Below are 47,730 nucleotides of genomic sequence, written 5' to 3'. Positions count from 1 at the left end.
TATATCCTTAAAGATAAATTATATTTATAAATTTTTGCAACTTTATAGTTAAAATACCCAGTTAAGTGCTATTTTGTTAAAATCACGAAAAACTAATTAAAGGTAAAGCTATGAAAAAAGATGAAAACGCACATAAAAAGATGTGGGAGGGAAGATTTAGCGAGGCTAGCTCGAAGTTACTTGAGGAATTTAATGCTTCTATAAATTTTGATAAAAATCTTTTTGAAGAAGATATCGCTGGAAGTAAGGCTCACGCAAAGATGCTTGGAATTTGTGGAATTTTGAAAAAAGATGAGTCAGAGGCGATCATAAAGGGGCTTGATGAGGTTTTATCTGAGATAAGAGCAGGTAAATTTATTTTTAAAATAGAGGATGAAGATATACATATGGCAGTTGAGAAGCGCCTTAGCCAGATCATCGGAGCTGAGCTTGGTGGTAGACTGCACACAGCTAGAAGTAGAAATGACCAAGTTGCGCTTGATTTTAAATTTTATGTTTTGAAGAAAAATTTAGAAATTTCATCTCTCATAAAAGAGCTCATCGCCACGCTTACAAATTTAGCCAAAAACCACAAAGATACGCTAATGCCAGGCTACACGCACCTTCAGCACGCCCAGCCAGTAAGCCTTAGCTACCATTTGCTAGCGTATGCTTTTATGTTTAAGAGGGATTTTGAGCGTTTTGTTAGCTCATATGAGCGAAACAACCTAAGTCCGCTTGGTTCAGCAGCCCTTGCAGGCACTCCTCATAAGATAGATAGAACTATCGTTGCAAGTGAGCTTGGCTTTGTAGGTTGCACGCAAAATGCGATGGATAGCGTGAGCGACCGCGACTTTGCGCTGGAGATTTTATTTAACATTAGCGTTTTCATGACGCACGCTTCTAGGCTTTGCGAGGAACTTATACTTTGGAGCTCTCAAGAATTTGGCTTTGTAAGCATTAGCGATGCTTATAGCACAGGCAGCTCAATCATGCCACAGAAGAAAAATCCAGACGTCGCTGAACTCATACGCGGTAAAACTGGGCGTGTAAATGGAAATTTAGTAGCGCTACTAACTACGATGAAGGGCTTGCCACTTGCTTACAATAAAGATATGCAAGAAGATAAAGAGGGTGTGTTTGACAGCGTCTCAACCATTTTAAGCTCGGCTACCATCCTAAATGAGATGATAAAAACGGCTAAATTTAATGAAAAAAATATGTTAAAAGCAACAAAAACTGGGCATCTAAGTGCCACTGATCTAGCGGACTACCTAGTGCGTGAGAAAAATATCCCATTTAGAACGGCGCATTTTATCACCGGTAAAGCTGTCGCAAAGGCTGAAAATTTGGGACTTGATTTGAGTGAATTAAACGAAGAGCAGCTAAAAAGTGTCGATGATAATTTAGATAAAAATGCCATTAAATTTCTAGATCTGCACGCTTCAAAAGAGGCCCGCACTTCAAAAGGTGGCACGGCAAATAAAAGCGTTGATGAGCAGATAGAAATTTTAGATGCTTGGTTCGAAAATCGAGGAGAAATCAAATGATTGTCGGAATTTTATTAAAGAATTATAAAATATATGGTGGAGTTAAATATATCCCAGTTACTGTTAATCATAATTTTATAGCTTACATTGGTGATAATGGTGTGGGGAAAAGTTCAATTTTGGAGGCACTTGATACTTATTTTAATGACAGGGAATGGAATTTGACAAAAGGGGCAAGTACCACTGATGCAAATGTTCCTTATATAACAATCGCTCATTTAATAGATAAAAATATAGCTAAAAATATAATTGGTAACAATAATAAATTACTGGAAAAAGTAGAAAAAATTAGCGAGTGCATGTGGGACTTTGATACTGTAGAGAGTCAATTAGGAAGCAAGAGCATTGAAGCGAAGAATATGATGCTTAATTTGAGAAGGCTTGATGAGTTGTATAAGACTACTCACTATCTAGTATTGTCTGGCAGGGGATACTGGAGTACAACGCATGCTCATTTTGGCTCTTTTGATGGCATCATAGCTAATTTGTTTGCCATACAAGAATTTGATAGCCAAAAAGAAGAGAGTAATGAAAAATTGAGAAAAGGACTTGCTGATATTAATGGTTTTATCAGAGAGTATTATTCTTATATTTATATGCCTGTAGAAGCCGGAATAGAAGAGTTTACGAAACTCGAAACAAACAATATGCAAAAACTAATTGGTACCGACATTAATGAGAAAATTAGAGAAATAATAGCCGATAAAACCTTAGATAATATAAATATAAAATTGAATGCTTTTATTGGCGAGTTGGAAAGTAAACTTAAATTTTATACATATAAGCATTCTAAAAGAACAAATATTAGCATGAACGAATTGACTCAAAAAGTTATTGAGCTATTCTTTTCTATTAGAACTCTACATAAAATTAAAGATAATAAGAAAATATCTGCTGATCAGTTGAGTTCTGGTGAAAAACGACAAGCATTTATAGAAGTGTCTGTAGGGCTACTTAGTAGTCAAGATATAAGAAATAAAGAAATTATATTTGCAGTAGATGAACCAGAGGCTTCATTGAGTGTCTCAAATAATTTTAGTCAGTTTGAAAAGATAATAAATTTGCAAAAAAATAATATGCAAATCTTGATTACAACCCATTGGTATGGTTTTTTACCTGTAACACTGAGCGGAAATGCTCATTTTTTATCAAAAGAAGTTGATGGAGATAAGATAAGATTTAATTTCAATACGTTTAACTTATATAACTATAGAGAAAGATTAAGACAAATAGTAAAAAATAGAAAAGATGAAGACGTAGAAATGCCAAATGATATACAACTAAAGAGTATACATGATTTAGTGCAATCCATTATTTCATCAGTAAGATTAAATAAACCATACAACTGGTTAATTTGTGAAGGTAGTTCTGATAAGATTTATTTTGATTTTTATTTCAAGGACTTAGTGGAAGATAATAATTTAAGAATACTACCAGTTGGAGGAGCTTCCGAAGTTATAAAAATTTATGAGTATTTAAAACTACCAATGTCAGAAAAAGATAACATAAATGGTAAAATATATTGTTTAATAGATAGTGACGGTAAGAGGGAGCAACTTATTTGTGATAGCAAATGCAAAGACCATATGGTAGCGAAAAGAATTTTAAATAAAAGTAATGATCAAAAAACGTCTTTGGTTGATGTAAGTAGCAATGATTATGAAATGAAAACGGAAATAGAGGACTGTTTGGATGGTGTCGTTTTTATTGAAACATTAAAAACATATACCGAAGACCAAAATATCGTCGCCATACTTGAAGATGAAAAGAATTTTAAAGACAAGTCTCTAAATTCGTATTTTTGTTTTAACTTAAAACCAAGTGAGATAGAAGTATTAAAAAAATTCTTTGATCAAGATTGTGGACATAGAAAAATAGAATTTGCTGAAAGATATGTTGAAATATCTAAAAATAATAATTCAAAATCCAAAAATCCAGATTGGATTGATGAAATTAAAAAGTGGTTTAAAGAGAAAAAAATATAAAACAAAATTTAAAATTTACAAGTATCTAGTAAAAATTTAAATATAATTACGCAAAATCTACAAATTTTAAAGGATGAAAAATGTTTTTTGATGGCAAAAATAAAGAGCTTTCTAGTAAAAATGAAGCTTTAGAGAGAGAAAATGAAGCTTTAAAGGCTGAAATTTTAGCACTTAAAAATGAGCTAAAAAACGTTAAAACTTGCGAGCCAAAAGAGCAAGCTAAGGATAAGCAAGAGGCTGTAAATTTATTGCTTTCAAGTTATCAAGATGGTATAAATTTCTTGCAATTAACAATGGAAGAAAACCTAAAAATGCTTGAAAGTATAAACGGATTAAATGAAAAAACTTTCAAAGAGACAGGCGAACTCAAGTCGCAAACGGCTGAAATTTTAAACTCGATCGAGCAAGTAAGCCAGATGAGCAATGACCTTTCAAATGACGCTTCTTCGCTTAATGGAAGCGTAAATTCGATTGCTGAGATTATAAATTTAATTAAAGACATCTCAGATCAGACAAATTTGCTAGCTCTAAATGCTGCTATTGAGGCGGCCCGTGCTGGTGAGCATGGACGAGGTTTTGCAGTCGTGGCAGATGAGGTTAGAAAGCTAGCTGAACGCACTCAAAAAGCGACACTTGAAGTAGAAGTAAATATAAATGGCCTTAAGCAAAGTGCGAATACTATGATCGAAATGAGTGAGAATTTCTCAAAAATTTCTGCAAATGCTATGAAAATTTTAGGTGGATTTGAAGGAAACATCTCAAGCGTAAACTCAAATACGCAAAATATCCTAAATCAGGCTCTAAATGTTACAAATGAAGTCTATGTAAGTAATGGAAAAATAGATCATATAAATATGAAGCTAAATGGATATAGAGGTGTGCTTTTAAATGAATTTAATAAAATTCAAGATGTTCATGAGTGTAGATTTGGCAAATGGTATGAAAAAGATGTGAAAAATACTCTTGTAAAAGATGCCAAAATTCTCTCAAGTATCGCAGCTCATCATGAAAATGTTCATCATGGACTAGAAAAAGCGATGGTTATTTTTGCTGATAAAGACAAAGGAAATCTACCTGGCGTTGAAATATTAAAAGATGTCGAAAACTCAAGTAAAGTAGGTTTTGAAGAGTTGCTTGAAGCTATTAAGTCTGCAAGAAAATAAAATTTTAGACTCAGGCTTTGAGTCTAAAATTTATAAGTTATTAAAATGTGCTTTGTGGATCAGCTACGCCTTCGCTCCAGCCAAGCTTCGCTCCACCAAGCAGGTGAAAATGTAGATGCATAACCTCTTGACCGCCGTTTTCACCGCAGTTTGTTATAAGGCGGTATCCGCTCTTATCAACGCCCATTAAGGTCGCCACTTCTTGAATAAATTTAGTCATCTCTCCCATTAAAATCGGATCCATCTCTTGGAAATTTTTATAGTGTTTTTTTGGGATGATTAGGATGTGGATTGGTGCTTTTGGGTTTATGTCATTAAAAGCTAGAAATTTCTCGCTTTCAAGTACCTTGTTGCAAGGGATTTCACCAGCTACGATCTTTTCAAATATGGTCATTTTAGCTCCTTTGAAATTTTGCAAAATTATATCAAAGTGTGCTTAAATTTCGTGCTCTTTATCTTGATTTTAACTCTTTTTCTATAAAATCGACTCAAAAATTTATAAAGGCAAAAAATTGCAAGATTTCGTTAATAAAATCAAAAATGAAATTTCAACGCTTGACGATCTTGAGAAGGTCAGGGTAGAAATTTTTGGCAAAAAGGGCATCTTGGCGCAAGGTTTTGCAAAGCTAAAAGAGCTTGGCGAAGATGAGAAAAAGGAATTTGCAACAAATTTAAACAAGCAAAGAGATGAGCTTGGCGCGCTAATAGAAGCTAAAAAGGCCGAGCTTAGCGAGCAAGAGATAGATAACAAGATGAAAAAAGAAGCCGCTGATATCACGCTATTTAATGAGCCTGTTGCCAGCGGAGCGCTGCACCCTGTGATGGCTACAATGGATAAGATAATTGAGTATTTTTTAGCTCTAAATTTCTCACTTGAAACTGGACCACTAATAGAAGATGATTTTCACAACTTTGAGGCGCTAAATTTACCAAAATACCACCCAGCAAGGGACATGCAAGATACATTTTACCTAGATGATTTTAGGCTTTTAAGGACGCATACGAGCCCAGTTCAGGTGCGAACTATGCTAAATCAAAAGCCACCTATTCGCATGATAGCGCCAGGCACCGTCTTTAGACGCGATATGGATTTAACGCATACACCGATGTTTCACCAGGTCGAGGCCCTTGTGGTGGAGGATGCTGAGAAAGTTAGCTTTGCAAATTTAAAATCAATGCTAGAAGGCTTTTTAAAGCACATGTTTGGCGATGTTGAAGTGCGTTTTCGCCCTAGCTTTTTCCCATTTACGGAGCCTAGCGCAGAGGTTGATATTAGTTGTATATTCTGCCACGGCAAGGGCTGCAGAGTGTGCAAGCAGACTACTTGGCTTGAGGTACTTGGATGTGGTGTCGTTGATCCAAATGTATTTAAGGCAGTTGGTTATAAAAATGTAAGTGGATACGCCTTTGGCCTTGGCGTTGAGAGATTTGCGATGTTGCTTCATAGAGTGCCTGATCTAAGGTCGCTTTTTGAGGGAGATTTAAGATTGTTGGAGCAGTTTAAATGATAATTTCAAAGCATTGGTTAAACGAGTGGATCGACCTTAGCGACGTTAGCGGCGAGACACTTTCAAAGACATTAAATTCTATCGGGCTAGAGGTTGATAGCTATAAAGAGATAAATTTACCAAAGAGTATTGTGGTTGGCTACATAAAAAGTAGAGAGAAACACCCAGATGCCGATAAACTAAGCATTTGTCAAGTGGATGTTGGTGGAGAGATGCTTCAGATCGTATGTGGGGCTAAAAATGTTGAAGCTGGCCAGTTTGTGCCAGTTGCACTTATTGGCACGACTATGCCAAATGGTCTTGAGATAAAAAAAGCAAAGCTAAGAGGTATCGAGTCAAGTGGTATGATCTGCTCTTCAAGTGAGCTGGGACTTCCAAAGGTAAACGATGGAATTTTACCGCTTGATGAGAGCATCGGTAAGCTAAAACTTGGTACAAGCTTTAGCGAATTTGAGATATTTAAAGATACGATAATCGAAGTTGATGTCACAGCAAACAGAGGCGATTGCCAAAATTTACATGGCATCGCAAGAGAAATTTGTGCAGCGCTTGATCTAAATATGAAAGATAGCCACGAAGACGATGAGAGCGAAAATTTACTAGGTATTGGCAGAATAGCTTCTGTGCGAGCAGAGGATAAAGTAAATGGGTCATTTTTATATAAGGCTTTTGAGCTAAAAGAAGGACTATATGAAAATCTAATAACTCGCATGCGTCTAGCATTAATAGAGTGCCAAAAGACAAATTTAGTTGAGAGACTGCTTGAATACGCGACATTTTGCACGGGTGTTTTATTTAGGGCTTATGATCAGGCTAAACTAGTAAGTGAAGGCGAAAAGGCTGTTTTTGATATAAAAAATGGCGAAAATGGCGAATGCGTCGTTTATTGCGGGGATAAAAATTTAGGCATTGCTGGAATTTACCAAAGTGACGTAGCAAGGGTAGATGAGAAGTCAAAAGTGATCCTAGTAGAAGCTAGCTACGTAAAGCCAGATGTTGTTTCAAAAGCTATTTTTGAAAATAAAAATTTACCAAAGGGTGATCAAATTTATCGCTCAAGTCGTGGTAGCGAGCCAAATTTAGCTTATGGTGCGGATTATTTATTTAAAAGACTTGCTAGTTTTAAAGATGCTCTAAATCTCTTTGCTGGCTCACAGCAGTCGCTTTTAAATACCGAGTCTATAACACTAAGTATCTCTCTTTTTGAGCTTAAAAATATGATCGGTCAAGATATTGCTAGAAATGACGTCGTTAAAATTTTAAAGAAACTTGGCTTTGAGATCGCAGTAAATGTTGAGCAAGAAAGCTTTAACGTAAAAGTGCCGTTATTTCGCCATGATATAGTAAATTCTCACGATGTTTGCGAGGAGATCGTAAGGATAGTAGGCATAGACAATATCGCCTCAAAACCACTAAATTTCTCTGAGAAAAATAGGCTAAATAAGACATATTTTGACTATAAAAACGCCCTAAATTTAAGGCGTAGAGCAGCTGATAATGGCTTTTTTGAAAGCGTGCACTATGTCTTTGATAGTGAGGATGAGCTTAGTGAGCTAAATTTTAAGCCATGCAAAGTCAAGATACTAAATCCTATAAATAACGAGTTAAACACGCTTAGACCGACACTTGTTAGTCACCTTCTAAGCTCAAGCGAGAAAAATATCAAAAACTCGAAACGCTCAGTTAGACTTTTTGAGCTTGGAGAAATTTTTGATGAAAATGCAAATCAGGGCTTAAATTTAGGCTTTGTTGTGTCTGGACTTTTAAAAGAGCCAACACTGATAAACGGTGCAAAAGGCGAGGAGGCAAATTTCTACGCATTTGCAGCGATGGTGCAAAATGTCATAGGCAAATTTGAACTAAAACCTTGTCAGGGCATCTCATACCTTAGTCCATACGAACAAGCACACATCTATCAAAATGGCGAAAATATCGGCTATATCGGCAGAGTTGATGCAAGGGTTGAGGCAAAAAGGGATCTGCCAAAAACTTATGTTTGCGAGATTGATTTTACTAAGCTTAAATTTGAGCCAATTTTGGCAGTGCCTTATTCTAAATTTCAAAGCACTACAAGGGATCTTAGCCTCATCGTGCCTGAAAATTTTGAGGCTGGACGAATTTATGAGTGCATAAGAGGGCTAAATTTAAAAGAGCTAAAAGAATTTTTACCAGTTGATATTTATAAAGATGTGAAGCTAAATGGCTCAATTAGTCTTAGCCTCAAATTTACATTCCAAGATATGGAAAAAACGCTTGAAGATGATGATATAAACGCACTTATGGATAAAATTTTAAGCGAGCTAAAAGAGAAACTAAATATCGGAATAAGATGAGAATTTATCCATTAGAAAAAAGTCTAAATTTAACCATCGACGACATTGCAGCCGATAAGTCTATCTCGCATAGATGCGCGATCTTTTCGCTTTTAAGCGACAAACCATCTCGCGTTAGAAACTATCTAAGAGCAGGCGATACGCTAAATACCTTAAAGATAGTCGAGCTTTTAGGCGCAAAAGTTGAGGACAATGGCTCTGAAATAACGATCACACTGCCGCAAAAGATAAAAGAGCCAAATGAAATTTTAGAGTGTGGCAACTCAGGTACGGCGATGAGGCTTTTTATGGGATTACTAGCCGCACAGGATGGCTTTTTCGTGCTAAGTGGTGATAGATATTTAAACTCACGTCCAATGGCTAGAATAGCAAAACCTCTAAACGATATGGGTGCAAAGATAGATGGCGCAAATAACGCAAACAACGCTCCGCTTTGCATAAGAGGGACTAAATTTGAAAGATTTGATTTTGAGAGTAAGATCGCCTCAGCTCAGGTAAAAAGTGCGCTTTTATTAGCGGCTCTTTACTCAAATGGTTGCAAATTTAGTGAACCAGAGCTAAGCAGAGACCACACTGAGCGAATGCTTGCTGGCATGGGAGCTGATATAAAATGTGGCGACCTAGAGATCACTTTAGAGCCGATGAAAGCCCCACTTGCACCACTTGATATAGATGTGCCAAATGATCCAAGTTCTGCATTTTTCTTCGCGGTCGCAGCTTTAATCATCCCAAATTCGCATATCATTTTAAAAAATATCTTGCTAAATAAAACTCGCATCGAAGCTTACAGGATTTTAGAAAAAATGGGTGCTGAGATAAAATTTCACAAAACCTCAAGCAAATACGAAGATATCGGTGATATCGAGGTCAAGTACTCACCAAATTTAAAAGGTGTAGAGGTTAGCGAAAATATCTCGTGGCTCATCGACGAAGCTCCAGCTTTAGCCATCGCATTTGCCTGCGCCAAAGGTCAAAGCAAGCTAACAAATGCCAAGGAGCTTCGTGTAAAAGAGAGCGATAGGATAGCCGTCACGATAAATGCGTTAAAGCAGTGTGGTGTCGATGCTAGCGAGCTTGAAGATGGTTTTATCATAAATGGTTCAGAGGCTAAATTTGCCAAGATAGATAGCCATGGAGATCATAGGATTGCGATGAGCTTTGCTGTACTTGGACTAAAGTGCGGCATGCAGATAGAAAAGAGCGAATTTATCGCCACTTCGTTTCCAAATTTTGCTGAAATTTTAAAGAAAATGGGAGCTAGAGTTGAAGATTGAGCTTGCTAGTAGTTATGGATTTTGCTTTGGTGTAAAAAGGGCGATAAAGATTGCTGAAAATGCAGGAGATGCTGCGACCATTGGGCCACTCATACATAATAACGAAGAGATAAACAGGCTTGAGAAAAACTACAATGTAAAAACACTTGAGGGTATAGACGAGCTAAAGGATGAGAAAAAGGCGATCATCCGTACTCATGGCATCACTAAAAATGACCTTGCAGAGCTAAAAAAGACAGATATAAAAGTAATCGACGCAACTTGTCCGTTTGTGACAAAGCCACAGCAAATTTGTGAAAAAATGAGCGAAGAGGGTTATGATGTGGTGATCTATGGTGACGTACACCACCCTGAGGTAAAGGGCGTGAAGTCATACGCCAAGGGTAACGTCTATGTCGTGCTTGATGAGAGCGAGTTAGAGGGCATTAAATTTAAACAAAAGGTCGCACTTGTTAGTCAAACGACAAGAAAAGTTGAGAAATTTATGCAAATCGCAAACTACCTTATGCTTCACGTAAAAGAGGTGCGTGTTTTTAACACTATCTGCAACGCAACATTTGAAAACCAAGAGGCTGCTAAAAATTTAGCAAAGAGAGCTGATGTGATGATAATCATCGGTGGAAAAAATAGCTCAAATACAAAACAACTCTATCTAATATCTAAAAATTTCTGCGAAGATAGCTATCTGATAGAAAGCGAAGAAGAGCTTGAAAAATCATGGTTTGATGGCAAAAATTTGTGTGGCATAAGTGCGGGTGCTAGCACGCCTGACTGGATCATACAAAAAGTCGTTGACAGAATCAAAAAAGTATAAAATTTATCCTAGCTAAAGCCACAATTAACTATAATAAGCCAATTTGCCTCTACTGGCATAATAAAATTTAAAGGATCAAGATGGCTGTGAACAAAAGTGTTCAATTAGGAAAAGCAAAAGACGAAGATATTGAAGATATCGATTTTGCTGCGATGTTAGAGGAGTCTTTTAAAAAGACTGAAGAAGATAGTGACGCAAAAATCGTCAGTATCAATGGTGATGAGGTTTTAATCGACGTTGGCAAGAAGTCAGAAGGCATTTTAAATGTTTCTGAGATCACTGATGCAAACGGCAACCTGACGCATAAAGTTGGCGATACGATCAAAGTTGTAATAACTGGATCAAGAAATGGAAGACCTATGGTGTCGCACAAAAAAGCACTTAGAAAAGAGAAAGTTAAAGCTTTCATCGAAGCTTACGATCCTGAAAATTCTGGCGAAATAGATGTAAAAGTAGTTGGAAAAAATAAAGGTGGTTTTATAACTCAAGATGCAAATGGCGTGGAATTTTTCTTACCAAAAACTCACAGTGGCTTTAAAAATGCTGAAGGAGTAATTGGTAAAACATATAAAGTAAGAGTTATAAAAATTGATAAAGAAGAAAATAGCATAGTTGTCTCTAGAAAGAAAATTTTAGATGACGACCGCAAAAAGCGTAAAGAAGCTCTATCAAGCATAGTAGAAAATGATAGCGTTATAGAGGGTACAGTTAAAAAAATCACAACTTATGGTATGTTTGTTGATGTTGGTGGAGTCGATGGGCTTGTGCATTACAGTGAGATAAGTTATAAAGGCCCAGTAAACCCTAGCTCACTATATAAAGAAGGCGATAAAGTTTTAGTTAAAGTTATCAGCTATGACAACGAAAAACGCCACTTGTCTTTATCTATCAAGGCAGCTACTCCAGATCCTTGGGAAGAGATCATAAATGATGGACTAGAGGTTGGTGACACTATCAAAGTTACAGTTAGCAATATCGAGCCTTATGGCGCATTTGTTGATCTTGGAAATGATATTGAAGGATTTTTACATATATCTGAAATTTCATGGGACAAAAATATCAAAAATCCAAAAGATCACATCAATGAAGGTCAAGAGATCGATGTTGAGGTTATTGAGATAGATGCAAAAGGACACCGTCTAAGAGTGAGCCTTAAAAATTTACTTCCAAAGCCATTTGATGAGTTTAAGGCAAAACATAAAGAGGGCGACGTAGTAAAAGGCGTTGTGACAACTATCACAAATTTTGGTGCATTTGTTAGAGTGGGTTGCGTTGAAGGCTTGTTGCATAACGAAGACGCATCTTGGGATAGAAACGATAAATGCAAAGATATGTTTAAAGCTGGTGACGAGCTTGAAGTAAAAATCATCAAAATCGATAGTGCTGAACAAAAAGTTTCACTTAGCCTAAAAGACCTAAAACAAAGTCCAGTTCAAGTATTTGCTGATAAATTTAATGTAGGCGATATCGTAAAAGGAACAATTCGCGACATTAAAGACTTTGGTGTGTTTGTAGAGCTTGGCGATAACGTTGATGCACTAATCCGCAAAGAAGATCTAGGTGGTGTAGATGTTAGCACACTTAAGATCGGTGATGAGATCGAAGCAGCTATTGCATTTATTGATGAGAAGAAAAATAGAATTCGCCTAAGCATACGCCGTTTAGCAAAACAAAAAGAGCGTGAAGTGTTAAATGAGATCAATGATAATGATGATAAAGTAACACTTGGCGATATTATAAAAGAACAATTACTTTAGTTTAAATGGGCAGACGCATACTTTTATTAGTAGTTGTCCTGCTATTTGCAATATTGGGTTTGGTTGGAATTTCTCTTGTTAAATTTGCAAGTGTAAATTTCAGCCAAATACATGAAGAAAATATCACAAATGAGCAAAATTTAACCAGAAACACGACCAGTAATATTAACTGGATGAGTGAGCTAGCAACTATTAGAAAAAGAGATTATGTGCTGCCTGTAAATGAAATTTTTATAGAATACAACCGACCCAAAATAGAAAAACCAAAGATTACTGCATATGAGCTTTTGATAGATAAAAATGATATCTATTCAATGTTTTGTTTGATGCAGACTTTAAGAAAAAGTGAGGTTGATTTTACTGTTGTAAAAGATGGTACAAAAAGCCAGATATTTTTAAATACTCAAGACTCTAAGCTTCTACAAAATATCATTTTAGAACTAAGAGTTTATGATATCCACTCAAGTGTGAGAGAGGTGAAATTATGAAGACTATCATTGTTTGCGATGCGATACATCCAATAGGTTTTGAGCTTTTGAAAAAAGAGCAAGATATAAACGTAATAGATGCAGTTAATACTCCCAAAGATGAACTTTTAAAAATTTTAGGCGAGGCTGATGTTGCTATAACAAGAAGCTCAACTGAAGTAAACGAGGCCTTTTTAAACGCTGGTAAAAAACTAAAAGCTATTGTTAGAGCTGGTGTTGGTGTAGATAATGTCGATATAGAAGGATGCTCAAGGCGTGGCATAATAGCTATGAATGTTCCAACTGCAAACACTATTGCTGCAGTTGAGCTAACAATGGCTCATATGCTAGCTTCAGCTAGATCTCTTGAATACGCTCATAATGATCTAAAGCTAGATAGAATTTGGAAGCGTGAGAAATGGTATGGGGTTGAGCTTTTTAAGAAAAAGCTTGGCGTGATCGGCTTTGGAAATATTGGCTCAAGGGTAGCTATTCGTGCAAAAGCTTTTGGTATGGAGATCATCGCTTATGATCCATATATTGAGCCATCTAAAGTTATTGACATGGGTGGTACTTATACTAAAAATTTTGATGATATTTTAGCATGTGATTTTATCACGATACATACACCAAAAACTAAAGAGACAGCAAATATGATCGGCGCCAAAGAGATCGCAAAAATGAAAGATGGCGTAAGACTTATAAACTGTGCTAGAGGCGGTCTTTATAACGAAGAAGCGCTTTATGAAGGACTAAAAAGTGGCAAAATAGCATTCGCTGGTATTGATGTTTTTACAAGAGAGCCAGCAACTGATCATCCACTTCTTGATCTAAATAATGTAAGCGTCACCCCACACCTTGGAGCAAATACGCTTGAGTCACAGCGAAACATCGCAGTTGAGGCAGTTGAGCAAGCTATTTCAGCAGCACGTGGTATCAGCTATCCAAATGCTCTAAATTTACCGATCAAAACAGAAGATCTACCGCCATTTGTTGAGCCTTATATCGAGCTTACAAGCAAGATGGCTTTTCTTGCTGCACAGATAAATAAAAGCGTTATTAAAGCTATTCGTATCGAGACTCACGGTCAGATTAGCGAATATGCAAATTCAATGCTAACTTTTGCAATCGTAGGTGCTTTAAAAGAGAGTCTTGGTGATGCGATAAATTATGTAAATGCTAAATTTTTATGCGATGAAAAAGGTATAGTGACTGAAACTAGTCTTGGCGGAGATAGCATTTTTAAAAATAAAATTACCGTTCGCTTAACTACTGAAAATGGCATTGTAACCGTAGGTGGAACGGTATTTGGTGAAAATCAGCAACGTATCGTAACAATAAATGGATTTAAGACCGATTTTAAGCCAAAAGGTAAGATGATTATCTTTAAAAACCATGATGTGCCAGGCGTTATTGCTCAGATCAGTAAAATTTTAGCTGACGAGAAGATAAACATCGCAGACTTCCGTCTTGGCAGAGATGAGCATGGTATGGCACTTGCTGTCATATTAGTTGATGAACATATAAAAACAGAAACGCTAGAGAGACTAAACGCACTTGAAGCTTGCGTTTGGGCTCAATACGCAGTTATATAAATTTTGAAAGGATAAAAAAATGGCTTCATATTCAATGGGCGATCTAAAAAAGGGATTAAAGATAGAAATAGACGGTGTTCCTTATAAAATCGTAGAATATCAACACGTAAAACCGGGCAAAGGTGCAGCTTTTGTTCGTGCAAAAATCAAATCTTTTATCGACGGAAAAGTGCTTGAAAAGACTTTTCACGCAGGCGATAAATGTGAGCAGCCACATCTTGAAGAAAAAGAAATGCAGTATCTTTATGACGATGGTGAGTATTGCCAGTTTATGGATACGGTTACTTATGAGCAAGTTGCTATCAGCGACGAAGATGTGGGTGATGTTAAAAAATGGATGATCGATGGCATGATGGTTGAAATTTTATTTCACAATGGCAATGCGATCGGCGTTGAAGTGCCACAAGTAGTTGAGCTAAAGATAGTTGAGACTCCACCAAATTTCAAGGGTGATACGCAAGGTGGTAAAAAGCCAGCTACTCTTGAGAGTGGTGCGGTAGTTCAGATACCATTTCACGTACTTGAGGGTGAGGTTATCCGTGTGGATACTGTTCGCGGCGAGTATATCGAGCGTGCAAATAAATAAAGCAGTTTAATCTTTCTTACTAAATTTACGTTTAGTAAGCCTAATGCTTAGCTAAAGTCACTATTTAAAAAGTATTGACTTTAGCAAAAACTTCATTTCATACATTGTAAAATTTCAAGTAGCACTAGCATAGAATGCATAAAATTTTTATGCTCGAAAAAAAATAAACATGATCAAACATCAGCTCATAAATTCTTTAAAAATCAAAAAAATATATAAAAAAATGAAAATTCTTAGCGAAATAGGCTAATGCTTTAACTATAAAATTTTTATATCAAGATAGTAGAAAAACATGTAAAAAGAAGGGAAAAACGAGACGGTTTCCCGTCTCGGTAGCTAGCATTAAGCCGACTTTTCTTTAAGATATTTGTTTATAAGAGTTGTGATCTCTTCACCGTGAGGAAATCTCGCTTCATCATTTCCGATGCGATCTTTCTTAGAAAATATAACATCTCCATCAACCTCGACGATGAAATTTCCACCATCACCTACAACCTTTTCGACTCTTGCATCACTAAAGTTCGCTTTTATTTCATCTTCTACACGAGAAGCTACCGGACGATAGTTTCAAGAGTTGCAGTAAATAATTTTTACTTGCATGCTCTGTCCTTTCTTGTGAAATAAGCCAATATTATATAAAATTTTACTTAACAAATAAAACATATTACTTGAAAGGATAAATTTATGAAAAAAGTTGCTGTGATTTTAGCTGAAGGATTTGAGGAGATAGAAGCACTAACTTCTGTTGATGTTTTACGTAGAGCTGGAGCGATAGCTTCTATTGTTGGGCTAAATGACGTAAACATCAAAGGATGTCACAATATATGCGTAAAGGCTGATGTGACACTTCGCGAGATGAAAGAGCTAGACTATGATGCGATCGTCCTTCCTGGTGGACTTCCAGGAGCTAGCAATCTAGCAAACGATACAAGGCTCAAAGCAATTTTGCAAAATTTTGATAAAAGCAATAAACTTATTTGTGCCATTTGTGCTGCTCCTATGGTGCTTGAGAGTGCTAGTGTGCTAAAAGATCATTTTGTTTGTTATCCAGAATTTGAAGAAAATGTAAGAAATGATAAAAGGGGCTATGATAACGGTAAGAGTGTATTGAGGGATCAAAATATTATTACAGCAAAAGGTCCTGCTTTTTCAATGGAATTTGCACTTTTTATAGTTAAAAATTTACTTGGTGATGAAGCATATCTTAAAGTAAAGAATGATTTACTTTATAAATAGCTTATAAAGATAAAATAATTTTTTATTTAATTATTCTTTTTAAACTTAAAATTAGATTTTATTTAGTGATAGTTATAGAAGCTCTATATATACGAGTTTGTATCTTTTAAGAATATTTTTCAAAAAAATATAATAAATTTTTGATTTTTTACATCTTTTTGACGAAAATTAGCTATTATCACACTAACCGAATAAATCGGTAATTTTTTTAAGGAACACTCCTGTGAATATTTATGTAGGAAATTTGTCGTATAGAACGACAGAGGCAGAATTGAAGGAAGCCTTTGCGCAATTTGGTGAAGTAAGGCGAGCAAAAATAGTAAAAGATAGAGAAACTGATCGCTCAAAAGGCTTTGGCTTTGTTGAAATGGACGATGCAAATGAGGGACAAAAAGCTATAGACGCACTAAATGAAAAAGAACTAGGCGGACGTACTTTAAGGGTAAATGAGGCTAGACCAAGGGATTAATGACTATTTGCCACCAAATGGTGGCATAGCATCCCGCATAGCTCCTACGCCTAGTGGGTTTTTGCATGCTGGCAATGCTTATAACTTCATCTTAACTTATCTCTTGACACGTTCGGCAAATGGCGTTTTGTACTTACGTATCGATGATTATGATCTTAGTAGATACCGGCAAGAATTTGTTCAAAATATCTTTGATGTTTTAGAATTTTTGGAAATCGATTACGATAAAGGTCCAATTAATGTAAGTGACTTTGAGTGTAATTTTAGCTTTAAAACGAGGTCTCAAAGATATGAAAATGTGCTAAAAAAGCTTAATGAAATTTATATCTGTGAATGTTCAAGGACTACAAAAAATGCCTACATAAACGGCATTTACACTAAAATTTGTAAAAATAAAAATCTAAAATTTATAAAAGACAAGACCGCTATTAGACTAAGCGTGGATGAGGGTGATCCTCTTGGTAAGCTTGTGGCAGAGCAAATGGGCAATTTTGTGATTTACAAAAAAGATTTTACTCCGGCTTACAACTTTGCAAGTGTGATAGATGACGAGGATATGGGTATAAATTTGGTTGTTAGAGGCGAGGATCTAAAGGCTTGCACGCTAGCTCAAAGATACCTTGCAAAAAGGCTAAATTTTAGCTTTTATAATGCTAATTTTATTCATCATAAGCTACTTTTAAAAGATGGCAAAAAGCTCTCAAAAAGCTCAAAATCACCACCAATTAATCTAAAAGATAGCCCGCAAATTTATTACAAAATTTTAGCAAATGATCTTGGTTTAGATATAAGATCAGCAGATAAAATCCAAAATATACTTTATGAGTTTAAGCTAAAAAATATAGCCAAAAAATTTTTGCAAAGCATGAGCTAAATTTATACTACTATATGCAGTTTATCCCTGTCTTGATCTTTTGGTTTGATTATTTGAGCTTTGTCTCAAAAAATGCGCCAAAAAGCGAGTTTATGCCTTGCTTTGTAAATTTCTCCATTATCTTTTCGAGCTGCGGTTTTTCTTGCCAGACGGGCTCATCTACGAGGCTTATTTTTGCTAGCTCATCTTGAGCGTCTATGTAGCTGCCAAGGCTGTCAATTAGCCCCATTTTTAGGGCATTGTGCGCCAAAAAGACCCTTGCATTTGCCCACTCGTCTTTTTTCTTGATATCTAAATTTCTAGCCTCCGCCACGTCGCTTACAAAGAGCATGTAAGCGTCATTTACTAGCCCTTGCAAGCTCTCACGCTCCTGCTTGCTCCAGCTCCTCATAAAGGTGCCAGCCTCTTTAAACTCGCCAGCCTTCACTACCTGCTCGCTCACGCCTAAATTTTTGGCTAAATTTTCGATGTTTGCCCCTTGCATGATGACGCCGATCGAGCCTATGAAAGCGCCAGGGTTTGCGATGATGGCGTCGGCATTTACTCCAGCGTAGTAACTACCACTTGCCATGTTGCCAGCGGCGTATGCGAGCACTTTTTTGCTCTCTTTTAGTCGCTTGACCGCCATGGCTAGCTCCACGCTCGGGCTTAGCGCGCCACCTGGGCTGTCAATGTAGAGCAGCACGCCTTTGATGTTGCTATCAAGCCTTGCTTTTTCGAGCTCTTCTAAAATTTCGCTAGTATCTACTATCGTGCCGGTGATGTCTATGCGGGCTAAATTTGGCTCTTTCATCTTGCTATTTGGTGCAAATATGAAAAATAAGATCAGTAAAAATATAAGCGCCTTAAAGTAGCTATTTATAAATTTAAAAATCCCCAAAATCCCTCTAAAAATAAGCCTTAAAATTTGCAAATTTTGCCTCCGATATATAGTTTTTTAGCCTCGTTTGTATGAAGTATGAGCTGAAGTATTAGCTCGCTATCATCGCACTCTATGTCGTTATAGACTGCAAGGTCAGCCGCGCGCCCTGCCTTTATCTCGCCGTTATTTGTCCTAAGCGCCTTTGCGCCCCCATGCGTTGCAGCGACAAAAAGCCTAGTGGCAAGCTCGTTTAGATCAAGGCTGGCGTGGGTAAAAAGGGCGGCTCTTAACTCATGCCAGAAATTTAGGCTGATATTTGAGCTAAGTCCGTCTGTGCCGATGTTTAGACTAACGTTGTTTTTAAAAATTTCTTTTAGATTTAGCGCCTTTTTGCCAAGCAGTCTGTTTGAAACGGCGCAGTGCGTCACACTGTGGTGAGGCTGAAATTTAGCAAAATCGCTCACATAAACGCAGTGTGTAAAGAGTGTGTTTATCTCGCGAAACATCGCAAAATAGCCCTGCGTGTCATACATCGGCCTTGGATCTGGGCTAAATCTTAAAAGGTGCTTTTTAAAGCCACCGCTGCCACGTTCTAGCCACTGCTTTTCAGCCTTGCTCTCTAAAAAGTGCGTGCTAACTAGCAAGTCATCTTTTTTGGCTATCTCAAGGGCGGCTTTAGCTAGCTTTGGGTGCACAGAGTAGGGCGAGTGCAGCGAGATGGCTGGGGTGAAATTTTGGCTTTTATAGCCCTTTGTTTTTTCAAATTTAGCTAAGAAATTTTGCAAATTTTGTTCGCACATCTGCTCGCTTGAGCCTAAAATTTCACTAAAAAGCACTACTTTTAGCGGACTAGCGGCTAAAATTTCAAGCTCCGAGCCAAAGCTAGATATCTCACCAATGGCACAAACTCCGCTTTTTAACATCGAATTTATAGCTTCACTCATCGCCTTTTTAGCGTCCATTTTAGCTAGCTCGCCGCCTTTATCGACGATAGAGCCAAGCCATTTTATAAAGTCGCCATATTTTAGTGTGCTAACGTTTGAGCTAAACTCTAAATGAACGTGTGTATTTACGAAGGCTGGGGCGATCACGCTCTCACCAAAGTCGCAAATTTTCGCATCTTTAAATTTCTTTTGCGCCTCTTTTTCGCTTGTAATTTCTAAAATTTTATCATTTTCAATAACAAGACAAGAATTTCTTAAAATTTTTGGATTTTCTCCGCCAGTGATGATCTTTTTTGCTTTTAAAATTTCCATTTCTAGCCTTAAATTTTTGTTATTGTAGCGAAAATTTAGGAACGAAAATGTATAATTTGGGCTATTTAATCAAAAAGGAGTGACATGGATAAGAAGCTAAAAATAATGGTTATCCAAGGCCCAAATATCAATATGCTTGGCGCTAGAGAGCCAGGAATTTACGGCGTTATGAAGATGGAGGATATCCACTCTCAAATGAAGATCGTCGCCGATCAAAATGACGTTGAGATCGAGTTTTTTCAAAGCAACCTTGAGGGCGAGCTAGTCGATAAGATCCAAGAGTGCTTGGGCGATGCTGACGGCATCATCATAAATCCAGCAGCTTACACTCACACCTCTATCGCTATCCGTGATGCGCTAAGTGCGGTTGCGCTGCCAGTTATCGAGGTGCATATCAGCAACGTTTATAGAAGAGAAGAGTTCCGCCATAAAAGCCTTATCGCACCAGTTGCAGCAGGCCAGATCGTGGGTTTTGGACCAGTTGGCTATCATTTAGCGATGATAGGCATGCTTCAAATTTTTGAGCAAATAAAAGCAGTAAGAGCAAATCAAAACGCACAATGAATTTCATCTTAAAGGACGAAAACGCTGTATTTTACGAGTGCGGTTATAGCTGCGACAATGAATTTTTGCTATTTCTTGACGGCGTGAAATACTTTTTCACGGACGCGAGGTATTATTTTGAGGCAAAAAGCTGCGTAAATGCTGGCGTGGTCGTTCTTTTAGCGCAGAGAAATTTAATAAGCGAGGTGCGGGCATTTTTAAGAAAGATGAAGCCAAGTAGCCTTGTTTTTAACCCTGACGAGCTAAGTATCAGCGAGTTTAACGCACTTAGTAAGGGTTTTAAGATAAATTTCAAGCCAAAGGCAAATTTCTCTAGACTAAAGAGAATTTGCAAAATCGAGGATGAGATAAAAATTTTAAAAAAGGCTAGCGAATTTGGAGCAAAATGCTTTGATGAATTTGCTAAATTTGTGCGTGAAAATGGTGAGGGTATGAGCGAAAAAGAGCTTCATTTTAACGCCTCGCTCATTTTTAGGCAAAAAAACGAGCTAGGCCTTAGCTTTGATCCGATCGTGGCGATAAATGAAAATGCAGCAAAGGCGCATGCGTTGCCTGGGGATAAAATTTTAAAAAGGGGCGATTTGCTACTACTTGATGCTGGGGTTAAATTTAATCGCTACTGCTCTGATCGCACCAGAACTGCTTGCTTTGATGAAAATTTTAACTTCTCAAAGGAGCAAAAATTTAAAAACGCCAAAATGCAAGAAATTTACGAGATCGTAAAAGAGGCTCAGGCTGCTGCGATAAAGGTCGCAAGAGCTGGCGTTATGGCGTGCGAGATAGACCTTGCAGCAAGGAACGTGATAGCAAAGGCTGGATATGAAAAAGCCTTTTTTCACTCGACAGGGCACGGCGTAGGTGTCGATATACACGAGCTTCCAGTCATCTCAGCAAGGAGCGAAACGCTCATAAAAGAGGGCATGGTCTTTAGTATAGAGCCTGGAATTTATCTAGAAAATGAATTTGGCGTGCGCATCGAAGACGTTGTGGTCGCAAGAGAAGGTGGGTGCGAGATTTTATGAGGCTAGCTGGAGCAAGAAAGATCGTAAAAAGCCGTTTTTGCCCTAGTTTTTTTCATAAAAGAGATGAGTTTAAGTATGAGGTGCTAGTTGGCATGGGTGGCAACATCGGCGATAGCGCAAAGAGGTTTGATAAATTTATAAGAGCGATTAATGAAGATAGGCGTTTTCACGTAGTTGAAGTATCGCCAATACTTATAAATGCGGCGTTTGGCTACGAAGCGCAGGATGATTTTAGTAACGCTGTTATAAATTTACAAACATCTATGAGCCCTCGGGATTTGCTAAAAATTTTGAGGCACTATGAGAGTAAATTTAAGCGTGTGAGGACATTTAAAAATGCACCACGTACGCTTGATCTGGATATTTTGTATTTTAGTAAAAAAGTCTATAAGACGCCACGCCTTATCGTCCCGCACCCAGGAGCCGATAAGAGGTTTAGCGTGATCGTGCCACTAGGGCTTATGAGAGGTTAAAAGGATATAAATGGCTACAAAATTTCATACTTTTACAGGTGAGAGCACCATCGAGGCTTTGAAAAAGGCTCAAGAAACGTGCGGCGAAAAGGCCATACTAGTTACTACAAAACAAATTCAAGCCAAAACGATAAATAAAAAACCGCTTTATGAAATTTTAGTAAGCGTCGAAGAGGACGACGTGAAGCAACCCACAAAACCAAATACAAAAGCCATAAATTATGAAAATGCCTACTCTAAATTTAATAAAAACTATGAGCCTGCTAAGCCAAAATTTGAGATAAAAGAAGAGCCAGCTAAATTTGAGGCAAAGACAGCATCACCCGAGCCTTACGATCCAAATGAGAGCGTGCTTTTAAATATCTCAGCTGCTGCAAAAGAGATAAGCACGATCGCAAATGTAAATATCGATGATGTCAAAGATAAAGAGTCGAGCATACCAAATGGTATGAATAAAAAAATAGACGACGTGGCAAAGCAAGTAAGCGTGCTAAGCGATAAAATAGGGCTGATAACTGACATGATCTGGGACGAAAAAGCTCCAAATCGCAACAATCTCTCGATCCCACCAGAGTTTGCTAGCATCTATAAACTCGCAAAACAAAGTGGCATGAAAGATGAGCATTTAGAGGCTATCATGCAAACGACGCTTGAAAATTTACCAGTGTCAATGAAGAGTAATCCAACTGCTGTAAAGAGATATTTTTATTCGCTTTTGCGAAATATGCTACCTTGCAGAAAAGAGCCAAGCGATAAAAAACAACGTATCATGATGCTAGTTGGCCCAACCGGAGTTGGTAAGACTACGACTCTTGCAAAGCTAGCTGCTCGTTTTGCATACGGCAATGAAAAACGCTATAAAACAGGTATCATCACGCTTGATACATATCGTATCGGAGCGGTTGAGCAGTTATTTCAATACGCTAAAATGATGAAGCTTCCTATTCTCGATGTTATCGAGATAGATGACTTTCAAAATGCTATCAAACAGCTTAATTATTGTGATGTGATACTTATTGATACGACTGGAAATTCACAGTATGACAAAGAAAAGCTTGAAAGGCTTGATAAATTTTTAAAGCATAGTGGCGCAAAGATTGATGTAAATTTGGTCCTTTCGGCTGGCTCAAAGGTTGAGGATCTGATAGAAATTTATAATGGATTTTCATTTTTAGAGATCGATACACTTATAATCACAAAATTTGATGAGACAAAAATTTTTGGTAATGTCTTTTCGCTGATATATGAGACAAACACGCCGGTTAGCTACTTTAGCGTGGGTCAAGAGGTACCTGATGATCTTGTGGAGGCAAAGAGCGAATTTTTAGTAGAGTGCGTGTTTGACGGCTTTACAAAGCAAAAGGCTAGCGATGAATAATCAAGCGCAAAAATTACAAAATTTAGTCCAGTCTCAAAGCAAGAGCAAAAATACGCATTTTATTGCGATAACTAGCGGCAAAGGCGGTGTTGGTAAGAGTACGATAAGTGCAAATTTAGCAAATGTTTTATCAAAAAATGGCTACAAAGTAGGACTATTTGACGCTGATATCGGCCTTGCAAACCTTGATGTCATCCTAAATGTAAAAATGGGCAAAAATTTACTTCACGTGCTAAAAGGCGAGTGCAGCCTAAAAGATATCTTGATACCTATAAATAAAAATTTGATCCTCATTCCTGGTGAAAGCGGTGATGAAATTTTAAAATTTAACAATCAATTTTTATTTGAGAGGTTTTTAGACGAGGCGAGCGAGCTTGATGAGCTTGATTTTTTGATCATCGATACTGGAGCTGGCATAGGCGGTAGCACGCAGCTATTTTTAGAGGCAGCTGATGAGGTCGTGGTGGTAACTGTACCTGATCCTGCAGCGATAACTGATGCATACGCTGTCATAAAGATCGTCTCAAGGTTTAAAAATAGTGAGCTTTTGCTTTTAAATATGGTAAAAAATGAAGCAGAAGCGACTAGAATTTATGAAAATATCAAACGTGTTGCTAATGCAAATATCGGGCCTAGCTTAAATTTAGAGCTTATAGGATTTGTGGCTTCTGATAAGAATGTTTCAAGAAGTATAAAACAACGAACGCTTTTTACAGACGACGCTGCTTATGCTGAGCCTAGTGCTCAGATAAAACAGATAGCTTCGAATTTACTTTATAGGTTGGAACGAAAAGTGCTTAACGATGAGCAAAGCAGGAGCTTTGGGGGCTTCTTTAAGCGTTTGATAGAACAATTTTAATGGAGATTGAGCTTTGCGTGCAGAAAATTTTATAGCATTTTTTACGGTTTGTGGTTTTTTTGTAGGTATAGTTTTTACCTTGCTAAAGGTGAGTGAGCCTATCGAAATGCTAGTTTATACACTAGTTATTACTTTGTTTTTTTATCTTATAATTCACATTGTTATCATGAACTACATCGATGTAAAAAGGGCTTTAACTAAAATTTTTGATAAACAAAAACACGAAGAGATCGCAGACTATCTCATCTCTGAGCTAAATACTAGGGAAAAACGTATGGAAAATATAATGGTAAAAATGACTGCTGAAAATTTTGATTCTGGTAAGCGAAATGCACGAGTTAAAGCAAAAGCAGCTTAACGCTTATAAAAATACGATAAAAAAAGAACAAGACGAAATCGTCTTAAAATATATGCCAGCACTGCGTGCAATGGCGTTTAGACTTAAAGAGAGGTTGCCATCAAGCATAGATACAAATGACCTAATAAGCATTGGCGTTGAAGAGATGATAAAACTTAGCAGGAAGTATGACAAGGAGCAAAATGACTCTTTTTGGGGTTATGGCAAAAAGAGAATTTATGGCTCTATGCTTGATTATCTAAGGACTCTTGATGTTGTTAGCAGAAGCGATAGAAAACTCGTAAAGAGCATAAATAGCGAGATAGATAACTACTTTAATGAATTTGAAGAAGAGCCAAGTGATGAGTATTTGGCCGAAAAGCTTAACGAAGATATCGAAAAGATAAGAGAGGCAAGAGGCGTTAGCGGTATCATTACTATCTTACCAATAGACGAGCAAATGGAGCTAATTGGTCAAAATGATGTCGAGAAAAGCATTGAGAGAGAGGATCTCATTTTAAAAATAGAGGAAGCTTTAAAAGATTTTGACGAAAGAGATCAGATGTTGGTTCAGCTTTATTATTATGAAGAGCTAAATTTAAAAGAGATAAGCCAGATCATGAATATCAGCGAGAGTAGAATTTCACAAATTCATAAACGTTTGCTTGATCGTATCAGGCGTAGCTTGGGGGTTTAATGGCTGATATTTTAAGTCAAGAAGAGATAGACGCGCTACTTGAAGTTGTTGATGAAGACGGCGATACGAGTAATATCGAGGTCGAAGAGAGATCGCAAGGCGAACAAAAGCAGATTATTATTTATGATTTTAAGCGTCCAAACCGCGTTAGTAAAGAGCAGCTTCGCGCGATAAAAGGCATCCATGATAAGCTTGCTAGAAATTTGGCTAGTCAAATTTCTAGTGTGATGAGAAGTATTGTCGAGATCAGACTTCACAGTGTTGATCAGATGACTTATGGCGAATTTTTGATGAGCTTACCAAGTCCAACGAGCTTTAACGTCTTTTCTATAAAGCCGCTTGATGGAAACTGTGTTTTGGAGATAAATCCAAGCATTGCTTTTCCGATGATAGATCGTTTGCTTGGCGGAACTGGTGAAAATTTTGAGGCAAATAGAGAACTAACCGACATTGAAGTAAATTTGCTTGATGCGGTACTTAGAATGATCATGCAGCGTCTTAAAGAGAGCTGGTCGATGATAACTGATATGTACCCAAATGTGGAAGCCAAAGAGAGTAGCCCAAATGTCGTGCAGATCGTCTCTCAAAATGAGATCGTCATCATGGTCGTTATGGAGATCATAGTTGGTGGCTCAAGCGGTATGATAAATTTATGCTATCCAGTCATCTACCTTGAACCGATACTCTCACGCCTTGCAAACAGGGACATTATGCTTGGCGAAACAAGTGCAAAAAAAAGTAGAAACAAAGAGCTAAAAACACTTATCGGACGAGCAGAAATTTTATATGAAGCCATACTTGGCAAGTCGATCATTAGCGTAAATGAGTTTTTAAATTTAAAAGAAGGCGATATTTTAAGGCTTGATAGAGGAGCTGATGATAAGGCGATCGTTTGTATCGATAAAAAAGAAGTTTTCTTAGCTGAGGTTGGGCTTCATAGATTTAGAAAATCTATAAGGATTGAGCAGTTAATACGCTCTGATAAAGATGAGATCAAAAATATCTTAGAAAAATACGAAGAAGAGCGAAAAGCAAAGCTGATGGCGTATGAAGCTAATGAGCGCAAAATGGAAGAAGAAGAGGACGACGAAGATGATGAATGATTTTTTTAATATATTTTCTAATGAATTAAAAGCTACTATCGAAGGACTTACGGGCAGAGCTCCAGAGGTTGGTGAAAGAAATGAATTTGATGCACCAACGCAAAATGGCATAAAACCGCCGGTAGTGATGGCTAATATCTCTTTAAGTGGCGACATCAATGCTAAAACAGAGATAGTATGTACTCCAGTTTTAATAAGTGCCATTAGCGAATGGATGATGGGCGAAGAGGAAATTTCAAAGAATGAAAATTTAGGCAGTGATGAGCTTGACGCTGCAAAAGAGATATTTTCAAACCTTTTTAGTGCCTTTAGTACATCTTTAGGTGCTCAAAAGGGCATGCCAAAGATAAATTTTGAAGTAATAAATGTAAATTTTTTAGATGAAAATTCTTCGCTTGATTTTAGTGTTTATGAAAAGTTATTTTTATTTAATGTCAAAATCGAAGATTTAAGCGAGCATATCGGTTTTGCTTGCGATCATTCGTTGATGAAATTTTTTGAGCCAACAAAGACCGAAGCACCAGCTGCACCAGCGAGCACTCCTCATGTAGCTAAGGGCGATTTTAGCGCTGAAGAGATGAGAAATATCGGGCTTATAATGGATGTTAGGCTACCTATTCGTGTTCGTATCGGCTCAAAAAGAATGCTTTTAAAAGATGTGCTTACCATGGATATTGGCTCAGTTATCGAGTTAAATCAATTAGCAAACGATCCGCTTGAAATTTTGATCGGCGATAAGGTAATAGCTCTTGGTGAAGTTGTAATAATCGATGGAAACTTTGGCATCCAGATCACTCAGATAGGCTCAAAACGCGAGAGGCTTCAACAGTTAAAATAATGAATAATGAATTAGTTAGTGATCTTTTAAATTTTCCAAACGTCTTAAAATATAAAAATAAAAATGTTACCTTCTTTGGCTCGGCTAGATTTGATGAAGAAAATTTCTACTGCAAAAAGGCTTATGAACTAGCTTATAAGCTAAACGAGCTGGGATATGCCATCTTAACTGGTGGCGGAGACGGCATAATGAGAGCCGCAAACAAGGGCGCGTTTGATAGTGCAAAATCGCCAAGCATAGCCCTAAATGTGAGACTTCCGTTTGAACAAAATACAAACCCTTACGTCACAGCAAAATATCTCTTTTCAAATTTAAGCCCAAGAAAATTTGCACTTACCGATCGTTCAGTCGCATTTGTCGTCTTTCCAGGTGGCTTTGGCACTCTTGATGAACTTTTTGAAATTTTAGTACTTGCTCAAGTTGGTAGTAAAAAAGTAAAAATTTTTCTTTTTGGGAGTGAGTTTTGGCAGGGGCTTGATGAATTTATAAAAAATACGCTAGTTAGCCAAAAAACAATAAAAAAAGAAGATATAAATTTATACAAAATCACCGATGATTTAGAGCTTATTGTAGATGAAATTTTGGCTATTTAAAAATAAGATATAAAATATCTCCTTTTAAATTTCAAAGAGGTAAAAAATATGAAAATAATGGTCGCAATGAGCGGTGGCGTAGATAGCACTATGACGGCTAAATTTCTGCAAGAAGCTGGTCATGAAGTGCAAGGTTGCTATATGATGCTACATCAAAAGCCAGGATATCACGAAGAAAATATCAGAAAAGTGAAAAAAGTAGGCGAATATCTTGGCATAAAGGTACATATTTTGGATCTTCAAGATAAATTTAACGAGTTTGTCTATGATCCTTTTGTGAAGCTCTATAAAGAGGGCAAGACGCCAAATCCTTGTGCTTTGTGCAATAAATTTATAAAGCTTGGCGCTCTACTTGATTTTGCAAAGGCAAATGGCTGTGAGAAGCTTGCTACTGGGCATTATGTGCAAGTTATTGATGGATTTATCACATGCGCAAAAGATCCTAGCAAGGATCAAAGCTACTTTTTAGCCCAAGTGCCAAAAGAGATATTAAAAGATGTTATTTTTCCGCTTGGGGATAAATTTAAAAAAGATATAAAAGAGCTTGCAAGAAGTGTAAAAGTGCTTGAAGAATTTGCTACGCAGGCAGAAAGTAGTGAAATTTGCTTTGTGGAAGATACTTATATCGAAGTTTTAAATAAGCATTACAATACAAATTTACCAGGAAACGTAGTTGATAAAGACGGCAAAATAATCGGCCGCCACCAAGGCTATATGCACTATACTATCGGTAAGCGCCGTGGTTTTGAGGTTTTTGGCGCCCATGAGCCACATTTTGTTATAAAGATAAATGCCGATAAAAACGAGATCGTTGTAGGAACAAAAGATGATTTGGCTCAAAAAGTAGTCGAGCTTGAAAACGTAAATTTGTTTATAGATAAAGATAAATTTGAGTGCGAAACTAAGATAAGATATAGAAGCCCTAAACTTGATGCTTTTGTTGAGGTTGATAAAGAGAATAAAACAGCAAAACTAACGCTAAATCAAAATGCACTTGGTGTGGCACAAGGCCAGCTTTGTGTTATGTATGATGGCGATAAGGTTATTGCAAGTGGATTTATAAAAGGCTAGTTTTAGCCTTTTATAAAAATTTATCGGACCCTGTACGATTTTTTATAAATTAAGCTAAAATTTATTGACAAAACATATCTTTTCGTCTATAATACGAGCTCTTTTCAAGTGTTCCGGATTAGCTCAGCGGTAGAGTAGGTGACTGTTAATCACTTGGTCGCTGGTTCGAACCCAGCATCCGGAGCCATTTATATTCAAAAATCCTTTTAAAACCCCGATTTTTACAATGTTTCAAGAGCTTTAAGTTTTCTTAGTTTTATAAAATTTGTTCCCTATTTGTTCCCGAAATTTTTTAATATTCCAATTTCTCGCCATGTTTTCTAAGTCAATCTAAGATGCTTTATTTTTGTTTTTAAAAACAAGAAAACATTTTTTATCCTAAATTACTCTAAAATACCCTAAGGAATCATAGGGTATTAAAAATTTTTCAAAAACTATCCAAAAACTACTCAAAATAGCAAGAGTAAATGAAAAGTACATATAATTAGTTATATAAGAATAAGCATAAGGAGAAAATGGGATGCTTAACGAACTATATAACGATGTAGAGTACAAAACGCTTCTTGAGCACATATCTAGCCAATATAAAGGAAAGGTAGTTCTAGACAGAAAGCAAACCGCAGGGGTTCTTGGCATCGGCGTATCTACTCTTGATCTTCGTATATCGCAGGGCAGAGATATTCCGCGTTATATAAAGATGGGAGATGCAAAGAATTCTCGCATAGCGTTTGCGATAACGGACATCGCGACTTATATTTTTCAAAAAAGGGTTAAAACATGCTCTTAATTTCTATAGTAGATAATAAAGAAAAGGACTAAAAATGAGTGATGCTCTTCAAATAGGCGGACACAGCCTAGTTCTTTGTGTAAGAAGCGAATTCTTGACGCTCAAAAAGGCTATTATAAGGTATGAGCACAATGTTAGAGAGGTTAAGCATGCCTCTAAGATCGGATATCTTAGAGGCAACAGCCGTAATAATAGATACATAGTGCTTAGCGAATATAACGATAACGGCAATATGCGATAGATGCCTAATAGCGATAGGGAATTTAGCGATAGAAAGTATATAAAAGCACTCTTGAAAAAATACCACGAAAAAATGAAGGTCGACTACGAAGCCCAAACTAAAATCTATAAAAACGGCAAGGTGGTAAAGAATCGTTGGCGAGAAAATATGGTCGGGTTTTCCGAAATAGTCATAAGTTTCGGCACCGATCGGAATAAAGAATCCAAAGAAGGGCTAAATAAAACCGAAGTAAATTTTATCAACGCTCAGGTCTCGCTCGACAGAGTTAGAAGATTTGCAAACGATTATTGCGCTAAATACAAAGTAAAATGTCTATTAATTAGCGAACACAATGATGAAAAGACTAAACACTATCAACTTATATTTACAAACTACCAATTTGAAAACCATAAAAACCTTAGGTTTAACGGCAAAGGCGAGACGTTAAAATTTGGCAGAAGTATGCAAGAAATGGGCGGAGCGGCATTTGAGGGCATAGCAATGCGTGGCGAAATCGGCACTAAGGCAAGACATAAGAATTTAAAACAAATGCACAAAGATGAAAAAGAGTTTAATAATGAGCAAGAGTTTAAAAACAAAATTAGACAATCGATAGTCGATAGAGCAAGGAGGTATATAAAAAAGAAAGAGTCTATGTTTGGCAAAGATTATTTTAGACTGGAAATCGGAGACGATAAGGCTTTTATAACAAGTCTTACGAATTTGGTTTTAGATCAAATGAAGGACAATATAAACATAGTTACTGATAGCGAATTAAAACAAACGGTCGAGGAACTAACCAATCAGCTTTTAAACAAAGGTGAAGTAATAGCAAAAAATAATCAACTAGAACAATCTAACGAAGAGTTAATCCAAGAAAACGAAAAATTAAAAGAAGCAAACGCAAATCTAAATAATCAAGATGAAATTATAAAAGATAGAAATTTGCAAATAAGCAACCTCTCGGCCGAGCTAATCCAAAAAGAAGATGAAAACAATAAATTAAAAAGCCGATTAGAAAATATTGAAGCTGATATAGCGCAAATAGATAAACTAAAACAAAAAGCCGACCAAAGCGATGCCCTACAAAGCAAGCTCGAAGAAGCTAATACAGATCTAGAAAGCAAAGAAAAAACAAATCAGTCTTTGAAACAAAGAAACGAAGAGCTGGAGGCGTCGTTAAGTAACGAGAATGCCTTAAAGGAAGACAATGAAAGCAAGCTACTACAAATCGTTAAACTACAAACTTCTATAAATGGCAAAGTTCAAAGAATATCTGAGCTAGAAGAAGAAGTAAAAGTTAAAGACGAAACGATAGAAAATTTACAGGATAAGTTATCTCTATTAGAAAACTTTAAAATGAAGGTTATTGGTTTTATCTCAAAAATAAGCAATCTAATACCGAATTTTAGCAGGTTGTTGGATGACGAACCAAATGAGGTAAAAAATGAGATAAAAGGCAAGATGTATAGTAGGGATGGGATGGAGATATAAGCAAGTTATCGGCAGCGAGAAATCTTTAATAGATTATTATAAAGTAGTACCGGTAGGACAAATTTTATCAAAATGACCAATATGTGATTTTGCTTTCAAAATACGATTTTAAAGACAAATTTAGCCAAAAGAGTAATATGCTAAATTTGCATATTACTTAAATAATTCTTAAAAAAATATACTAATTTTAAAACTAAATTTACATTTGCAGTTGTATAATAATCTCATAATTTTCAGTAATACCAGAAAGGATCAAAAATGGAAGAGATCGTAAAGACCACCTGTCCATATTGCGGTACGGGCTGCGGCATCGATCTTATCGTGCGAAACGGTAGAATCGTAGACGCCAAACCTAGCAAAGACCACCACGTAAACGACGGCGAGCTTTGCTTAAAAGGAATGTTCGGATGGGAGTTCGTAAACTCTCCTAAACGCTTAAGCAGACCGATGATGAGAAAGCTAAACGGCGTCTACGACAAGCACGGCGAGCTTGAAGAAGTGAGTTTTGAGGAGGTTTATGATTTCCTTGCGGATAAATTTAAATCCACCGTCGAAAAATACGGCCCAAGCTCGATCATGGGCTTTAGCTCTGCGCGCTCAAATAACGAAGACAACTACGTCTTCCAGAAATTTTTCCGCGCCCAGGGTAGCAACAACGTCGATCACTGCGCCCGTCTTTGACACGCTCCTACAGTGGCAGGTCTTGCCAGCACGCTAGGAAACGGAACGATGACTAATGATTTGGTAGAATTTGCGACCGATACGGACGTATTTTTACTGATCGGCACAAACACGAGCGAGTGCCACCCGATCATCGCTATGCAGATGCAGCGCGGCCTTCAACGCGGTGCCAAGATGATCGTCGTAGATCCAAAGCGCACCGATATGGCTAAAAAAGCCGATATTTTCTTGCAAATCCCGATCGGAGCGAATATCAAAACGCTAAATACGATGATGCACGTAATAATCGCCGAAAATTTGCAAGATAGCGAATTTATCGAGAAGTACTCCGAGGGATTTGAATATCTAAAAGAAGCGGTTAAGGACTTTACGCCTGAGCGTTTCGAGCGCGAAACCGGTATAAAGAAAGAGCTCATCATAGAAGCAGCTAGGATGTATGCTAAAGCAGGCGCGGCGGCGATTTGCTACACGATGGGTATCACGCAGTTTAGCGACGGCACGTCAAACGTCTTTTCGCTATCAAATTTAGCCGTTTTAACTGGAAATTTAGGCAAAAAGGGCGCGGGCGTAAATCCTCTGCGCGGTCAAAACAACGTCCAGGGCGCATGCGACATGGGCGCGCTACCTAACGTCATCCCCGCAGGCGCGGTAAATAGCCCTTACGCACAGGAGCAAGCGCGCAAAGTATGGCACTTTGAGCTAAATCCGGTTCCGGGCTTTAAGCTAACACAAGCGCCGGATAAAATGGATAGCGGCGAGCTAAAAGTCCTCTACGTCTACGGCGAGAACCCCGTAATGAGCGACCCTTGGACCGAGCACTTCGTCCACGCCGTCCATCATCTAGACTGCTTTATAGTGCAGGATTTGTTTTTCACAGAGAGTGCGCACAAGGCCGACGTGGTGCTACCTGCAGCTGGCTGGGGAGAAAAGGACGGAACGTTTATCAACACCTCTCGACGCGTCCAGCGAACGCGCAAGGCTAGCGAACCGGTTAGCGGTGTGGAACCCGACTGGAAAGTCGTGTGCAACATCGCAAACCGCATGGGGCTAGAGGGATTTGACTTTGCGAGCCCTGAGCAAATTTGGAACGAGCTAAGGGAGCTCATGCCTAAATTTTTCGGCGGCATAAGCTATTATAGACTAGGCAAGCTAGGCGGTATCAGCTGGCCGTGCCCCGACGAGGAGCATCCGGGTACGCCGGTGCTTTACGCAGATCACAAGTCTATGCTACCGGGCGGCAAATTCCGCTTCGCGCCGGTGCTTTACGTAGAGGATAAAAATGAACGCGCAAAGGCCGAGGCCGAATTTAGAGCCAAGATGAATATTCCTGACGGCTATCCGGTCGGTAGCGGCGCGCTTAGCGAAGTACCAGACGAGGTCTATCCGTGCCTATTTACGACCGGACGCAAGGTCTATCACTACCACACAGGCACGATGACGAGAGAGTGCCCTGCCCTAGAGTACGGTGCGGGCATCGAGGGCGCGCTCATCGAGGTGAGTCCCGATATCGCTCGCGAGAGGGAGCTGGAGGAGGGCTGCTACGCGCTCGTACAAAACAAACGCGGCCAGATCGCGGCCAAACTACGCGTAAATCCGGATCTAAAAGAAGGCACGATATTTACGACCTTCCACTATAGCGAGGCCGACGGTAACGAGCTAGCAAACGCCGGCGATCCCGATCCGCTCTCAGGCATCACGCCGCTAAAGATGACGATAGCAAATATCAGGCGTCTAAGCGAAGATGAGTTTATCAAATTTAGAGAGCAAAACGAGATGTCGATGCACTCGGCAAATCCGTATTTGTCGCCTGTTAGAGCGTAAATTTAGGGCGGGAGACCGCCCTTTTTCTACTTAATTTTATCCACTTTTATTCCAAATTTGCCTGCATTCAAATTTGACAAACTAACGATGTAAAATTTAATGAAATCAAAGAAGCGTGAGTCAAATTTGACGCAGACAAACCGCGTCAAATTTGATGAGATTACTCGCCCCCGCAATCTCGGCAAGAGCGAGCTAAATTTTAAGATTTTATTTTAAGCCTATCGCCAGCATAGTAGGCGAGCTTCCAGGTTGGAGTTTGTTTTAGGTCTTTAAAGCCGTAGCCGCGAGCCTTGACTCTATCGCCGTAGATTTTTTCTATCATAGCCGATTCGCCTACTAGTAGCGCCTTTGTCGAGCACATCGCCGCACAAACCGGCACCTTTCCTTCGGAAATTCTATCCTGACCGTACTCTTCGCGCTCGGCTTCGCTATTCGTCGGTAGCGGACCGCCTGCGCACATCGTGCACTTATCCATCGAACCTTTGGCGCCAAACACTCCCTCGCGCGGGAACTGAGGCGCGCCGAACGGACACGCGTATAGACAGTATCCGCAGCCGATGCAGATATCTTTATCGTGTAGCACGATACCATCGCTCCTGATATAAAAGCAATCAACCGGACAAACCAGCGAGCATGGAGCGTCCTCGCAGTGCATGCAAGCTATCGAGGTTGAAATTTCCTTACCTGGTACGCCTTCGTTTAGCGTGATGACGCGGCGGCGGCGGATACCTAGAGGCAGCTCGTGAGCCTCGTCGCAAGCCACCGCACAGCCGTTACAGTCGATACATCTATCGTCGTCGCAGTAAAATTTAAGTCTATTGTTATCGTTAAATTCGCTCATTTTACGCCTTTTCTATGCGGCATAGACCGCTTTTGGTTTCAGGAATCTGAGTGTTTATATCATATCCGTAGTTAGTGATGGTATTTGCGCTCTCGCCTACCGCATAAGGCTTGGTGCCTTCCGGGAAATTACCCGTCATATCAACGCCTTGCATATAACCCGCATAATGAAACGGCATAAAGATAGTGTCGGGTTTAACGGACGGTACCACTCTGGCGCGCACCTTAACCTTAGTACCTTCAGGCGAATGAACCCAGATGAAATCCCAGTTTTTAATGCCGTGTTTAGCCGCAAGTTCAGGGTGGATATCCGCAAACATCTCAGGCGTCAAGCGGCTTAGATACATACTAGCTCTCGTCTCCATGCCCGCGCCGCTAAAATTTACGAGGCGAGCCGTCGTGAGGATAATAGGAAATTCTTTTGAGTAGTCCTTCGCTAGCTGGACGGATTTAAATTTTGTATCGACGCGGTTTTGAAGTTTCTTATCCTCAAAGCTCGGATACTTCTGTGCTAGATCGAATCTAGGCGTATGAAGCGGCTCTCTGTGAAGAGGAATTTGATCCGCAAAAGTCCAAACGATCGTCCTAGCTCGCGCGTTGCCGTACGGAGCGATGTTTTTCTCCATGCATTTTTTAGCGATGATATTACTATCGTCATGTATCCAGCTGCCACCTATTTTAGCCTTTTCATCCTCGGTTAGCGTGATGCCTAGCACCTTTTCGATGTTATCTTTTTTGATTTCCGGATATCCGCCCTTGACAAACGAATCTACTGGCGCGCTACCGTCTGCGGCTAATTGGCTAACTCCGTTATGCTCTAAGCCGAAGCGGTTTCTAAAACCCATACCGCCTTGCCTAACGGATTTGTTTATATCGTAAAGTATCGGGCTACCCGGATGATCCTCCGTCCAGCACGGCCACGGCAAGCCGTAGTATTCGCCTTCGACTACGGTACCAGGTTTTCCTAGACTTGTTTTTTCGTCAAATTTATCCCAGTTTTCTTGGTGCTTTTTGAGCCTTTCCGGAGTCCAACCCGTCATGCCGATAGTTTTAATTATATTTGCGATCTCGCGCGTAGCGACTTCAGGCCACTCGATCTTGCCTTCGGCGTCTCTGATCGTACGCGTTAGCTCGTCATAGTATCCTAGCCTTTTGGCAAGCTCGAATAAAATTTCGTGATCGGGCATGCTCTCAAACAAAGGCTCTACAACCTGGCTTCTCCACTGGCCGCTGCGGTTTGTCGCTACAACCGTACCGCTGGTTTCAAACTGCGTCGCCGCAGGCAGTATGTAGACGTCGTCTTTTTTGTCAGTTATCACGCCGGCATCGTTTACGAAAGGATCTACCAGCACTAAAAGCTCAAGCGCATCTAGGCCTTCTTTTACTTTTACTTGTTGCGCGGTTGATGTGATACCGTTGCCGATTACCACTAAGGCTTTTATACTGTCGCCGGCATTATCTACGGCTTCGTTGCCGTTTTTACCGTCAAGCACACCCGCCCACCATTTTGATAGCGTAAATCCGGGTTTAAACATCATTTCAGGCTTAACGAAATTCTTTTGGAGCCATTCAAAATCTACTTTCCACATCTTAGCGAAGTATTTCCAGTTGGCTTCGTTTTTTGGATAGTACCCGGGTAGCTCGGTCGGCAAATTCGCCATATCTGTCGCGCCTTGAACGTTGTCGTGACCGCGCAGGATATTACAGCCGCCGCCTGATACGCCCATATTTCCTAGCACTAGTTGCAGGATCGGAGCGATACGAGTGTTTGAACTGCCTATGGTGTGCTGAGTTAGACCCATCGCCCAAACGACCGATCCCGGGCGATTTTTGGCATAAACTTCGGTTATCTCAAGAAGAGTCTCTTTTTTGATCCCGCAAACATCGGCTACGACTTCGGGCGTCCATTTGGCAGCCTCTTCGCGGATCAGATCCATACCGTAGACGCGGTCGTTTATAAATTCCTTATCTTCCCAGCCGTTTTGAAAGATGATATTCATCATGCCGTACATAAAAGGTATATCCGTGCCGGTGCGAATTTGAGCAAAATAATCAGCCTTAGCCGCAGTTCTCGTGTATCTTGGATCGACCACGATTAGCTTTGCGCCGTTATTTTCCTTCGCTTTTAGAAAATGTCTAAAGCCGACCGGATGATTTACCGCCGGATTTGCGCCTACTATAAAGATAGACTTCGCGTTTTGGATATCTCCAAGATGATTGGTCATAGCTCCGTAACCCCAAGTATTCGCCACACCGGCGACTGTAGAGCTGTGTCAAAGACGGGCTTGGTGATCTAGGTTATTAGTCCCGAACATCGCTACGAATTTGCTTATATAATAGCTTTGTTCGTTGCAATCTTTTGCAGAGCCTAGAAACATTACTTGCTCTGGATTTTTTTCGCGATACGCTTTTAGTTTGGCGCCTATTTCATCAAGAGCCTCTTTGTAGCTGATGCGTTTCCATTTGCCGCCTACTTTTTTCATCGGGTATTTTACGCGGCAGTGAGAGCGCACCATATCGATGACGTCGCTACCCTTACAGCAGTGGCCGCCAGCGCTTACCGGGTGATCTTGGGCTACTTCTTGGCGTACCCAAACGCCGTTTTCTACCTCGGCGCGCACTCCGCATCCAACGGAGCAAACCGTACAAACGGTTTTTACGATTTTAGAGTTTGGAAACGGATTTGCCATTTCTTCTTTTGTGGCGCTTCTAGTTACGCCGCTAGCGGCCAGCCCGCTCATGCCGCCCGCTACGCCTGCTAGCGCGGCCATTTTTAAAAACGATCTTCGCCCGACTGCGTTTGAGTGGGGCATAAGACGTAAATTTGCCTCAGACATATTTATCCTTTCTTAAATTTTTATTATTTCGCTTGTTCGTAGTATAGATCCCAGTTTTTGCTTCTTTTATAAAGCACTTCGGTCTTTTTGCTTTTACCGTATTTTAGGTTTGACGCCGCTGCCGTCGCTACTCCGGCCGTAGCCGCTACCGCGCCGACTAGCCCCGCCTTTTTTAAAAATTCTCGCCTATTTTTTTGCATTTTCTTCCTCCATAGCTTTTAGCTTTCTCACTCGGTTTTTTTGTCTTCTTATGGCCTCAGATCTTGAAACTCCGTCCAAAGTCTTTTTGTTTTCGCCTTGATTTATAGGGCGCGGCGCACTTAAAACTACGCGCTCAAACTCTATAAATCCTTGCAAAAGCACTGCGACGTCTTTATAAATTTCGCTGCTTTCGTGGTTAAAAAGATCATTTATAAACTCGTCGATGTTTGGGTTTATGATCTCTTTAAAAAGCTGCTCCTCAAGCTCGCCGTATAGCTCCAGCTCGCTCTCTCGCGCGATAAATTCGCTCATTAGCGCAAACACGAAACCCACGTTGTCTTCGTTTTCTTTAAATTTAGCCTCATCGCGCCTAATGTCTGTGCGGGCTAAAATTTTACGCACTTTTGCGCAGGCGTGTCCGACCTCGTAGCCCTCGTCGTAGTAGGACAGCGAGTTTCTAAGCGGACTTGGCAGAGCGTGGAAAATTTCATCGAATTCATCCGCTAAATTTTGCGAATTTTTCTCGTCGAATTTTGCCTGTATGCGCATTATCGCGGCGGCCGATTCCTCGTTTAGAGCGTGCGCCGAGGCAAGGCCTAGCATCGCGTTTACGCCGCTAAATCTATCGGCTTCTTGGCTAAAAACGAAAAAACGCGAAAATAGCGAGTAGTAAAGCCCACGTCCCGCCGCAAATTCGCCCTTGCTAGTCATCGCCTTCCTTTATCATTTTTGTCTATTTTTTGAGATTTTTCTCGATTGTGAAACTATACTACTTTTTGGCTTATTTCTTATACTTAAAAAAAAATAAATCAAAAAAATTAATATATGCTTAAATATGCCTTAGTTGCATATTGCTTACGGCGAATTTTAGGAGGTAAAATAAATATGAAATTTCAGCATATATATTGCATTTACGCTTCATTTTGATGTTTACTTTTAACTAGGCTCTTTTAACGGGCGTTAAACGAGTCTAAATTTAAAATTTGAAGCGAAATTTGCAAAATTTCAGGGCTCACTCAAGCCCCAAAAACGCTTCCTCGTCAAATTTAAAATAAATATTTTCGCCGACTCTAAAATTTTGCGAATTCGTCGCCAGCGTTTTAATCAAAAAGTCGCCGACTTTGATTTTCACCAAAAGCTCTTTGCCAAGATAGAGCGAAACCGAGTGCAAGATGCCGCCCAAATACCCATCTATCGGCGTTTTGCTTAGCGTTATTTTGCTTGGATTTACGGCGATCTTTACGGCGTTACGTAAATTTTGCGGCAAATTTACGCTCGCATTTTCGTCAAATTTTAAAACCCCGTCCCGCGAGTCAAATACATTTTTGTATTCAAATTCGCACACGCGGCCCTTGTGTAAAAAGACGTTTTCTTCGGCGACCGCGCTTAGCCATTTGTCGTCGTGGCTAGCGATCACAAAGCCGCAGCCGTATCTTTGCCGCATGTAAAGCACCGCCTTGCCAAAAAGCTTTGAAGTGCCCACGTCCACGCTATTTGTCGGCTCGTCGAGTAGATATAGACGCGATCTAAGCGCCAAATTTAACGCAAAGCTAATGCGCTGCGTCTGTCCCGAGCTAAGCTCAAAGTGGCGCTTGCTTAAAAAGCTCTCGTCAAGCCCGACCAAATTTAACGCCTCGCTAGCCCTTTGCTCAAATTCAGCTAGCACTCCGCGGCTTTTTAAAACGGCTCTAAAATTTTCCCTCACGGAGCGTTTTAAAAGCGCGGGTTCGGGCAACAAAACGCTAACTTCGCGCAGTAAATTTAGACTCGGCGCGCTGCTCCCCCACAGCCGCACTTCGCCGCTAGTGGGCTTTTGCAAAAACGACATCACTCGCATCAGCGTGCTTTTGCCGCTGCCGTTGCCGCCAGTTAGCGCGGTGATTTTGCTAACGTCGATATCAAGGCGCGGGATGTTTAAAATCTCGCTCGTACCGTAGTTTAGGCGTAAATTTCTAACGTTTATCACTTTGCGCCTTTCTCGTTAAATTTACGAAAAGACTCAAGTTTGACGCGCCTAGCCCGCTTTTTGCGAGCGTAAATTTTCTAAATTTATCAAATTTCATTTATCCAGCCTTTTTAGCGCGTGTATCGTCAAATTTACGGCAAATGCGATAAAGATAAGTACCAACGCAAGCGCGATACCCATCGCAAACTCGCCCTTGTTCGTCTCCAGCGACACCGCAGTCGTGATCGTGCGGGTAAAATACTTGATGTTGCCACCTATCATCATCGCAATGCCCACTTCAGCCACGATTCTGCCGTAGGCTGTGGCGATAACTACCATGAGAGCGTAGCGCAACTCATAAAGCACGCAAAAAACTAGCTTTGCTGGCGCAAGGCGTAAATTTAGGATAGTTAGATAGTGCTTTGTCTCCATATTTTCAACCACGCTTGCAGTAAGCGAGATGATGATAGGAAGGGCTAGCACAAACTGACCCAGCATGACCGCTTTTAGCGTAAAGAGTAAATTTAGGCTGCCAAGCGGGCCATTTCTCGTGATAAATGCATATAAAATAAGACCGATCGCAACCGTTGGCATGGCAAGAGCTGTGTCACTTAGAAGGCGTAAAATTTTGCGGCCCTTAAAGTCATAAAATCCAAGCGAAAAACCAAGTGGAAAGCCTATAAGAACGGCAAAAAGTATCGACACACTTGATGTGTAAAGGGTAGCCTTGATGGCTGAATATGTTTCAAGATTGCCGTTTAAAAGTAGATTAAAGGCTTCTGCAAAGCCGTGAAGTAAAAAATCCAATTATTCTTTCCTAGCATATTTCTTAAGATTATTTTAAATGTGCTATAATATCACAATTTTTTTAAAGGAGAAAAATGAAAAAGATTATTTTAGGCTCACTAGCAGCCGCAGTTTTGGTGTTTGGCGCTGATAATGAACTAATCATGGCGACTACAACAAGTACAGATAACACTGGCTTGCTTGACGCGATCTATCCAGTTTATAAGGCAAAAACAGGCGTTGATATAAAATGGACAGCTGTTGGCACAGGCGCTGCACTAAAGCTTGGCGAAGACTGCAACGCTGACATACTTTTCGTTCACTCACCAAAAGTTGAGAAAGAATTTGTAGAAAAAGGTTTTGGCTTAAAAAGAAATGCCGTAATGTATAATGACTTCGTCGTTATCGCTGATAAATCAATCGCTGATAAATTTAAAGGTAAAGATATAAAAGAGAGCTTTGAGCTTATCAAAAAAGATGGTATCAAATTCTTCTCACGTGGCGATAAATCAGGCACAGACAATAAAGAAAAAGGCATCTGGAAAAAGATCGCTGGTGAAGTCCCTGAAAAAGACGGCTGGTATATGCAAACAGGCCAAGGTATGCTAGCTACGATAAATGCTGCTGCTGAGCAAAAAGGCGTTACATTTACTGATCGTGGTACTTACATTAAATATGAAGCAAACCAAAAAGGTCATCCTGAGATGGTCATCATCAACGAGGGCGACAACGATCTTAAAAACTTCTACTCTCTAATCGCAGTAAATCCAAAACACTGCCCTAAAACTGACATCGAAAATGCAGAGAAATTTATAAAATGGGCTACAAGCGAAGAGGGTCAGAAATTTATAGGTGACTTTAAGCTGCTAGATAAGCCGCTTTTCACGCCTGACGCAAACAGTCGCAAAAACTAATTTTATTTACGCGCAAATTTGAGTCGAATTTATGGCTTAAATTTGCGTGATTCGGGTGCACTTTACGCCCTTTTTATAAATCAAATTTAAACTCTCCGACGTTATTTTTAAACGTCTCAAAACATTTATTACTAACAACTTCGTCTTTAGTGTATGCTTGATATAATTTTAGTAATTCTAAAGTCGTTATTATTAATATACCTTCACTTTTTGCATAGCTTATTTGATTGGCATGTATCGGCTCCCTTTTGCCAGGCTCTATGTCACGTTGAGGGTTAACTATTAGCAAGCCTTTTACATTGCCAGGAGACTTGGTGTCGTCTTCGGCTATTAAATCAGTTACATGTTTCTTGCACTGTGCTATATTGCTATTTTTGACGTTTGTATTTATTCCCTTTATCTCTACCATAAAGTTAACATCTTCAAATTCGAATCTAAAATCTTCTTTTTTCACATCTATAAAATGACTGTCTGTTAGTTTGAAAATATCTACTAAAATTTCCTTCACTACACCAACTAGCTCATCTCCCGTTGAATATAGGATTGATTTGAATTTATTGTTTTTATTAATTTGCCTGTCTATATTTTCAATCTGCTGATACATATCCAATAATTCACCACGTTTATTTTTTAACGCAGCATCATCAAAGTATTCCAAACTGTTAAACCAATCAGGAACATCGGATTTTTTAAATCTAGGAAGAATAAATGATATTAAAATTCCTAAATCGTTGGCTGTATTTTTTATGAGAAGGGTAGTAGAATATAGTCTTTCATTATGTTTTATTATTGTGCTTTTACCACCATTAGACCGCTTGATAGTTTCGTAATCTACATCGTCAAATACAAAATCCGAATAAAAATCCTGTTCGTCTATGGTTGTTGTACTTATTTCATATCTTAGCCGCGCATAAGACAAGGTTAATTCGCATAGTTCATAATTAATTTGCTTGATAATATCTTTAATTAAAATAGTTTGAGCAGTTAAGCCTCCAGAACGAAGCAATGATACTTTTGTGTTCGCAGGCATTAATATGATAGACATGCTTTTTTTAGAGTTCTCCATAATTTCTTTTAATGTTTTAAGGTGATATACAGCCTCAGTGCACTTTTGGTATTCTGGGCTGAAACTCCATAAGTTAGGACTATTTAAATCTATAACATTTATATCAAATTCATCAAAACTCTTAGGATGTTCAAAAGTGCTAATAGTGCAAGACATGTGCGGATCATTTATTTTAAATATTGTGGAGTAAGATATTATTTGAATTTTCATTTGTAGCGCCTCTTTAAATTTGTTGACTTTGTTTCTAGTTAACCACTATTGTAAAGCTAAATCTTCCCGCCGAACATCTCATACATCGCCTTTTCCTCGCCCCAAAACTCGCGGTGCTTTTTGATGCAGGATTTTATCGCACCAACTAGATATAGCACGTCTTGCTCGGTGTGCGTGTAGTGCAGGCTCACGCGCACGAAGCCGGGCTTGGCTTCTGGCATGCGCCCCTCCTTGATACCCAGCAGATCGTGAGCGTACGGGCCTGCGCACATCACGCCCGCGCGCGTCTGGATACCAAAGTCGTTGCTAAGGCTCGCGGCAAAATCATACGCCGAGACGCCGCGCACGTTAAATGAAAAAATCGGCAGCCGCGGCGCGCCCTTTGGAGCGTAGTTTATGATCTCATCAATGCCCGCTAGCTCGCTCTCAAAAAGCCGCGCTAGCTCGTCCTCGGCACTTTTTATTTGCTCGAAGCCCACCTCGTTTCGCAACGCATAGGCCAAATTTGCCCGCATAAGCCCGATAATAGGTGGCGTACCGCCTTCTTCTAGCTGCTCGGGATTTTTCAAAAACACGTGGCCCTCGCGGTTAGCGTAGGTGACCGTCCCGCCCGCGGCAAAGGTCGGTACGTCGCTGTTAAACAGCTCCTTTTTGATCGCCAAAAGCCCGCAGCTAGCAGGTCCGCCGAGCAATTTATGCGGCGAGAGGAAAATCGCGTCGAAGTAGTCGCAATCTAAATTTGCGTGCGAGCCGAGCGCCGCGCAGTCAAAGGCCACGATACCGCCTGCGGCTCTGATTAGCTCGCTGATTTTTTTGTAGTCGCTAACAACGCCCGTGACGTTTGAGGCGGCGCTAAACGAGCCGATGATGCGGCGTCCCGCATTTAGCTTTAGGATGCGCTCGAGTGCGAGCAGATCGATCTCGCCCGTCTCGCTAAGAGGTACGCGCAGGTAGTCGCAAAGCCCCTCGCGAAAGCTAAGCTCGTTTGAGTGGTGTTCGTAGGGCGAAACGAGCACGAGCGGAAGCTGCGCGGCGCGCAAATTTGCCTCGCCGATCGCGCCTCTGGTTGCAGGCGGCAGATAGATGCCAAGCAGCTCCTGAAATTTCTTGATCGCGGCCGTCGCACCCTGCCCGCAGGCGATGAGATAAAACCGCTCGTCAAGCCCAAGTAGCTTTTTTAGGCTCTCTCTCGCGCCCTCGTAGCGACGCTGCGTGATGATGGCGCTTGAGCTACTATCGGAGTGGGTGTTGGCGTAGGTTTTGAGGACGTCCGCTATCTCGCGCTCTACGGGCTCATAAGCAAGCCCCGAAGCCGCGAAATCAAAATAATGCACGTCACGCTTTAGTATGATATTTTTTCGAATTTCGTCTAAATTTAGCATTTTTTACTCTTTAAATTTGATACGATAATTATAGTAAATTTTCGCAAATTTGGGGCTTTTGCGGTGGAAATGATTTAGTAAATTTGGAGATTAAATTGAGGCAAGCTAAATTTAACCGCAAGGCGGCAAATTTAACTTGATAAAGCACAGAAGCGCGAGCCACAGAGGCTCACGACCATTTTATTATTTGTTTATAAAATTTTTCTCTAGCCACTCGATAGCTTTTGCTTCGGTTTCGAAGCGTCCGCTTTTAGCGACTTGATTTTGCCCCTCGTAGAAGCGGATCCTGATACCGTCTTGGACGCTATCTACCTTTATTCTGGTGATCTTATCTTTGTTTAGATAGACCCTATCGTTTAGTTTTACGTACATTTTTTCTCCCTTAAATTTGATGTGGTTTTATTTCTTTTTATCGTTTGTCTCGTCTTTTTTCTCGCCGTCTTTTTTCAAAAATAGCTCCTTAAAGCGCTTATCCGCAAAATCCTCGATGTCGTTTTGAAGCTGCCTATAGGCGTTTATGAGCTCATGCGCGCGCTCGTTTAGCGTCGTGCCTGCGTTTTCTCCGCCACCTTGTTTGGTGGTAAAGAGCTCCTCTTTTAGATTTTTTTGCAAAATTTGCAGATGATTCCAGCATTTTTTATAGTTCATTCCTAGGATTTCGGCGGCCTTTGAGATCGAGCCGACCTCGGCGATGACGTCCAGGACTTCGGTTTTGCCCTTACCGAATATCAGCTCGCCCTCGTCGTTTTCTATCCAAGTTTTGGTTTTTACTCTCATCTTTTTTCCTTTTTTCTCCTTAAAACACCCCAACTGGCAGTATTTTACGTCGATTTTATAGTCTTTTAGCGTCGAGCGGATCGTCTTTAGCCCCACGCCCGCAGCCGCGTCTCTAGCGTCTTTGCACAGTATCCTGTCCTTTTCGTCGGTCATCTGTTTTAGCTGCGTCATCACGGTGTATTTGCCCCGTCCGTTTTCCAGCCCGCCAAACTGCCCCAGCTCGCAGTTGTCGATCTTTACGCCCATTTTTTCGGCCTCGTCGCTAACCAGACCGACCTCTACGCCTAGTTTTGCGGCGATCCTAAACGCCGCACCGCAGTCTAGCCTGCCCTTTGGATTTAGCAGTTTGGTTATCAGTTCGCGGATTTGCTCACTCATAGATTCTCTCCGCGCCGCTATATACATTTATATTTTCGCCACGCGCAAAGCCGCACAGCGTGAGGTTAAATTTACGCGCTATCACGACACCAAGGCTGGTCGGAGCCGTGCGCGATACGAGCACGGGGATGCCGTGCATGACGGCCTTTGCAACCATTTCTGAGCTTAGCCTGCCGCTCACCATCAAAAACGAATTTTGTAGCTGCGAGCCTGCTAGTACCGCTTTGCCGACGGCTTTATCTATGGTGTTATGCTGAGCGATATCCTCGCCGATAAAAAACTGCTCGCCGCTAACAAAAAGCTTGGCCGTGTGCACGCAGCCAGTCATCTCGTAAAGCTCGCACTGCGTGTAAAACTGCCCCATCTGGCGCAAAATTTCGTCTTTGTTAAATTTGACGTCGGCCTTTATAGCACGCGTCGCCATAGCCTCAGGGTCGATGTTTGCCGTCGAGCTACGCCCGCAGCCGCTGATTATCACTTTTTCCTCGTCAAACTGCTCGAGGCGTTTTTCGTTGATTTTGGCCTTTACCCGTACGCTTAAAGCATCGTCTGAAAGCTCTATACTCTCGATATCCTCAGGGCTTGCGATCAAATTTTCGCTGATGAGATAGCCAGCAGCTAGCGCCTCCTGATCGGTCGGAGTCGCCATGAGCGCGCCGAAACGCTTGCCGTTTATGTAGATCTCAAGCTTGATCTCGCGCACCAAAATATCATCAACGGCGCTTTTTTGCGCGCCTTTAAATTTGGTGATTTGGGTCGTAAAAATAGGTTGCATGATTTTCCTTAATTTTTGCGAAATGATAGCTTGAAAATCTAAATTTAGGATTTGATTGTAGTGAAATCTTGCTTAAATCAAGCAAAAACTTAAACGTATTTTAGCGCGTTTTTATCGGTATCCGATGATGATTTATATATGCGAATCTAGCATATATCTTAAAATATTTTTTGACTAAGATTTTATCATTATCTATTATTTGCATAAGAAATAAAAGAATAGTAAAAATAGTATAAAGCTAGAATTGGATCGCACATAACTTGCCGCATATGTAGATTAAATCTTGAAAAATCATAAATATAATTTTCAGCCTGACGTAAGACCGAGAAGGAAATTTATATTATAGAGTCGAGTCAAAAAACTAATTTTATCAAGCCGTATTTTACTGTTATATGGCCCGTGCATGACTCAAACACGCCGACCGTATATAAAAAGCCCTTAATTATATTCATTAAGGGCTTTTTATATGAAAACTTAGACATTTTGCCGATGAAAAATCATTTTCGAGCGATAAAGTTTCGTCTAAGTTTTTATATTTTTCTTTTGCCTAGACAAAGAAAAATATCGGCCGTCTGCCAAGACCTTACAGCAAACTCATTTGAGTTTGCTAAGTAAGTATTTATTAACATATTATCCTATGTAGAGGTTATTTATTCTTGATGTTTTGATAAATGATATTAAGTTCTAAAACTGTACGATGGAATTAGAAACTGTTATTTTTTATTAAGTTAAAGTAAATTTTGGTTTATATGGAAATTTACTTTTATTTTTTTATTTGGTATTTTAGCGCAAATTTTAAAAATTGAGATTTTGTTGGTTTTTATATAGCATAAATAAAGATTAAAGTAGAGATTGTTTTTTGAGCAAGAAATAAAAATCAAAAAGAAGAGTATTTTTGTGCGGGATTAAGATTATTTAATAAAACAAGCGTCGCTATAATATAGCCGTATTAGTTTTCGCAGTCGTATTAACCCCTCGATTTAGTTGCGTTTTGAATATGCCCATGTTATAAGAGCCTTATTTTTCCAAATCCTAACTATCGTATCCGCAAGAATCCCGTCTTGAGAATCGACAAAGCTTAATACTTTTCTCCTTTGTCGGCTTGAGTATTTATTAGATAATTAATCTCACTCAAACTATCGCCACTCTTTTACCGCAAGCTTTTATGTAGTTAAAAAATATTTTATACTTGATGTTGTACGCTCCGCTTTCTATTCTGGCTACGGCTGATTGGGTTATGCCCATCCTTTTAGCTACTTCGCTTTGAGTTAGTCCGGCTTTGTTTCTAACGTCTATTAAGCTACCGGCTTAAAGTCGTGCAGTCTAAAGAGGAGTGTGTAAGGTTGCAAAGAGGCTATCTTGAGATCTTTGTAAAAGATAAAAGCGACCTAAAGCGAAAAGAAAATTTGGTTTATGAGTGGTACTATGAAAAGGCAATGTTATATTTTTTTAATATCTTGCAAGAATTTAACAAGATAACAAAACAAGATATCAAAAGTGTAAAAATAAGGCAGATGAAAACAAGATGGGGGAGTTGCAACCCCTATAAATCATATATAAATTTAAATATAGAGCTTATCAAAAAGCCAAAATTATGTATCGAGTACGTCGTATTTCACGAGCTTGCTCACCTGCTCTATCCAAATCACTCAAAGAAATTCTATGACTATCTAACGCTTTATATGCCTGATTGGCAAAAACGCAAGGAAATTTTAGAGAGAGTTTAGAAAATTTGGCTTAAATTTTGGACTATTAAACATTTTTTGTATTTTAAAAATATTTTAAAACCTAAGAGAAAGTGATGAAAAATTTTTGATTTTTTAATGTTGATAAAGTAGGTGGTGGGTTCACCAGGACTCGAACCTGGGACCATCCGGTTATGAGCCGGATGCTCTAACCAACTGAGCTATGAACCCACAGTTGAAAGAAAATCGTATTATACAAGAAAAAGCTTATCTAAATATAAAAATAAC

46 protein-coding genes, 2 tRNA genes and 2 pseudogenes are annotated in these 47,730 nt (G+C 39.4%); 33 read left to right on the top strand and 17 right to left on the bottom strand.

What is annotated here, in order from left to right; genetic code table 11:
* Positions 1-110 precede the first annotated feature (110 nt).
* The 4 genes and pseudogenes from argH to CYP54_RS10280 all read left to right on the top strand — a co-directional run bounded on the left by argH (position 111) and on the right by CYP54_RS10280 (position 4,677).
* Positions 111-1,529 (top strand): argininosuccinate lyase, encoded by a 1,419-nt coding sequence (gene argH / locus CYP54_RS05415; RefSeq protein ID WP_103604480.1) that lies wholly within the window; start codon positions 111-113, stop codon positions 1,527-1,529.
* Positions 1,526-3,514 carry an AAA family ATPase gene (locus CYP54_RS05410; RefSeq protein ID WP_103604479.1) on the top strand — a complete coding sequence of 663 codons (1,989 nt, stop codon included), beginning with the start codon at positions 1,526-1,528 and terminating at the stop codon, positions 3,512-3,514. Before argH ends, CYP54_RS05410 begins: the two co-directional genes overlap by 4 nt.
* Before the next feature lie 491 nt (positions 3,515-4,005).
* Positions 4,006-4,299 (top strand): annotated as a pseudogene (locus tag CYP54_RS10285) (methyl-accepting chemotaxis protein); the annotation flags it as partial.
* Between the two features lie 69 nt (positions 4,300-4,368).
* A complete protein-coding gene (locus tag CYP54_RS10280; RefSeq protein ID WP_374048490.1) occupies positions 4,369-4,677 on the top strand; it encodes a CZB domain-containing protein in 309 nt (102 codons plus the stop codon).
* A 40-nt stretch (positions 4,678-4,717) separates the two neighbouring features.
* Here CYP54_RS10280 and CYP54_RS05400 read toward each other — a convergent pair whose 3' ends face one another.
* The gene (locus CYP54_RS05400) at positions 4,718-5,071 is read right to left on the bottom strand and encodes a histidine triad nucleotide-binding protein (protein WP_072594719.1); all 354 of its coding nucleotides are present in this window, start codon (positions 5,069-5,071) and stop codon (positions 4,718-4,720) included.
* Positions 5,072-5,189: 118 nt separating this feature from the next.
* Between CYP54_RS05400 and pheS the strand changes: the two genes are divergently transcribed.
* The 8 genes from pheS to efp all read left to right on the top strand — a co-directional run bounded on the left by pheS (position 5,190) and on the right by efp (position 15,011).
* Positions 5,190-6,185 carry a phenylalanine--tRNA ligase subunit alpha gene (gene pheS, locus CYP54_RS05395; protein ID WP_103604477.1) on the top strand — a complete coding sequence of 332 codons (996 nt, stop codon included), beginning with the start codon at positions 5,190-5,192 and terminating at the stop codon, positions 6,183-6,185.
* Positions 6,182-8,518, top strand: coding sequence for a phenylalanine--tRNA ligase subunit beta (gene pheT / locus CYP54_RS05390; protein ID WP_103604476.1), 2,337 nt, complete (start codon positions 6,182-6,184; stop codon positions 8,516-8,518). Before pheS ends, pheT begins: the two co-directional genes overlap by 4 nt.
* On the top strand, positions 8,515-9,792 hold the full coding sequence (gene aroA, locus CYP54_RS05385; protein WP_103604475.1) for a 3-phosphoshikimate 1-carboxyvinyltransferase: 1,278 nt from the start codon (positions 8,515-8,517) through the stop codon (positions 9,790-9,792). Before pheT ends, aroA begins: the two co-directional genes overlap by 4 nt.
* Positions 9,782-10,606, top strand: coding sequence for a 4-hydroxy-3-methylbut-2-enyl diphosphate reductase (locus tag CYP54_RS05380; protein WP_103604474.1), 825 nt, complete (start codon positions 9,782-9,784; stop codon positions 10,604-10,606). Before aroA ends, CYP54_RS05380 begins: the two co-directional genes overlap by 11 nt.
* 80 nt (positions 10,607-10,686) lie before the next feature.
* Positions 10,687-12,363 (top strand): 30S ribosomal protein S1, encoded by a 1,677-nt coding sequence (locus CYP54_RS05375; RefSeq protein WP_103604473.1) that lies wholly within the window; start codon positions 10,687-10,689, stop codon positions 12,361-12,363.
* A 5-nt stretch (positions 12,364-12,368) separates the two neighbouring features.
* The gene (locus tag CYP54_RS05370; protein WP_103604472.1) at positions 12,369-12,851 is read left to right on the top strand and encodes a hypothetical protein; all 483 of its coding nucleotides are present in this window, start codon (positions 12,369-12,371) and stop codon (positions 12,849-12,851) included.
* On the top strand, positions 12,845-14,425 hold the full coding sequence (serA, locus tag CYP54_RS05365; RefSeq protein WP_258033672.1) for a phosphoglycerate dehydrogenase: 1,581 nt from the start codon (positions 12,845-12,847) through the stop codon (positions 14,423-14,425). Before CYP54_RS05370 ends, serA begins: the two co-directional genes overlap by 7 nt.
* A gap of 19 nt (positions 14,426-14,444) precedes the next feature.
* On the top strand, positions 14,445-15,011 hold the full coding sequence (gene efp / locus CYP54_RS05360; RefSeq protein ID WP_021090997.1) for an elongation factor P: 567 nt from the start codon (positions 14,445-14,447) through the stop codon (positions 15,009-15,011).
* Between the two features lie 342 nt (positions 15,012-15,353).
* Here efp and CYP54_RS05355 read toward each other — a convergent pair whose 3' ends face one another.
* A complete protein-coding gene (locus CYP54_RS05355; RefSeq protein ID WP_257640185.1) occupies positions 15,354-15,611 on the bottom strand; it encodes a SelT/SelW/SelH family (seleno)protein in 258 nt (85 codons plus the stop codon).
* Positions 15,612-15,695: 84 nt separating this feature from the next.
* On the opposite strand from CYP54_RS05355, the gene CYP54_RS05350 reads away from it, so the two are divergent.
* The 3 genes from CYP54_RS05350 to CYP54_RS05340 all read left to right on the top strand — a co-directional run bounded on the left by CYP54_RS05350 (position 15,696) and on the right by CYP54_RS05340 (position 17,590).
* Positions 15,696-16,247: a DJ-1 family glyoxalase III gene (locus CYP54_RS05350; RefSeq protein ID WP_103604470.1), complete on the top strand. Its 552-nt coding sequence runs from the start codon at positions 15,696-15,698 to the stop codon at positions 16,245-16,247.
* 223 nt (positions 16,248-16,470) lie between these two features.
* The gene (rbp, locus tag CYP54_RS05345) at positions 16,471-16,716 is read left to right on the top strand and encodes an RNA-binding regulator (RefSeq protein WP_009294719.1); all 246 of its coding nucleotides are present in this window, start codon (positions 16,471-16,473) and stop codon (positions 16,714-16,716) included.
* The gene (locus CYP54_RS05340; protein ID WP_103604469.1) at positions 16,694-17,590 is read left to right on the top strand and encodes a glutamate--tRNA ligase family protein; all 897 of its coding nucleotides are present in this window, start codon (positions 16,694-16,696) and stop codon (positions 17,588-17,590) included. The genes rbp and CYP54_RS05340 overlap by 23 nt, the downstream gene beginning before the upstream one ends.
* Before the next feature lie 49 nt (positions 17,591-17,639).
* On the opposite strand, the gene sppA is transcribed toward CYP54_RS05340, so the two are convergent.
* Positions 17,640-18,503, bottom strand: a complete 864-nt coding sequence (sppA, locus tag CYP54_RS05335) for a signal peptide peptidase SppA (protein ID WP_103604468.1) — start codon at positions 18,501-18,503, stop codon at positions 17,640-17,642.
* Complete coding sequence (mqnF, locus tag CYP54_RS05330; protein WP_103604467.1) at positions 18,491-19,708, bottom strand: aminofutalosine deaminase family hydrolase; 1,218 nt, start codon at positions 19,706-19,708, stop codon at positions 18,491-18,493. The genes sppA and mqnF overlap by 13 nt, the downstream gene beginning before the upstream one ends.
* Positions 19,709-19,792: 84 nt before the next feature.
* Here mqnF and aroQ point away from each other — a divergent pair, with 84 nt between their 5' ends.
* From aroQ to CYP54_RS05250, 16 genes are all read left to right on the top strand, one after another.
* Positions 19,793-20,272 (top strand): type II 3-dehydroquinate dehydratase, encoded by a 480-nt coding sequence (gene aroQ / locus CYP54_RS05325; protein WP_009294223.1) that lies wholly within the window; start codon positions 19,793-19,795, stop codon positions 20,270-20,272.
* Positions 20,269-21,294, top strand: a complete 1,026-nt coding sequence (locus tag CYP54_RS05320) for an aminopeptidase P family protein (RefSeq protein WP_103604466.1) — start codon at positions 20,269-20,271, stop codon at positions 21,292-21,294. Before aroQ ends, CYP54_RS05320 begins: the two co-directional genes overlap by 4 nt.
* On the top strand, positions 21,291-21,767 hold the full coding sequence (gene folK, locus CYP54_RS05315) for a 2-amino-4-hydroxy-6-hydroxymethyldihydropteridine diphosphokinase (RefSeq protein WP_103604465.1): 477 nt from the start codon (positions 21,291-21,293) through the stop codon (positions 21,765-21,767). Before CYP54_RS05320 ends, folK begins: the two co-directional genes overlap by 4 nt.
* Positions 21,768-21,777: 10 nt before the next feature.
* Positions 21,778-23,145: a flagellar biosynthesis GTPase FlhF gene (gene flhF, locus CYP54_RS05310; protein ID WP_103604464.1), complete on the top strand. Its 1,368-nt coding sequence runs from the start codon at positions 21,778-21,780 to the stop codon at positions 23,143-23,145.
* Positions 23,138-24,004: a P-loop NTPase gene (locus tag CYP54_RS05305; RefSeq protein WP_021090665.1), complete on the top strand. Its 867-nt coding sequence runs from the start codon at positions 23,138-23,140 to the stop codon at positions 24,002-24,004. The genes flhF and CYP54_RS05305 overlap by 8 nt, the downstream gene beginning before the upstream one ends.
* Positions 24,005-24,017: 13 nt before the next feature.
* Positions 24,018-24,362, top strand: a complete 345-nt coding sequence (locus tag CYP54_RS05300; RefSeq protein ID WP_021090750.1) for a hypothetical protein — start codon at positions 24,018-24,020, stop codon at positions 24,360-24,362.
* Positions 24,334-25,038, top strand: coding sequence for an RNA polymerase sigma factor FliA (gene fliA / locus CYP54_RS05295; protein WP_021090868.1), 705 nt, complete (start codon positions 24,334-24,336; stop codon positions 25,036-25,038). Before CYP54_RS05300 ends, fliA begins: the two co-directional genes overlap by 29 nt.
* Entirely contained in the window at positions 25,038-26,141 is a 1,104-nt protein-coding gene (fliM, locus tag CYP54_RS05290) for a flagellar motor switch protein FliM (protein ID WP_054196277.1), read from the top strand. Before fliA ends, fliM begins: the two co-directional genes overlap by 1 nt.
* Positions 26,131-26,979: a flagellar motor switch protein FliY gene (gene fliY, locus CYP54_RS05285; RefSeq protein ID WP_072594737.1), complete on the top strand. Its 849-nt coding sequence runs from the start codon at positions 26,131-26,133 to the stop codon at positions 26,977-26,979. Before fliM ends, fliY begins: the two co-directional genes overlap by 11 nt.
* On the top strand, positions 26,979-27,572 hold the full coding sequence (locus CYP54_RS05280; protein ID WP_087585564.1) for an LOG family protein: 594 nt from the start codon (positions 26,979-26,981) through the stop codon (positions 27,570-27,572). Before fliY ends, CYP54_RS05280 begins: the two co-directional genes overlap by 1 nt.
* Before the next feature lie 9 nt (positions 27,573-27,581).
* Positions 27,582-28,643 carry a tRNA 2-thiouridine(34) synthase MnmA gene (gene mnmA, locus CYP54_RS05275; RefSeq protein WP_258033671.1) on the top strand — a complete coding sequence of 354 codons (1,062 nt, stop codon included), beginning with the start codon at positions 27,582-27,584 and terminating at the stop codon, positions 28,641-28,643.
* A 112-nt stretch (positions 28,644-28,755) separates the two neighbouring features.
* Positions 28,756-28,830 (top strand) — tRNA-Asn (locus CYP54_RS05270).
* Positions 28,831-29,163: 333 nt separating this feature from the next.
* Positions 29,164-29,430, top strand: a complete 267-nt coding sequence (locus tag CYP54_RS05265; RefSeq protein ID WP_084040956.1) for a helix-turn-helix transcriptional regulator — start codon at positions 29,164-29,166, stop codon at positions 29,428-29,430.
* Positions 29,431-29,464: 34 nt separating this feature from the next.
* Complete coding sequence (locus CYP54_RS10135) at positions 29,465-29,671, top strand: hypothetical protein (RefSeq protein WP_234399992.1); 207 nt, start codon at positions 29,465-29,467, stop codon at positions 29,669-29,671.
* Positions 29,672-31,144, top strand: coding sequence for a coiled-coil domain-containing protein (locus CYP54_RS05260; RefSeq protein ID WP_234399991.1), 1,473 nt, complete (start codon positions 29,672-29,674; stop codon positions 31,142-31,144).
* 258 nt (positions 31,145-31,402) lie between these two features.
* Positions 31,403-33,646 carry a molybdopterin oxidoreductase family protein gene (locus CYP54_RS05250; protein ID WP_258033669.1) on the top strand — a complete coding sequence of 748 codons (2,244 nt, stop codon included), beginning with the start codon at positions 31,403-31,405 and terminating at the stop codon, positions 33,644-33,646.
* Between the two features lie 199 nt (positions 33,647-33,845).
* Here CYP54_RS05250 and fdh3B read toward each other — a convergent pair whose 3' ends face one another.
* The 6 genes from fdh3B to tupB all read right to left on the bottom strand — a co-directional run bounded on the left by fdh3B (position 33,846) and on the right by tupB (position 40,276).
* Positions 33,846-34,487 (bottom strand): formate dehydrogenase FDH3 subunit beta, encoded by a 642-nt coding sequence (gene fdh3B / locus CYP54_RS05245; RefSeq protein WP_103604462.1) that lies wholly within the window; start codon positions 34,485-34,487, stop codon positions 33,846-33,848.
* 1 nt (position 34,488) lies between these two features.
* Positions 34,489-37,299, bottom strand: coding sequence for a molybdopterin-dependent oxidoreductase (locus tag CYP54_RS05240; RefSeq protein WP_258033670.1), 2,811 nt, complete (start codon positions 37,297-37,299; stop codon positions 34,489-34,491).
* Positions 37,300-37,346: 47 nt separating this feature from the next.
* Positions 37,347-37,523, bottom strand: a complete 177-nt coding sequence (locus CYP54_RS05230) for a twin-arginine translocation signal domain-containing protein (protein ID WP_009496297.1) — start codon at positions 37,521-37,523, stop codon at positions 37,347-37,349.
* A complete protein-coding gene (locus CYP54_RS05225; RefSeq protein WP_103604459.1) occupies positions 37,510-38,235 on the bottom strand; it encodes a TorD/DmsD family molecular chaperone in 726 nt (241 codons plus the stop codon). Before CYP54_RS05225 ends, CYP54_RS05230 begins: the two co-directional genes overlap by 14 nt.
* A gap of 301 nt (positions 38,236-38,536) precedes the next feature.
* Positions 38,537-39,490, bottom strand: a complete 954-nt coding sequence (tupC, locus tag CYP54_RS05220) for a tungstate ABC transporter ATP-binding protein TupC (RefSeq protein WP_103604458.1) — start codon at positions 39,488-39,490, stop codon at positions 38,537-38,539.
* A gap of 93 nt (positions 39,491-39,583) precedes the next feature.
* The gene (tupB, locus tag CYP54_RS05215; RefSeq protein WP_103604457.1) at positions 39,584-40,276 is read right to left on the bottom strand and encodes a tungstate ABC transporter permease TupB; all 693 of its coding nucleotides are present in this window, start codon (positions 40,274-40,276) and stop codon (positions 39,584-39,586) included.
* Positions 40,277-40,350: 74 nt separating this feature from the next.
* On the opposite strand from tupB, the gene tupA reads away from it, so the two are divergent.
* Positions 40,351-41,169 (top strand): tungstate ABC transporter substrate-binding protein TupA, encoded by an 819-nt coding sequence (gene tupA / locus CYP54_RS05210; RefSeq protein ID WP_103604456.1) that lies wholly within the window; start codon positions 40,351-40,353, stop codon positions 41,167-41,169.
* A gap of 73 nt (positions 41,170-41,242) precedes the next feature.
* Here tupA and CYP54_RS05205 read toward each other — a convergent pair whose 3' ends face one another.
* The 6 genes from CYP54_RS05205 to relB all read right to left on the bottom strand — a co-directional run bounded on the left by CYP54_RS05205 (position 41,243) and on the right by relB (position 47,053).
* On the bottom strand, positions 41,243-42,445 hold the full coding sequence (locus CYP54_RS05205) for a hypothetical protein (protein WP_103604455.1): 1,203 nt from the start codon (positions 42,443-42,445) through the stop codon (positions 41,243-41,245).
* Between the two features lie 56 nt (positions 42,446-42,501).
* Entirely contained in the window at positions 42,502-43,827 is a 1,326-nt protein-coding gene (locus tag CYP54_RS05200; RefSeq protein WP_103604454.1) for an aminotransferase class V-fold PLP-dependent enzyme, read from the bottom strand.
* Positions 43,828-44,010: 183 nt separating this feature from the next.
* Positions 44,011-44,199, bottom strand: coding sequence for a hypothetical protein (locus CYP54_RS05195; RefSeq protein ID WP_002951016.1), 189 nt, complete (start codon positions 44,197-44,199; stop codon positions 44,011-44,013).
* A 27-nt stretch (positions 44,200-44,226) separates the two neighbouring features.
* Positions 44,227-44,982, bottom strand: coding sequence for a winged helix-turn-helix domain-containing protein (locus CYP54_RS05190; RefSeq protein ID WP_103604453.1), 756 nt, complete (start codon positions 44,980-44,982; stop codon positions 44,227-44,229).
* Positions 44,975-45,757 carry a formate dehydrogenase accessory sulfurtransferase FdhD gene (gene fdhD / locus CYP54_RS05185; protein WP_103604452.1) on the bottom strand — a complete coding sequence of 261 codons (783 nt, stop codon included), beginning with the start codon at positions 45,755-45,757 and terminating at the stop codon, positions 44,975-44,977. Before fdhD ends, CYP54_RS05190 begins: the two co-directional genes overlap by 8 nt.
* Before the next feature lie 1,131 nt (positions 45,758-46,888).
* The gene (relB, locus tag CYP54_RS05175) at positions 46,889-47,053 is read right to left on the bottom strand and encodes a type II toxin-antitoxin system RelB family anti-toxin (protein ID WP_181001527.1); all 165 of its coding nucleotides are present in this window, start codon (positions 47,051-47,053) and stop codon (positions 46,889-46,891) included.
* A gap of 2 nt (positions 47,054-47,055) precedes the next feature.
* On the opposite strand from relB, the pseudogene CYP54_RS05170 reads away from it, so the two are divergent.
* A pseudogene (locus CYP54_RS05170) lies at positions 47,056-47,484 on the top strand (M48 family metallopeptidase); the annotation flags it as partial.
* A gap of 112 nt (positions 47,485-47,596) precedes the next feature.
* Here the strand turns inward: CYP54_RS05170 and CYP54_RS05165 are convergent.
* Positions 47,597-47,673 (bottom strand) — tRNA-Ile (locus CYP54_RS05165).
* Between the last annotated feature and the right edge of the window lie 57 nt (positions 47,674-47,730).

Source organism: Campylobacter concisus (assembly GCF_002914005.1).
GTDB lineage: Bacteria > Campylobacterota > Campylobacteria > Campylobacterales > Campylobacteraceae > Campylobacter_A > Campylobacter_A concisus_N.
The sequence above is the reverse complement of the archived record's forward strand: the minus strand, read 5'-3'. Positions and strand labels throughout refer to the sequence as shown.

What these genes read in the sequence shown, in the direction of transcription:
- argH (WP_103604480.1), top strand. Translation starts at nt 111, where the DNA reads ATGAAAAAAGATGAAAACGCACATAAAAAGATGTGGGAGGGAAGATTT.
- CYP54_RS05410 (WP_103604479.1), top strand. Translation starts at nt 1,526, where the DNA reads ATGATTGTCGGAATTTTATTAAAGAATTATAAAATATATGGTGGAGTT.
- CYP54_RS10280 (WP_374048490.1), top strand. Translation starts at nt 4,369, where the DNA reads ATGAAGCTAAATGGATATAGAGGTGTGCTTTTAAATGAATTTAATAAA.
- CYP54_RS05400 (WP_072594719.1), bottom strand. Translation starts at nt 5,071, where the DNA reads ATGACCATATTTGAAAAGATCGTAGCTGGTGAAATCCCTTGCAACAAG.
- pheT (WP_103604476.1), top strand. Translation starts at nt 6,182, where the DNA reads ATGATAATTTCAAAGCATTGGTTAAACGAGTGGATCGACCTTAGCGAC.
- aroA (WP_103604475.1), top strand. Translation starts at nt 8,515, where the DNA reads ATGAGAATTTATCCATTAGAAAAAAGTCTAAATTTAACCATCGACGAC.
- CYP54_RS05375 (WP_103604473.1), top strand. Translation starts at nt 10,687, where the DNA reads ATGGCTGTGAACAAAAGTGTTCAATTAGGAAAAGCAAAAGACGAAGAT.
- CYP54_RS05370 (WP_103604472.1), top strand. Translation starts at nt 12,369, where the DNA reads ATGGGCAGACGCATACTTTTATTAGTAGTTGTCCTGCTATTTGCAATA.
- efp (WP_021090997.1), top strand. Translation starts at nt 14,445, where the DNA reads ATGGCTTCATATTCAATGGGCGATCTAAAAAAGGGATTAAAGATAGAA.
- CYP54_RS05350 (WP_103604470.1), top strand. Translation starts at nt 15,696, where the DNA reads ATGAAAAAAGTTGCTGTGATTTTAGCTGAAGGATTTGAGGAGATAGAA.
- CYP54_RS05340 (WP_103604469.1), top strand. Translation starts at nt 16,694, where the DNA reads ATGAGGCTAGACCAAGGGATTAATGACTATTTGCCACCAAATGGTGGC.
- mqnF (WP_103604467.1), bottom strand. Translation starts at nt 19,708, where the DNA reads ATGGAAATTTTAAAAGCAAAAAAGATCATCACTGGCGGAGAAAATCCA.
- aroQ (WP_009294223.1), top strand. Translation starts at nt 19,793, where the DNA reads ATGGATAAGAAGCTAAAAATAATGGTTATCCAAGGCCCAAATATCAAT.
- CYP54_RS05320 (WP_103604466.1), top strand. Translation starts at nt 20,269, where the DNA reads ATGAATTTCATCTTAAAGGACGAAAACGCTGTATTTTACGAGTGCGGT.
- folK (WP_103604465.1), top strand. Translation starts at nt 21,291, where the DNA reads ATGAGGCTAGCTGGAGCAAGAAAGATCGTAAAAAGCCGTTTTTGCCCT.
- flhF (WP_103604464.1), top strand. Translation starts at nt 21,778, where the DNA reads ATGGCTACAAAATTTCATACTTTTACAGGTGAGAGCACCATCGAGGCT.
- CYP54_RS05305 (WP_021090665.1), top strand. Translation starts at nt 23,138, where the DNA reads ATGAATAATCAAGCGCAAAAATTACAAAATTTAGTCCAGTCTCAAAGC.
- fliA (WP_021090868.1), top strand. Translation starts at nt 24,334, where the DNA reads ATGCACGAGTTAAAGCAAAAGCAGCTTAACGCTTATAAAAATACGATA.
- fliM (WP_054196277.1), top strand. Translation starts at nt 25,038, where the DNA reads ATGGCTGATATTTTAAGTCAAGAAGAGATAGACGCGCTACTTGAAGTT.
- fliY (WP_072594737.1), top strand. Translation starts at nt 26,131, where the DNA reads ATGATGAATGATTTTTTTAATATATTTTCTAATGAATTAAAAGCTACT.
- CYP54_RS05280 (WP_087585564.1), top strand. Translation starts at nt 26,979, where the DNA reads ATGAATAATGAATTAGTTAGTGATCTTTTAAATTTTCCAAACGTCTTA.
- CYP54_RS05265 (WP_084040956.1), top strand. Translation starts at nt 29,164, where the DNA reads ATGCTTAACGAACTATATAACGATGTAGAGTACAAAACGCTTCTTGAG.
- CYP54_RS10135 (WP_234399992.1), top strand. Translation starts at nt 29,465, where the DNA reads ATGAGTGATGCTCTTCAAATAGGCGGACACAGCCTAGTTCTTTGTGTA.
- CYP54_RS05260 (WP_234399991.1), top strand. Translation starts at nt 29,672, where the DNA reads ATGCCTAATAGCGATAGGGAATTTAGCGATAGAAAGTATATAAAAGCA.
- fdh3B (WP_103604462.1), bottom strand. Translation starts at nt 34,487, where the DNA reads ATGAGCGAATTTAACGATAACAATAGACTTAAATTTTACTGCGACGAC.
- CYP54_RS05230 (WP_009496297.1), bottom strand. Translation starts at nt 37,523, where the DNA reads ATGCAAAAAAATAGGCGAGAATTTTTAAAAAAGGCGGGGCTAGTCGGC.
- CYP54_RS05225 (WP_103604459.1), bottom strand. Translation starts at nt 38,235, where the DNA reads ATGACTAGCAAGGGCGAATTTGCGGCGGGACGTGGGCTTTACTACTCG.
- tupA (WP_103604456.1), top strand. Translation starts at nt 40,351, where the DNA reads ATGAAAAAGATTATTTTAGGCTCACTAGCAGCCGCAGTTTTGGTGTTT.
- CYP54_RS05205 (WP_103604455.1), bottom strand. Translation starts at nt 42,445, where the DNA reads ATGAAAATTCAAATAATATCTTACTCCACAATATTTAAAATAAATGAT.
- CYP54_RS05200 (WP_103604454.1), bottom strand. Translation starts at nt 43,827, where the DNA reads ATGCTAAATTTAGACGAAATTCGAAAAAATATCATACTAAAGCGTGAC.
- CYP54_RS05195 (WP_002951016.1), bottom strand. Translation starts at nt 44,199, where the DNA reads ATGTACGTAAAACTAAACGATAGGGTCTATCTAAACAAAGATAAGATC.
- CYP54_RS05190 (WP_103604453.1), bottom strand. Translation starts at nt 44,982, where the DNA reads ATGAGTGAGCAAATCCGCGAACTGATAACCAAACTGCTAAATCCAAAG.
- fdhD (WP_103604452.1), bottom strand. Translation starts at nt 45,757, where the DNA reads ATGCAACCTATTTTTACGACCCAAATCACCAAATTTAAAGGCGCGCAA.